52 protein-coding genes (2 of these 52 cut by a window edge) are annotated in these 57,671 nt (G+C 64.6%); 20 read left to right on the plus strand and 32 right to left on the minus strand.

The window, feature by feature from the left end:
• The 5 genes from JHD67_RS01805 to JHD67_RS01825 all read right to left on the minus strand — a co-directional run.
• Window positions 1-4,035 carry the 5' portion of an Hpt domain-containing protein gene (locus tag JHD67_RS01805; RefSeq protein WP_199096727.1) on the minus strand. The gene continues 2,163 nt to the left of window position 1, outside the view, so only the first 4,035 of its 6,198 coding nucleotides appear in the window; the start codon lies at window positions 4,033-4,035; its stop codon lies beyond the left edge, outside the window.
• Between the two features lie 73 nt (window positions 4,036-4,108).
• Window positions 4,109-6,139 carry a methyl-accepting chemotaxis protein gene (locus tag JHD67_RS01810; RefSeq protein WP_199096728.1) on the minus strand — a complete coding sequence of 677 codons (2,031 nt, stop codon included), beginning with the start codon at window positions 6,137-6,139 and terminating at the stop codon, window positions 4,109-4,111.
• Between the two features lie 120 nt (window positions 6,140-6,259).
• Window positions 6,260-6,799: a chemotaxis protein CheW gene (locus JHD67_RS01815; RefSeq protein WP_199096729.1), complete on the minus strand. Its 540-nt coding sequence runs from the start codon at window positions 6,797-6,799 to the stop codon at window positions 6,260-6,262.
• 7 nt (window positions 6,800-6,806) lie between these two features.
• Complete coding sequence (locus JHD67_RS01820) at window positions 6,807-7,178, minus strand: response regulator (protein ID WP_199096730.1); 372 nt, start codon at window positions 7,176-7,178, stop codon at window positions 6,807-6,809.
• A 31-nt stretch (window positions 7,179-7,209) separates the two neighbouring features.
• Entirely contained in the window at window positions 7,210-7,611 is a 402-nt protein-coding gene (locus JHD67_RS01825) for a response regulator (RefSeq protein ID WP_323748555.1), read from the minus strand.
• 406 nt (window positions 7,612-8,017) lie between these two features.
• Here JHD67_RS01825 and gshB point away from each other — a divergent pair, with 406 nt between their 5' ends.
• The 6 genes from gshB (at window position 8,018) to JHD67_RS01855 (ending at window position 13,754) form a co-directional block, all read left to right on the plus strand.
• Window positions 8,018-8,995 carry a glutathione synthase gene (gene gshB / locus JHD67_RS01830; RefSeq protein ID WP_199096732.1) on the plus strand — a complete coding sequence of 326 codons (978 nt, stop codon included), beginning with the start codon at window positions 8,018-8,020 and terminating at the stop codon, window positions 8,993-8,995.
• Window positions 8,992-9,858 (plus strand): energy transducer TonB, encoded by an 867-nt coding sequence (locus JHD67_RS01835; RefSeq protein ID WP_343214285.1) that lies wholly within the window; start codon window positions 8,992-8,994, stop codon window positions 9,856-9,858. Before gshB ends, JHD67_RS01835 begins: the two co-directional genes overlap by 4 nt.
• 89 nt (window positions 9,859-9,947) lie before the next feature.
• Window positions 9,948-10,523 (plus strand): YqgE/AlgH family protein, encoded by a 576-nt coding sequence (locus JHD67_RS01840; protein WP_199096734.1) that lies wholly within the window; start codon window positions 9,948-9,950, stop codon window positions 10,521-10,523.
• Complete coding sequence (ruvX, locus tag JHD67_RS01845; protein WP_199096736.1) at window positions 10,520-10,948, plus strand: Holliday junction resolvase RuvX; 429 nt, start codon at window positions 10,520-10,522, stop codon at window positions 10,946-10,948. Before JHD67_RS01840 ends, ruvX begins: the two co-directional genes overlap by 4 nt.
• A gap of 22 nt (window positions 10,949-10,970) precedes the next feature.
• Entirely contained in the window at window positions 10,971-11,897 is a 927-nt protein-coding gene (locus JHD67_RS01850; RefSeq protein ID WP_199096738.1) for an aspartate carbamoyltransferase catalytic subunit, read from the plus strand.
• Between the two features lie 93 nt (window positions 11,898-11,990).
• On the plus strand, window positions 11,991-13,754 hold the full coding sequence (locus JHD67_RS01855) for a hypothetical protein (RefSeq protein WP_199096740.1): 1,764 nt from the start codon (window positions 11,991-11,993) through the stop codon (window positions 13,752-13,754).
• A 71-nt stretch (window positions 13,755-13,825) separates the two neighbouring features.
• Here JHD67_RS01855 and JHD67_RS01860 read toward each other — a convergent pair whose 3' ends face one another.
• Together JHD67_RS01860 and JHD67_RS01865 are read right to left on the minus strand one after the other, a co-directional pair.
• Window positions 13,826-14,560: an MHYT domain-containing protein gene (locus tag JHD67_RS01860; protein ID WP_199096742.1), complete on the minus strand. Its 735-nt coding sequence runs from the start codon at window positions 14,558-14,560 to the stop codon at window positions 13,826-13,828.
• 42 nt (window positions 14,561-14,602) lie between these two features.
• Window positions 14,603-15,343 carry a hypothetical protein gene (locus JHD67_RS01865; RefSeq protein WP_199096743.1) on the minus strand — a complete coding sequence of 247 codons (741 nt, stop codon included), beginning with the start codon at window positions 15,341-15,343 and terminating at the stop codon, window positions 14,603-14,605.
• A 377-nt stretch (window positions 15,344-15,720) separates the two neighbouring features.
• Here JHD67_RS01865 and JHD67_RS01870 point away from each other — a divergent pair, with 377 nt between their 5' ends.
• Complete coding sequence (locus tag JHD67_RS01870; RefSeq protein ID WP_199096744.1) at window positions 15,721-16,086, plus strand: BON domain-containing protein; 366 nt, start codon at window positions 15,721-15,723, stop codon at window positions 16,084-16,086.
• A 123-nt stretch (window positions 16,087-16,209) separates the two neighbouring features.
• Here JHD67_RS01870 and JHD67_RS01875 read toward each other — a convergent pair whose 3' ends face one another.
• The 3 genes from JHD67_RS01875 to JHD67_RS01885 form a co-directional block, all read right to left on the minus strand.
• Entirely contained in the window at window positions 16,210-19,224 is a 3,015-nt protein-coding gene (locus JHD67_RS01875; protein WP_233171576.1) for a TonB-dependent receptor, read from the minus strand.
• Window positions 19,225-19,754: 530 nt separating this feature from the next.
• Entirely contained in the window at window positions 19,755-20,924 is a 1,170-nt protein-coding gene (locus JHD67_RS01880; protein ID WP_199096746.1) for a PilT/PilU family type 4a pilus ATPase, read from the minus strand.
• A 39-nt stretch (window positions 20,925-20,963) separates the two neighbouring features.
• A complete protein-coding gene (locus JHD67_RS01885) occupies window positions 20,964-22,001 on the minus strand; it encodes a type IV pilus twitching motility protein PilT (protein WP_199096747.1) in 1,038 nt (345 codons plus the stop codon).
• Window positions 22,002-22,317: 316 nt separating this feature from the next.
• Here JHD67_RS01885 and proC point away from each other — a divergent pair, with 316 nt between their 5' ends.
• From proC to JHD67_RS01900, 3 genes are read left to right on the plus strand one after another with little or no spacing between them, the layout of a single operon-like run.
• On the plus strand, window positions 22,318-23,136 hold the full coding sequence (gene proC / locus JHD67_RS01890; protein WP_199096748.1) for a pyrroline-5-carboxylate reductase: 819 nt from the start codon (window positions 22,318-22,320) through the stop codon (window positions 23,134-23,136).
• Between the two features lie 2 nt (window positions 23,137-23,138).
• On the plus strand, window positions 23,139-23,714 hold the full coding sequence (locus JHD67_RS01895) for a YggT family protein (protein ID WP_199096750.1): 576 nt from the start codon (window positions 23,139-23,141) through the stop codon (window positions 23,712-23,714).
• Between the two features lie 41 nt (window positions 23,715-23,755).
• Window positions 23,756-25,810, plus strand: a complete 2,055-nt coding sequence (locus JHD67_RS01900) for a M13 family metallopeptidase (RefSeq protein WP_199096752.1) — start codon at window positions 23,756-23,758, stop codon at window positions 25,808-25,810.
• A gap of 60 nt (window positions 25,811-25,870) precedes the next feature.
• On the opposite strand, the gene JHD67_RS01905 is transcribed toward JHD67_RS01900, so the two are convergent.
• From JHD67_RS01905 to pdxH, 3 genes are all read right to left on the minus strand, one after another.
• A complete protein-coding gene (locus JHD67_RS01905) occupies window positions 25,871-26,695 on the minus strand; it encodes a cobalamin-binding protein (RefSeq protein WP_199096754.1) in 825 nt (274 codons plus the stop codon).
• Window positions 26,696-26,699: 4 nt separating this feature from the next.
• On the minus strand, window positions 26,700-27,137 hold the full coding sequence (locus JHD67_RS01910; protein ID WP_199096756.1) for a secondary thiamine-phosphate synthase enzyme YjbQ: 438 nt from the start codon (window positions 27,135-27,137) through the stop codon (window positions 26,700-26,702).
• A gap of 89 nt (window positions 27,138-27,226) precedes the next feature.
• Window positions 27,227-27,814, minus strand: coding sequence for a pyridoxamine 5'-phosphate oxidase (gene pdxH / locus JHD67_RS01915; protein WP_199096758.1), 588 nt, complete (start codon window positions 27,812-27,814; stop codon window positions 27,227-27,229).
• Window positions 27,815-27,856: 42 nt separating this feature from the next.
• Here pdxH and JHD67_RS01920 point away from each other — a divergent pair, with 42 nt between their 5' ends.
• A complete protein-coding gene (locus JHD67_RS01920; protein ID WP_199096760.1) occupies window positions 27,857-28,687 on the plus strand; it encodes a kinase in 831 nt (276 codons plus the stop codon).
• Between the two features lie 9 nt (window positions 28,688-28,696).
• On the opposite strand, the gene JHD67_RS01925 is transcribed toward JHD67_RS01920, so the two are convergent.
• Window positions 28,697-29,041 (minus strand): heavy metal-binding domain-containing protein, encoded by a 345-nt coding sequence (locus JHD67_RS01925; RefSeq protein WP_199096762.1) that lies wholly within the window; start codon window positions 29,039-29,041, stop codon window positions 28,697-28,699.
• Window positions 29,042-29,109: 68 nt separating this feature from the next.
• The gene (locus JHD67_RS01930) at window positions 29,110-29,949 is read right to left on the minus strand and encodes an NAD-dependent epimerase/dehydratase family protein (protein ID WP_199096765.1); all 840 of its coding nucleotides are present in this window, start codon (window positions 29,947-29,949) and stop codon (window positions 29,110-29,112) included.
• Between the two features lie 58 nt (window positions 29,950-30,007).
• Here JHD67_RS01930 and JHD67_RS01935 point away from each other — a divergent pair, with 58 nt between their 5' ends.
• The 6 genes from JHD67_RS01935 to JHD67_RS01960 all read left to right on the plus strand — a co-directional run bounded on the left by JHD67_RS01935 (window position 30,008) and on the right by JHD67_RS01960 (window position 36,425).
• Entirely contained in the window at window positions 30,008-30,547 is a 540-nt protein-coding gene (locus JHD67_RS01935) for a shikimate kinase (protein WP_199096767.1), read from the plus strand.
• On the plus strand, window positions 30,544-31,644 hold the full coding sequence (gene aroB, locus JHD67_RS01940) for a 3-dehydroquinate synthase (protein WP_199096769.1): 1,101 nt from the start codon (window positions 30,544-30,546) through the stop codon (window positions 31,642-31,644). The genes JHD67_RS01935 and aroB overlap by 4 nt, the downstream gene beginning before the upstream one ends.
• A gap of 89 nt (window positions 31,645-31,733) precedes the next feature.
• Window positions 31,734-31,994, plus strand: coding sequence for a WGR domain-containing protein (locus JHD67_RS01945; RefSeq protein ID WP_199096771.1), 261 nt, complete (start codon window positions 31,734-31,736; stop codon window positions 31,992-31,994).
• Window position 31,995: 1 nt separating this feature from the next.
• Window positions 31,996-33,066 carry a uroporphyrinogen decarboxylase gene (hemE, locus tag JHD67_RS01950; protein WP_199096773.1) on the plus strand — a complete coding sequence of 357 codons (1,071 nt, stop codon included), beginning with the start codon at window positions 31,996-31,998 and terminating at the stop codon, window positions 33,064-33,066.
• 10 nt (window positions 33,067-33,076) lie between these two features.
• Complete coding sequence (locus JHD67_RS01955; protein WP_199096775.1) at window positions 33,077-33,430, plus strand: DUF3147 family protein; 354 nt, start codon at window positions 33,077-33,079, stop codon at window positions 33,428-33,430.
• A 187-nt stretch (window positions 33,431-33,617) separates the two neighbouring features.
• Window positions 33,618-36,425, plus strand: a complete 2,808-nt coding sequence (locus JHD67_RS01960; protein WP_199096777.1) for a valine--tRNA ligase — start codon at window positions 33,618-33,620, stop codon at window positions 36,423-36,425.
• A gap of 75 nt (window positions 36,426-36,500) precedes the next feature.
• On the opposite strand, the gene rimI is transcribed toward JHD67_RS01960, so the two are convergent.
• The 3 genes from rimI to pssA are packed head-to-tail and all read right to left on the minus strand — an operon-like array spanning window position 36,501 to window position 38,232.
• Window positions 36,501-36,971 carry a ribosomal protein S18-alanine N-acetyltransferase gene (gene rimI / locus JHD67_RS01965; RefSeq protein WP_199096780.1) on the minus strand — a complete coding sequence of 157 codons (471 nt, stop codon included), beginning with the start codon at window positions 36,969-36,971 and terminating at the stop codon, window positions 36,501-36,503.
• Between the two features lie 6 nt (window positions 36,972-36,977).
• Window positions 36,978-37,457, minus strand: coding sequence for a hypothetical protein (locus JHD67_RS01970; protein ID WP_199096782.1), 480 nt, complete (start codon window positions 37,455-37,457; stop codon window positions 36,978-36,980).
• 1 nt (window position 37,458) lies between these two features.
• Window positions 37,459-38,232, minus strand: a complete 774-nt coding sequence (gene pssA, locus JHD67_RS01975; RefSeq protein WP_199096784.1) for a CDP-diacylglycerol--serine O-phosphatidyltransferase — start codon at window positions 38,230-38,232, stop codon at window positions 37,459-37,461.
• A gap of 109 nt (window positions 38,233-38,341) precedes the next feature.
• Here pssA and JHD67_RS01980 point away from each other — a divergent pair, with 109 nt between their 5' ends.
• The 3 genes from JHD67_RS01980 (at window position 38,342) to JHD67_RS01990 (ending at window position 41,335) form a co-directional block, all read left to right on the plus strand.
• Window positions 38,342-38,773 carry a DUF4124 domain-containing protein gene (locus tag JHD67_RS01980; protein ID WP_199096785.1) on the plus strand — a complete coding sequence of 144 codons (432 nt, stop codon included), beginning with the start codon at window positions 38,342-38,344 and terminating at the stop codon, window positions 38,771-38,773.
• Window positions 38,774-38,882: 109 nt separating this feature from the next.
• Window positions 38,883-40,580 (plus strand): proline--tRNA ligase, encoded by a 1,698-nt coding sequence (locus JHD67_RS01985; protein ID WP_199096786.1) that lies wholly within the window; start codon window positions 38,883-38,885, stop codon window positions 40,578-40,580.
• Window positions 40,581-41,008: 428 nt separating this feature from the next.
• On the plus strand, window positions 41,009-41,335 hold the full coding sequence (locus tag JHD67_RS01990) for an H-NS histone family protein (protein WP_199096787.1): 327 nt from the start codon (window positions 41,009-41,011) through the stop codon (window positions 41,333-41,335).
• Window positions 41,336-41,404: 69 nt separating this feature from the next.
• Here the strand turns inward: JHD67_RS01990 and JHD67_RS01995 are convergent, their stop codons facing one another.
• The 14 genes from JHD67_RS01995 to JHD67_RS02060 all read right to left on the minus strand — a co-directional run.
• The gene (locus JHD67_RS01995) at window positions 41,405-42,679 is read right to left on the minus strand and encodes a threonine/serine exporter family protein (RefSeq protein ID WP_199096788.1); all 1,275 of its coding nucleotides are present in this window, start codon (window positions 42,677-42,679) and stop codon (window positions 41,405-41,407) included.
• A 373-nt stretch (window positions 42,680-43,052) separates the two neighbouring features.
• Window positions 43,053-43,499, minus strand: coding sequence for an NfeD family protein (locus tag JHD67_RS02000; protein WP_199096789.1), 447 nt, complete (start codon window positions 43,497-43,499; stop codon window positions 43,053-43,055).
• A 13-nt stretch (window positions 43,500-43,512) separates the two neighbouring features.
• Window positions 43,513-44,463 carry an SPFH domain-containing protein gene (locus JHD67_RS02005; RefSeq protein WP_199096791.1) on the minus strand — a complete coding sequence of 317 codons (951 nt, stop codon included), beginning with the start codon at window positions 44,461-44,463 and terminating at the stop codon, window positions 43,513-43,515.
• 71 nt (window positions 44,464-44,534) lie between these two features.
• On the minus strand, window positions 44,535-45,917 hold the full coding sequence (locus JHD67_RS02010) for an ATP-binding protein (protein WP_199096793.1): 1,383 nt from the start codon (window positions 45,915-45,917) through the stop codon (window positions 44,535-44,537).
• 28 nt (window positions 45,918-45,945) lie between these two features.
• Window positions 45,946-46,254 (minus strand): hypothetical protein, encoded by a 309-nt coding sequence (locus JHD67_RS02015; protein ID WP_199096795.1) that lies wholly within the window; start codon window positions 46,252-46,254, stop codon window positions 45,946-45,948.
• Between the two features lie 76 nt (window positions 46,255-46,330).
• Window positions 46,331-47,668 carry a sigma-54 dependent transcriptional regulator gene (locus tag JHD67_RS02020; protein ID WP_199096797.1) on the minus strand — a complete coding sequence of 446 codons (1,338 nt, stop codon included), beginning with the start codon at window positions 47,666-47,668 and terminating at the stop codon, window positions 46,331-46,333.
• Window positions 47,653-48,186 (minus strand): PDZ domain-containing protein, encoded by a 534-nt coding sequence (locus tag JHD67_RS02025; protein ID WP_199096799.1) that lies wholly within the window; start codon window positions 48,184-48,186, stop codon window positions 47,653-47,655. The genes JHD67_RS02020 and JHD67_RS02025 overlap by 16 nt, the downstream gene beginning before the upstream one ends.
• A gap of 68 nt (window positions 48,187-48,254) precedes the next feature.
• Window positions 48,255-50,057 carry a DUF885 family protein gene (locus JHD67_RS02030; RefSeq protein ID WP_199096800.1) on the minus strand — a complete coding sequence of 601 codons (1,803 nt, stop codon included), beginning with the start codon at window positions 50,055-50,057 and terminating at the stop codon, window positions 48,255-48,257.
• A gap of 94 nt (window positions 50,058-50,151) precedes the next feature.
• On the minus strand, window positions 50,152-51,363 hold the full coding sequence (locus JHD67_RS02035) for an FtsX-like permease family protein (protein ID WP_199096801.1): 1,212 nt from the start codon (window positions 51,361-51,363) through the stop codon (window positions 50,152-50,154).
• 11 nt (window positions 51,364-51,374) lie between these two features.
• The gene (locus JHD67_RS02040; protein WP_199096802.1) at window positions 51,375-52,697 is read right to left on the minus strand and encodes an ABC transporter permease; all 1,323 of its coding nucleotides are present in this window, start codon (window positions 52,695-52,697) and stop codon (window positions 51,375-51,377) included.
• A gap of 96 nt (window positions 52,698-52,793) precedes the next feature.
• Window positions 52,794-54,017, minus strand: coding sequence for an FtsX-like permease family protein (locus JHD67_RS02045; protein WP_199096803.1), 1,224 nt, complete (start codon window positions 54,015-54,017; stop codon window positions 52,794-52,796).
• Between the two features lie 10 nt (window positions 54,018-54,027).
• Window positions 54,028-55,332 carry an ABC transporter permease gene (locus tag JHD67_RS02050; RefSeq protein ID WP_199096804.1) on the minus strand — a complete coding sequence of 435 codons (1,305 nt, stop codon included), beginning with the start codon at window positions 55,330-55,332 and terminating at the stop codon, window positions 54,028-54,030.
• A gap of 31 nt (window positions 55,333-55,363) precedes the next feature.
• On the minus strand, window positions 55,364-56,593 hold the full coding sequence (locus JHD67_RS02055) for an ABC transporter permease (protein WP_199096805.1): 1,230 nt from the start codon (window positions 56,591-56,593) through the stop codon (window positions 55,364-55,366).
• Between the two features lie 15 nt (window positions 56,594-56,608).
• Window positions 56,609-57,671 carry the 3' portion of an ABC transporter permease gene (locus JHD67_RS02060; protein WP_199096834.1) on the minus strand. It continues 251 nt past the right edge of the window, so the window shows 1,063 of its 1,314 coding nt (coding positions 252-1,314); its start codon lies beyond the right edge, outside the window; the stop codon is at window positions 56,609-56,611.

Raw genomic sequence — 57,671 nt, forward strand, 5'->3', positions numbered from 1 at the left:
CACCGGCACCATGCCGGCGATGCGCGCACCGCCCTTGAGCGTATGCAGGTCGCGCTGCAATTCCGCCACATGCTCGATCGCCGTGGGCGCGACGCGCCATTGGGCGAGTACGCCGTCGGAGTGGTCGAGGATCTCGCGTGCTTCCTCGATGAAGATTTCCAGCAGATCGGGATCGATCTGGTGGGGTAGCAGTAGATGCTCGTCTTCGCCGGCCGCTTCGACGTGGGCATGCTCCGTTGCAGGCGCAGCGTCGACCACGTCCGGCGCGGCCGCGACCGGCTCAACCGCTTCGTCGGCGACGTGCTCCACGACCGGCTCATTCACCGGCAGTTCGTGCTCGACGGGTGCGGTTACCTCGATGACCGGCTCTTCGGCCACGTGATGCGCCAGCTCGTCGTGCACGGCATGTTCGATGATTTCAGGCTTCGCGACTTCGTGCTCGTCAGCGGTCGCCTCGTAGACTGCCAGCGCGTCGTCGGCTACGTCGCGCGTCATCGACTCCTCGACCGGTGCAGCGACGGCAGGCTCTCCGCCGGCGTGCTCGACAGGCGACGGTTCCTCGACGGCATCGGCCGGTGCGGTTGGCGCTTCGGCGTGGAACGCAAGGTCGTGTTCGACGACGGAAGCCAGCGGCTCCTCGGTGCCGACAGGCGTAACGGCCGCCGTCGGTTCGGCTTCGTCGAGCAACTCGGCGTAGATCGCGGCGAAATCCTTTTCCTCGTCGGAGGACAACACCGGCGTGAAGGCGTGGTCTTGTTCGGCTGCATGGACCTGCTCGCCGGACGGCAGGTGCGCGTCCAGATCGAACTCGCCCAAGGCGGCCAGCAGTTCGTCGGTGTAGCTATCGATGCTTGCATCGGAAGCGGAAGCTGCTTCCGATTCGGTCTCCTGAGCGTGGCCGGAGGCGTCGGACAGGGCGGCATCCAGCGAGGCGGCCAGCATGTCTTCATGCTCGGCATCGTTGCGGGGTGCGGCGACGTCGTCGAGTTCGTCCGCGTGTGCCTCGAACAGCACATGCGCAACCTGCGGTTCCGGCTGGCTGTCCCGCAGCTCGGCAAGGCGGCGGATCAGGTTGTCCAGGTCCGGCAACTGCGGCGACGGCACGTCGAACTGGCCCATCACATAGTCCACCGCGTCGGCGCTTTGACCGAGCAGGTGCACACCTTCGACCGACAGCGGCGTGCTGGCGGCACGCAGTCGCTTGAGCAAGCTCTCCAGCGGCGACAGCAGCTGCGAGAGCAGCGGGATGTCGACCATGGCGATGGCACCATGCAGCGTATGCACGGCGCGCAACAGGCCATCATCCACGCGCAGTTCCCCGTCGACGCGGTTGATGGTGGTGCGGATCGTTTGCAGGTACTGCGCCACTTCGCTGCGCAGGATTTCCAGCAGCACCGGATCGATCGGCGGCAGCACCGGCTCGGCGATCGCCTCGTGGGCGACCGGCGCGGTATGGGTGGGTGTGGTTTCGATATCGGCGAGGCTGGCCGCCGGTATCGCCGCGGCGACGACTTCCGAGCGCGGCACGCGACGGCGCACGATGCGGCGAACGGTTTCCATGTCGGCCGACGCCAGATCGGCGACGCGCGCGTCTTCCTGGCCACTGGCCAGGCGCTCGGCGGTTTCCATGATGGCGGCGATCGGCGCGGTGACCGTGCCTTGCCCCATCAGTGCGGCGCGAAGCTGTGGCAGTGCATCCACGGCAACACTGACCAGAGCTTGCACACCCTCGTGCGGCGGGACCGACTGGTCCAGCACGCGGTTGAGCATGTTCTCCACCTTCCAGGCGAATTCGCCCAGCAGGCTGGCGCCCACCAAGCGGCCGGAGCCCTTCAAGGTATGGAAGGAACGGCGCAGTGGCATCAAGGCATCGAGCTGCTGCGGATCGGCCAGCCAGGTGCGGCGAGCGGCATGCAGGTTGTCGATTTCCTCCTGCATTTCCTCCAGGAAGATCTCGCGAATGTCATCGTCGATGCCGGCGGTGCTGGTGTGGAAGCCGGCTTCCGCCTGCGTGCTTCCGGCGACTGGCACCTGCTCGAAAATCTCCTCTTCGATCTCGACCCAGTCGCTGTCCTCGCCCTGCAGGGCTTCCTGCGGGGTCATGTGCACCGAATCGGCCAGGCGCAAGCCGCTGATCTCGTGCGCTTCGGCATGCGGTGTCTGGCTGTCACCGACGATAAGGCCGGACAGATCGTCGCCATGGGCCAGACTGACGCTCTCGGAAAGCTCCGGCTGGTTGGCCAGGGCCGCGGCCAGCGCGGCATCGGCCGCCTTGGCGATGTGCTCGGGCGCCTCGTCCAGTTCCTCCGGGTCGAACGCACGGGCCGCCGGCGGTGGCCAATAGCCCAACGTACTGAGGCTGTGCTCGGCCACGTCCAGGATATGTTCCAGGCCACCGCGATGTTCGCGCGCAGCCTCGAGGTAATACTCCAACGCGGCCAGCGCATCGGCGAGATGATCCATCTGGGCGGTGCTAGGCACGCGGCGATCGACCAGCAATTCATTGCTGACGAAGCGGCCAATGCCCTCGGCCAGCTCGGCCGGGCGCGGCGCGGACAGCATGCGCATGGCTCCGGCGACTTCGTCCATCAGCGGACCGACGTCGGCGAGCTGGCGCGGCTGCCAACCCGATTCCACGTAGGCGACGATGGCTTCCTTCACCTTGGCCGTGTTGGCGGTGGCCTCGTGCATCAGCGTGGCGAGAATGTGGCGCGCTTCGCTGCGCGGCAGCATGTTCACCGGAGTCTCGACACTGATCTCTTCGTCGGCGCCGAGGCTCTCGATATGGTCGTCCAGCGAGGCTTCCACATAGAGCAGCGCGCCGGCGACGTCGAGCAGCAGTTCTTCGTCGGGTGCCCGCACGCGCGTGGCGATTTCGTCCAGCACGCGACGCTGTTCGTTCACCACGCGACGCGGCACGCCCAGGGCCAGCATGCCCAGCGTGTCGCCCACGCGTTCCAGCACTTCGCTCTGGCTGGCCAACTGGGTGGGATCGGCGTCGGTCTGGCGCAGGAACAGATCGAGCGATTCTTTCACGCGCAGCAGGTCGTCCTTCAACGCCTTGGCCACGGAGTCCAGCAGGGCACGGTTGTGGCCCGACATGGAACCACGGGCGTGCTCCACTTCGCTGGCGTCGGGCAGCAGGTTGTCCAGCGCGTAGGTCTCGCGCAGCAGATCCATGCGCGGACTGCCCTGACGCACCTGGCCCACCACGTACAGCAGCTTGCGCGCCAGTTCGTCGGCATCGCTGCCGCGCAGACTGGCTTCGCCTTGATCGACCAATTGGCGAATGCTCCGATCGACCTTGCCGATCAGCTGGCGCACGTCGGTCGCCTGTTGGCGCAGCGCGCCGTGCTGCACGCCTTCCAATACGCCAGCGGCAATCCACCACAGGCGGCGACCCGCCACGGTATGGCAACGCGCGGTGATGGCATCCAGGGTCTGGATCATGCCGCTCAATTGCTGGTCGTTGCCTTGCCCGCGGAACCACGACAGCAGTTGCTGCTGGAACCGCAGGCGCAGCGTGGCAATGTCGCCGCGCAGGCGCTCTGACGACATGTCCGGCTGCGCCATCGGCGCCTGTGGCGGCAATGCCACCTCAAGGTTCGGGGTGAACAGCGCCGATTCGTGCAAGGCCTGTTGGCCGCGACTGGAACGCAGCTCGTTGAGCAGCGGCAACAGCACCACCGGCACGTCGCGATGACCGCCGGAGAGGCGCTCAAGGTAGTCGGGCAACTGCATCAGGCCGCGCATCAGTGCGGCGTAGGCGTCCTCGCGATTGGCTATGTGGTCCTCGAGCAATGAGATGGCGAGTGTTTCCATCTCCTCGGTGACCATCGCCGCGCCATACAGCTCGACCATGCGCAGGGTGCCCTGCACTTGGTGAAGGCTGTCGGCACAGGAGCGCATGGCATCCCGGTTGCCCGGGTTGTCGACATAGGACTCCAACGCCTCGCGGGCGAGCGCCAGCGTCTCGTCGAGTTCTGGCTTGACCCACTGGAGAGTGGTGAAATCGATGTGGTCTTGAAGTCTCATGCGCCCCTCTCTGCGGCCACGTAACGGTTTGTCACGCAACCGTCGAGGTTGCCCTCTGTGAAAGCGTTATGTTTCAGCCCGGCAGCTTAAAGTGCGCCACCGAGCGCCGCAGGTCGCTCGCCAGCTGGGCCAGGTAGCCGATCGAGTCGGCCGTCTGGCTCGCGCCCTGCGAGGTCTGCGAGGTGATTTCCTGAATCGCGTTCATCGACGCCGAAATGTCCGTCGCGGCGCTGGATTGCTGGCGCGCCTGCGTGGAGATGTTCTGAATCAGCGCCGACAAGTCGTGCGATACGCGTTCGATGTCGCCCAGCGCGCTACCGGCGTCTTCCGCCAGGCGGGCACCGGCCACCACTTCGGCGGTGGTCTGCTCCATCGAGTTCACCGCTTCGTTGGTATCGGACTGAATGGTTTGCACCAGCGTTTCGATTCGCTTGGTCGCGCTGGCGGAACGTTCCGCGAGGCGCTGCACTTCGTCCGCCACCACCGCGAAGCCGCGACCCGCTTCACCTGCCGAGGCGGCCTGGATAGCAGCGTTCAAGGCGAGGATGTTGGTCTGCTCGGCAATGTCGTTAATCAGTTCCACGATGGAGCCGATTTCCTGCGACGACTCACCCAGGCGCTTGATGCGCTTGGAGGTTTCCTGGATCTGATCGCGAATGGAGTCCATGCCCGAGATGGTTTCGCGCACCACTTCGGCACCGCGCGAGGCGATTTTCACCGAGCGCTCGGCCACGTCGGCCGACTCGGCGGAGTCCTTGGACACCGTATCCATCAGGCTCGCGATCTGGTTGATCGCGGTGGTAGCGGTACTGATGCGCTGTGCCTGGTTCTGGGCGGATTCGGCCAGGTGACGCGCAGTGGTCTGCGTTTCCTGCGCCGACGACGACACCTGTTCGGAGGTCTCGTTGATCGTCGTCACCAGGGTGCGCAGCTCGTCGATGGCGTAGTTCACCGAGTCGGCGATGGCGCCGGTGATGTCCTCCGTCACCGTGGTCTTGACGGTCAGGTCACCTTCGGCGAGCGAGCCCATTTCATCCAGCAGGCGCATGATGGCCTCCTGGTTACGCTGGTTCAGTTCGGTCGAATCCTGGAAGCGGCGGCGCTGGTCGGCGATCAGCTGTACCACCAGCACGATCAGGAAGGCGGCCGCGCCGATGGCGCCCAGCACGCCCCACCAGAGGTTGGGGAACAGGCGGCGGGTCGGCAGCTTGCCGACCTGGTCGGCCAGTTCGTTCGCGCGCAACAGTACGTTCTGCGAGTCCAGCGAAGCCTGGTTGCCGGCCCGCTTCACGTCGCTGAGGTTGGCGGCTGCGCCAACCAGCTTGCCGACCGGATCCTGCAGGTTGTCCCACTGCGATTGCAGGTCGGTAAGGATCTTGCGCGCGTTGGCATCGCCCATCGCCCGCACGCCCACTTCGGTATTGCCTTCCAGCAAACCCTTGAGCACCGAACCGTAGAGCTGGCCGTCGCGGGCCAAGCCATCGGCGGCGGGCTGGGAAGCCTCACCACCCTGCAGCACTTCCTGCACGCGGCGGATCATACGGTCGGCCAGCAACATCTGGCGGGCCGAGGTATAGGTCTGCTCGGCACTGCCGCCGCGCTGCTGCAGGATGTTGACCACCTGCTCCATGCTGGAATTGAGCAAGGGCAGTTCGCGGCCGAGGGTACCGGCACGCTGCGCCGAGTCCACCACCAGCGCCTTGTTGGAGAGGATCTTGCCGATATCGGCGTCGAGCTGGCCCCAGGCATTGGTGAGCGCCGCCACAGCGCGACCGGCCGGCGAGGCGTTGTTGTCGGCATAAGGCTTCATGCCGCCCTTCTCGTCGCCCTTGTTCAGGCGCTGCACCGCCGAATCGATGGCATTGCGGTTGGTCTCGAGCTCCTTGAAGGAGTCCACGTTACCGTCCGCCGCCTCGAGGGCGTACTTAGCCGTCTGCTGCGACAACACCTGGATCTGCGTGGTGAGACCCACGGCCTGGCTATCCTCGCGGCCCCTCAACGTGAGCATCACGAAGTCCACACCCGTGAAACCGAACGCGATGACCAGTGCAATGATGAGGCCGGTATAGCCCCGCTCCTTGCCCACGCCCCCTGTAGTGCTCATTTCGTTCACCTCGCCCGTGTATCCCCCGCCGCTACTCGCCGGCGAAGGCTTCGGATCATCGCCCTGGTTCCGGCCCCGAACGGCACCGGTCCTACTGTTTATTCGTGCAACTGTTGCCCGTCAGGCAGCGGCCTGACGGAAATCCGGTGCGCGCACCAGCTTGCCCATGCTGAACATGGCCAGGCGCGGTTCCCCTACGCGATCGTCAACGAAGCGCGTCAGGCGCGGATCGTCCTCTTGCTCGGCCTGGCGGCGCTGCTCGGCATCGACCGTACGCTGACCGAACACCTCATCGACCATCAGCGCCACGCTACCGCTGCCCTGGCGCACCACCAGCAAGCGGGTGCGCTCGGTGGTCTGGGTGCGATCGCCGAACAGGAAGCGGGACAAATCGATCACCGGCACGAGATTGCCGCGCACGTTGGCCACGCCCAGCAGCCACGCCTGCGTGCCGGGTACCGGGGTCAACGACGGCACCGCCAGCAATTCGCTGATCTCGTCGATGCCGCTGACGAACAGGCGGCTGCCGGCACGAAAACCAATACCGCGCCAGAGACCGGGGGCTTCGAGTTTTTCCGGCGTGTCCGAGGCATGCGCCAGCGACAGTCGTTCGTAACGGGCTAGCAGTTCGAAGGGCGAGAGCGCGGCGGTCTGGGTCATCGTCGTCTCAGGCAGCGTTCGGCAGCAAATCGTTGATGCAGGCCAGCAGGTCTCTTTCGTTGACCGGCTTGGTGATGAAAGCGCGCGCCCCCTGGCGCAGGCCCCACACGCGATCGGTTTCCATCGACTTGGTGGTGATCATGACAATGGGAACATTCGACGTCGCCGGGTCGCGCGTGAGCGTGCGCGTGGCCTGGAAGCCATTCATGCCGGGCATGATGACGTCCATGATCACCAAGTCCGGCTTCTTTGCGCGCACGCGCTCGATGCCTTCCTCGGCGTTGCCGACGGAGTCGACGTGATAACCCGCGCGCTCGAGCAGCGTGGTGAACACGCGCACGTCGGTCGGCGAGTCGTCGATGATGAGAATATTGGCCACAGGTCCCCCTCAGACCCTGTAGTCGCCGGCCTTACACCGTGCAGACATGTCGATGGATTGCACCCAGCAGTTCATCACGGGTGAACGGCTTGGTCAGATATTGTTCGGCGCCGACAATACGGCCGCGCGCCTTGTCAAAGAGGCCATCTTTCGAGCTGAGCATGATGACCGGCGTGCCGCGAAACTGGGGATTGTTCTTGATCAGCGCACAGGTCTGATAGCCGTCGAGACGCGGCATCATGATGTCGACGAAGATGATTGCCGGCTTTTGGTCGGAGATCTTGGCGAGCGCCTCGAAGCCGTCCACGGCCGTCAGCACGTCGCAACCCTCCTTCTTCAGCAAGGTCTCGGCGGTACGCCGAATGGTTTTCGAATCGTCGATAACCATGACCTTAAGGCCGGCCAGGCCATTTCCACTTATGTTCAAATTCACAACACCCCCCTGCGACCCGCCCCAGGCTCAGGAAAATCGTGCCACCGCCAGCTCCACGCCAACGGCTCCATCTGGAGAGAAATTTCCACGAATCTCTTTTACGACGTACGACGACCATTCAGCCGGCAGGCACTCGTGGATTGCTGTTTACCGCCTGCTTAACGTGGCGTCAAGCTGAAATCTCCCGTGAAGCGTCCTACGTCATTGAATTGCGTACTTCCCTGCGACGGAGACCCTGATCCTGAATCAGGTTGCCTCCGCCCCGGAACCCAGCGCGCCCCTCATCGGGCACCCGTCCAAGGGCCGGAAACGATCCAAGGGAAGCGTATCGACATACACTGCCCCGCTCTCGCTCGGCCCGTGCCGGCTGCGCATCGTGAACACGCTCTACTACCGGAGAATGACGATGACCCTCTCGGTCGCCGTACTCATGGACCCGATCGGCTCCATCAAGATCGCCAAGGACACCACCTTCGCCATGCTGCTGGAGGCCCAGCGCCGCGACTACCGGCTCTTCTACATGGAGCAGGACGACCTGGCCGCCCGGGACGGACAGCCCTGGGCCCGCCTGGCGCCGCTCTCGGTCCGCGATGACCGCGAAGACTGGTTCACCCTGCACGAGGCCCAATGGCGCGACCTGCGCGAGATGGACATAGTGCTGATGCGCAAGGACCCGCCAGTCGATGCCCAGTTCATCTACGACACCATGATCGTGGAACTGGCCGAGCGGGCCGGCACCCGGGTCATCAACGCGCCGTGGGCCCTGCGCGACTGCAACGAGAAGCTGTTCGCCCTGCACTTCCCCCAGTGCATGGCACCCACCTTGGTCTCGCGTGATGCGGCCCAGTTGCGCGCGTTCGTGGCCGAGCATGGCGAGGCCGTGCTCAAGCCGCTCGACGGCATGGGTGGGCGCGGCATCTTCCGGGCCAGGCAGGGCGACAGCAACATCAACTCGATGATCGAAACCCTGCTCGGCGCCGGCCCGCATGGCGAGCACAAGCAGATGGTGATGGCCCAGAAGTTCATCCCGGAGATCACCGCCGGCGACAAGCGCATCCTGGTGGTGGACGGCGAACCGGTGCCCTATGCCCTGGCGCGCGTACCCCAGGGCAGCGATTTTCGCGGCAACCTGGCGGCCGGCGGCCGTGGCGTGGGTGTGCCACTGAGCGAGCGCGACCGCTGGATCGTCTCCCAGGTGGCGCCCGAGCTGCGCCGACGCGGTTTGCTGTTCGTGGGTCTGGACGTGATCGGGGATTACCTCACCGAGATCAACGTCACATCGCCGACCTGTGCCCGCGAACTGGACGCCCAGTTCGGGCTTAATATTGCCGGCCAGCTGTTCGACGCTATCGAACGAACCCGAACCGGAACCCGCAACGCGTGAGTCAACCCGCTGTCCGCACCGGCGCCGACATGATCGGCGCCACGATGCTCTTCTCGCTGTTGCTGCATGGCGTGCTGGTGCTCGGCATTACCTTCAGCTACGTCAAGGCCAAGCCCAGCTTGCCCACGCTGGATGTCACCCTGGTCGACGTCGCCAATCGCGAGAGCCCGGACAAGGCCGACTTCCTGGCGCAGGCCAACAACAGTGGCGGCGGCGAGAACGACAAGGCCTCCCGCCCCTCCCAGCCGGTATCCGGCCCGCTGCCCACGCCCACGGCAGGGGTGGCGCCGCAACCCGTGGAAGCCAGCGCGCCCAAGCCGCAGGAAGCCACCGAGGACAAGCTGCTCACCACCACCGGCAACAGCCACTACAGCGTCAACACCGACAGCGCCAAGGTCGAGCAGGACGCGCAGGATCTGCCGGAATCGCAGGCCGAGGTGAAGCGACGGCTGGAGATGGCGCAACTGGCGGCGGAAGTGCGCGACCGTAGCGAGAAGTACGCCAAGCGCCCCAAGAAAAAGTTCATCTCCTCCAACACCAAGGAATACGCCTACGCCGCCTACATGCGCGGCTGGGTGGACCGGGTGGAGCGTGTGGGCAACCTCAACTACCCCAACGAGGCGCGCCGCCGCAGCCTGCACGGCGACGTGCTGATGACGGTGACGCTCAACCGCGACGGCACGGTGAAGGGCATCGAAGTGGTGCAAAGCTCGGGCCAGCCGCTGCTGGATGCCGCCGCCCAGCGCATCGTGCGCCTGGCCGCACCGTTCCCCGCCCTGCCGGCGGACAAGGAACATATCGACGAACTGAACATCACGCGCACCTGGCAGTTCATGCCTAACGACACACTGCACAGTCGTTGAGCGTTGACGGGCCCGCGGCGCCCCAGGGGATTGGCCCGATTGTCGCGGATGACAGGCGCCGGCCCCTTCCCTGGGCTTACAATGATCCCATGACTGCTACCCGTCCCCAGCCCCAGTCCCTCGCCGGTCAGTTCCTGATCGCCATGCCTAGCCTGGCCGAGCCGCCGTTCTCACGCGGGGTGGCCTTCATCTGCCAGCACGATGAAGACGGCGCGGTCGGTTTGCTGGTCAACCAGCTCTCCGAATACCGCTTCAGCGACGTGCTCGCCCAGATGAAGCTGGAGTGCCATGACCCTGAGCTGGCCGACGCACCGGTGCTGATCGGCGGCCCGGTGCAGCAGGAACGCGGCTTTGTGCTGCATCGCGAACCGGGGCACTGGGAGTCGAGCTACCGCATCAACGCCGACTGGTCGGTAACCACCTCGCGCGACATCCTGGTAGCCATGGCGCAGGGTGAAGGTCCGCGTCTGGCCGTGATGGCGCTGGGCTATGCCGGCTGGAGCGCGGGCCAGCTAGAACAGGAATTGAAGGACAACACCTGGCTCACCGCCGACGCGAGCGAGCGCGTGGTGTTCCATACCCCGTTGGAAGAGCGCTGGAGCGCGGCCGCCGGCCTGGTTGGCGTGGACCCGCTGCAGCTTCCGGGCTACGCGGGCCACGCGTGAGCTGCGTATTCGGCTTCGACTACGGCAGCCGCTTGCTGGGCGTCGCCGTTGGCAACCGCTTTACCGGAAGCGCGCGCGGCCTGGCCGCCATTGCCGTTCGCGATGGTGACCCGGACTGGTCGCGGCTGGACGCCCTTCGCCAGGAATGGCTGCCGGACACCCTGGTGGTCGGCCTGCCGCTGACCCTGGACGGCGAGGAGCAGCCAGCCAGTCGCGGCGCCCGCCGCTTCGCCGAGAAGCTCGGCCAGCGCTATGGCTTACCGGTGATGCTCACCGATGAGCGCCACAGTTCCCGTGAAGCCGCGCAACGCTTTGCCACCGCGCGCGCCGCCGGCCTGAAGAAGCGCCGCGACGCCGCCACCATCGATGCCGAGGCCGCCGCCGTGATTCTTGAGCGCTGGCTGGCCTCATCCCCTGGTCACTGACACTCCCACGAAGCCGTCCGCCATGAGCCTACGCCTGCGCCACCTGACCACGCTGGAAAACCTGTCCCGTCCGGCCATCGAGCGCCTGCTCGACCGCGCCGAAACCATGCGCGACGGCTGCGCCCATGGCACGCGCAAGCTCGACCTGCTGGCCGGCCGAACCATCCTCAACCTGTTCTTCGAGCCATCCACCCGCACGCGCACCTCGTTTGAACTGGCCGCGCGCCGGCTGGGTGCCGACGTGATCAACTTCGACATCGGCTTTTCGTCCACCAGCAAGGGCGAGGCGCTGTTCGACACGCTGCACACGTTGGAAGCCATGCACCTGGACGCCATCGTGGTGCGCCACAAAGTATCGGGCACGCCGGAGGAACTGGTGCGCCACGCCATGAGCGGCGTGTCGGTTATCAACGCCGGCGACGGCAATCGCGCCCACCCGACCCAGGGTCTGCTGGATGCGCTGACCATCCGCCAGCACCGCCCCGACTTCAGCCAGCTCACCGTGGTGATCTGCGGCGACGTGAAGCATTCGCGCGTGGCACGCAGCGATGTGCATGCCTTCTCCACGCTGGGCGTGAAGGAAATCCGCCTGTGCTCGCCACGCGCGCTGATGCCCGAGTCGTCCGAGTTCCCGGGCTGCGTGATCACCGATGATTTCGACGCCGCCATCGAAGGCGCCGACGTGGTGATCATGCTGCGCCTCCAGAAGGAGCGCATGGCGGCCACCGACCTGCCCGATGAAGCGGCCTACTTCGCACGCTACGGCCTGGACAACCGCCGCCTGGGCCGCGCTGCGCGCGCCGCCCTGGTGATGCACCCGGGCCCGCTCAACCGTGGCATCGAGATCGCCTCGGAGGTCGCCGATGGCCCGCAGTCGCGCATCCTCGAACAAGTCGGCAACGGGGTGTTTGTCCGCATGGCGGTACTGGCCGAAGTCCTGGGCCGCTGAACACCGCACGCCCGGGGGCCGTGACGCGCCGCGACATGGCCGGATTCCGGGCATAATGACGGCGCTGTATCCAACACATTCAAGGGAATAGACATGCGATCGACGACGCGCGTAGTTGCGCTGGGCCTCGCCGGCGTGCTGCTGGCTGCATGCCATCACAAGGACAAGGACGCCCCCCTCGCCTTCGTGCCGGCAGACACGCCGTACGTGGTGGCCAACCTCGACGTGCTCGACGACGACACGCGCAAGGCGCTGCTTGCCCAGGCCGACGCGCAGTTGCCGAGCGAGCTGACCCAGCTGCGCTCGGCGGCCGACGAAATGGCCGATAGCAATGCCGACACCTCGCGCCTGCTGAAAGCCTTTATTGCCGAACTGGATGGCAAGACCATCGAGGCGTTTGCCCAGAATGCCGGCCTGAACATCAAGGGTCGCTCGGCCTTCTACGGCCTGGGCCTGTCGCCGGTGGTGCGCTTCGAACTGACCGATCCCAAGGCGTTCGATGCCTTCGTCGGCCGCCTGGAAGCGGCCTACGGCAAGCCCTTCGACACCGCCACGCTGGGCAACCTCCATTATCGCAAGCACGTGTCGGCGGAAGGCGGCGTGCAGGTGATCCTGGCCGTCGCTGGCAAGCAGGCCGTGGCGGCGCTGCTGCCGATCGACGCGCCGGAAGCCACCCTGCGCCTGGCGCTGGGCCTGGATCGTCCCGAGAAGAACATCCAGGACGACGGTCGCCTGGACAAGCTCGCCAAGGCCAAGGGTTACCAGCCGTGGGCCATCGGTCAGGTCGACCTGACCCGCCTGCTGCCGCTGGCCGCCAGCGGCAAGGACCCGATGTTCAACGCGCTGCGCAAGGCGCGCGCCGAAAGCGAGTCCGCCAGGACCGGCGAGCCCGTGGCCAACCAGCTGCAGGTCTCGCCCAGCTGCGAAGGCGAAGCCACCCGCATCGCCGCCCGCGTGCCGGCACTCAGCTTTGGCTACACCAAGCTGGACGCCACCCACCAGTCGCTACGCTGGGACGTGAGCCTGGCCGACGACATCACCAAGGCCTTCTCCGGCATGAAGGTGGAACTGCCCGGCTTGGGCGCCACCAGCTACGCGCCGTTCGACATCAGCCTGGCGGTGCCGATGGTGCAGCTGCGCGGCTTCTGGAGCGCCCAGGCGGACGCCGTGGCGGCCAAGCCGTTCACCTGCCCCGTACTGGTCGATCTCAACGAGAGCTTCGCCAAGATCGGCATGATGTCGCAGCAGGCGGCTGTGCCGCCGATCGGCGACCTGCTGGGCCTGCGCGTGGCACTGGACAGCTTCGAAGCCGGCGGCGCCAACGGCATGCCCAAGTTCAGTGGCCGCGTGCTGATCGGCACCTCCAACCCGGCAGGCCTGCTGGCGATGGCGCAGATGGCCGCCTCGGGCCTGTCGCAGCTCAAGCTCACCCCGGACGGCAAGCCCGTGGCATTGCCGCCGGAGCTGACCGCACCGCTCGGCACGCCGGTGTGGGCGGCCATGGGCCCGAAGGCACTCGCACTGGCCATCGGTAATGGCGAGGAAACCAAGCTGGGCGAACTGCTCTCCGCACCCACCGGTTCGGCGGGTGACTTTGGCCACCTGCACCTCAATGGCGAGATGTATCAGGCCTGGGTGAAGGCCATGGCGGCCAAGGCAGAAAACATCGCCGAGCTCACGGCGTCGGCCCAGTCCGACGACCCGCAAGCCGAGGCCACCGCCAAGGCGACGGCTGAGCGCACCAAGGCCCAGTTCGCATCGATGCAGGCCCAGGCCGATCGCATCAAGACACTGAGCGGCGGCGCGCGCATGGACAGCGACGGGCTGATCGTTACCAGCGAGACCGAGCTGAAGTAAGCGACGCAATACACGCAAACAAAAAGGGGCGCCCAGGCGCCCCTTTTCAATGGGCCACGGCCTGCTTCGCCCTAGATCGTCACCGCCGCGCGCCGCTGCTGACGCGCGATACTCATGCCCAGCGCCAGCGCCAGTAACGCAATAACCACGGCGAACGTCATCAAGCCCAGGCGATCACCACGCACGCCCTGCTCGAAACCCACCGGCAGGCTATCGCCGGGCATCAACATTAACGCCGCCATGCCGACGAAGTGCATGCCGCATACGGCCACGCCCATGACGAGCGAGCTGCCGAGCATCTGCAGCCAACCGCGAAGATTGAAAGCCAACCAAAGCGCGACCATCGACGCGACGATGGCAATCGCCACCGACAACGCAACCATGGGCAGGTCATAGGACGCACGCGCCGAGGTCAACATCGCCATCATGCCGATGTAATGCATGCCCGCCACGCCCAGCCCCATCAACACGCCCGCACCCAGCAGATGCACAAAGCGAACACGCGCGGCACTGACCATCGCCAGTCCCAGCGAGCAGGCCACGATCGCCAGCAACGCCGACACCGCGGTGAGCCATACGTCATAGCTCACCTGCACGCCCATGTTGCACGCGAGCATGGCGATGAAATGCATGGTCCAGATGGCGCCACCGCCCATGGCCGTGCCCGCCGCCAGCACCGCGCCAAGACGTTTTCGCGGGTGGTTGGCCAGCGGAATGCTCAAGGCAAGCTGCAACGCGGTGAACGAGCCAAGCACGGATACTGCATAGGAAAGACATACCAGCAGGGCGTTGTAGTGCGAATGCATGAACCATACCCCGTGAAAATCAGATCGTTGGCCGCCACGGCGTCACTGCGACACCTCGAAGACACAAGCGGCTGCGCCATGGCTGTGACAATGAATTTCGTGCACGGCCAGCGAAGGCTCATCCACGGCATCCATCAGCAAACCCTCAAGGAACCCACAAAAGAAGTGTCCGCCCGATGCGCCGCCAGGCTGGCATAGCGGGCAATCGCGCAGATGCAGTTCGCTGCCATGCTGCTCGGCGGGCACGAATTCGCGCAGGGCTGGCAAGGCGATGCGCCGCATGGCATCGAGCAGCCCCAGCTTGGCGCCCAGCGCGTAATCGCGCTTGTAGACCCAACAACCTGTGCGCCGCCCCGCCAGATGCAGCGACGCATTGCGTGCCTCTACTGCCACCTCGTATTCGAGATGGATCAGCCAGGGAAAGATGCGCGGATAGTCCTTGGCCAGATTCGGCAGGATGCGTTCGATCTTGGCTACTTCCGCACCGCCGACCCGTGAGGCGGGATGCTTCGCGCGCGCCGATGAGGCGACAGGCGATGCGTGCAAGGCCACACCCCCACTGGAGGCAAGGCTGAGCACACGCGGATGCGCCTCCAATGCATCTTCCAGCGCAAGACGACGCTCGTCCGGGCCGCGCAACACCAAGGTCGCGCAGGTGCCCTGCACATCCGCCGCTAGACGTTGACGCAAGAGCACGTGATCGTGCTCGCTGATGATGCGCCCCAGTTCCACGAGCAAGCCTTCCCGACGCTCGGAAACAACACGCACTTCCAGTTCGGCCATGATTCCCCCCGAAATCAAGCCAGCACATGCAGTGTGCTCAGGTGCGCAGAATGTGCCGTACGCGTGCGCATTTCTCAAGCGCTTGTTTCTGCGATCTCCCGCGAAAAGCCATCCAAACCCGCCCTGATGAGCGCGTGCAGGCGACGACACATCCAAAATGTGATGTGCATCACGCTTGTCACAACAGCGAAGCTCTGAACACTTTCAGGACATCGCAACGACATCTCCTTCGCATGCCTAAGAAAGCGCTGAACGACCGCCGCCATCAGCCATCGGCGATTCACGTTGGGTCTGTTGGGATGGTTGGCACGAGGCGGCCATCGCTGCCCCGTCTGTCTTTCCTACGGACAGCGCTCCCCCACTACAGGAGATTTCCCATGCGTACCCCCAACCTGTTCCGCAAGACGCTGATCGCCGCCGGCCTGGTGGCCGCCTTCTCGGCCGTACCGTTCGCGCAGGTTGCTGCCCAGGACGCAGCCATGCAGAAGCAGTCGGACAACCAGACAGTGCCTGACAAGACCGCTGACGCCTGGATCACCACCAAGGTGAAATCGGAGCTGGCGACCACCAAGGGCATCAAGAGCACCGATATCTCGGTCAACACCACCGATGGCGTGGTCGCCCTTACCGGCACCGCAACCAGTTCGATGGAGAAGGCCAAGGTCGAACAAATCGCCAAGAAGGTGAAGGGTGTGAAGAGCGTCGATGCCAGCGGCCTCACCGTCAGCGATACCGCCAAGTAAGCGCTCGCACACGACATCTGGCGTTCGCCTGAACAAAGAAGGAGCCCCATGGGGCTCCTTCCTTTTCTACCCGCGGGCGTGCATCAATCCACCCACCGCATACGCACGGCCGGGACAGCCGACTTACAGGTCATAACGAACCGTCAGTCGGAAATAGCGCGGGTCCGTATAGTTCAACTCGCGACCATAGAGCGGATTGACCGTCGTGCGATTGGCCGCATAGCGATAGTTGTACATGGTCGGCGTCTGCTTGTTGAACATATTGATGCCGTCCAACTGCAGCGTGAGTTTGTTTGCCATCCAACCCGGCGTGTAGGCCACATTGAGGTTCAGCTGATAGGTCCATGGCGTGGTGCCATGCGACCCTCGCGGCGAGAACTCATACCCTGGCTGCCCCGGCAAGCCGCAGAACCAATAGGTCGAGCTGTTGTAGAGCCCCTTGTCGGCCGTAGGGTAATAGCTGGTGCAGTTCTTGGGTCGTCCGGACGCTGCGATCAAGGTCGCGCCAATGCGCCATTCCGGATTCAACTGGTAATAGCCAAACGCTTTGACTTGATGGGCGCGATGGTTGGGCAACAGGCCATTGGCGCCCACCATCAGCTGGGGAAGATCCCAATCCTGCGTGCGTGACACGTCGGTCTGACCACCCGAGCCTGTATCCAGGTCCGAGGCCAGCTGCCCCTCGGTATTGCCGTAGTTGCGCGAGAAGGTGTACTCGGCCTTGCCGTACCACTTATCAGCCAATGGATGCTCGATGAAGAGATCGACGGCGTAGTACTTACGCTTGAGATCGGGGAGCCCCAGCTCCTGCTTGCTCAGGTATACCGACGCAAGACTGCCGTCCGGCTGCAGCACTTCAAACGTGTTGCCACGTCCCGGGTTGAAAGTCAGGCACCTGCCGCCAAGCGCAGCGACGCAAGTATCGTCGATGGCGCTCATCAGCTTGCGATAGGTCAGCTTGACGCCATAGCTGTAGGACGGATTGATCTGCTGCTCCATGCCAAGGATGTACTCATCCTGGAAATGCGAGCGCAGCCCCTTGGCCGCCACGGTACGCGGGTCGGGCGCATCGCCACACTCCTGATTGGAGGAGACACCGCCGGTATTCGGGCAGATGTACGGGCTGACGGGATCGACCGCGATGGGGTTCAACCCCAAGGGCACGCCGCTGACCGTGTCCACGCCGGTATAGGTAAAATACTGGTTGCTGATCAACGAACCGGACACGCTACGCACCGCTGCGTTGTTCGGCACCGCCAGGTGATAACGACCGGCATTGGCGAACAGCTTCAACGTGGCGTCGCCAAACACATCCCATGACGCACCCAGGCGTGGCGCCAACTGGTGTCGCTGGCGGATATAGGCGTCACCGTTCTTGTTGTAGTTGGTGAACTGCTCGTTGCGCAAACCCAAGGAGAGCAGCCAGCGCTCGGTCACCTGCCAGCGATCCTCGATGAACTGTGCCGCCTGGTCCGTCTCCACGCCCGCACGCTGCGTGTTGTACAGCTTGTAGACGTAATAGCCCTCCGTACCCAAACCACCGGCCTGGGCCGGCGAGCCAATGACGCCAAGACCGGCATCCACCGGAGCATTCGCGTTCGTCTGCTTGGCATAGATCCACGCGTAGTTACCGGCGTACTGCTTGCCCGTGAACGACTTGGCGTTCTGGGCGTCGTAACCCAGGCGAAGATCGTGGTCGCCGATACGGTATTCGACATCCAGGCGCCAGCCTTCGGTTTTGTCGTTGGCTCCCGGTAGCGGGATCGTCGACGTGCCCGGCGGGCTTACCGCCTGTTGGCAGGTGTTGTACACCAGGCCCGGTACAGCGGCGCCACTGTTCACCGAAATATACGGGCAACCCGGATCGTAACCATCGCTCGAATAGACGTGGTTGACCTTTTGCGTACCGTACAGAGCAGACACCGTGAGGTCATCGGTGAGATAGCCCGTGTACTTGCCGATGTACAGGTCGCCGCCATCTTTGGTGTACACACCGCCCGTCTGCTGCTCGCCATGGCTCAGCGTCTTGTAGCTGTAGGCATAACGATCGGACTGGTACAGCGTCTTGTCCGAAACACCGGTCAGCTCAAGAATGTGGCTATCGGTAATGTTCCAATCCAGCTTGCCTGTCCAGCGCGGCATCTTGTGGCTGTAGCTGCTGTAGCCGGTCTTGGAAACCGCCCCGGACGAATTGCTGTAGGAGAGCACGCTTGCGCCCTCCTGACGATTCATCTCCGCATCCAGGTAATAGAACAGGCGATCCTTCACCAGCGCGCCACTGAGATAAGCGCCCACGGTGGATTTCCAGTACTGGTTGCGATGGCGGTAATGCAGCAACGCACCATCGGTCGTTGCGTTGCTCGCCGCGCCGGTACGCGGGAAATAGTTGTTGCGCGGGTTGGCGCGCAGCGCTTCGGGCTCCCAGATGGTGTAGAGGCCGGCCTTGGTCTGGTTACTGCCGCGCTTGGTGACGATATTGATCACGCCACCGGTGGATCGCCCAAATTCAGCGCCGTAGCCGCCCGTGAGCACCTGCTGCTGATCGATGGCATCGAACGGCAACTGCGTGAACCCGATCGAGGTGAGCGGATTGGTCACCGCATAGCCGTTGATGAAATAGGCGTTCTCCGAAGAAGCGGCGCCACCGAAGCTGGGCACGCCATAGCTGGAGTTGGCCACCACGCTCGGCGCCAGCAATGCGGCGGCGGAGATATCGCGCGCAATCGGCAGCTTGTTCAACTGCTCGGCCGTGAGCACGGTGCGGGTATCTACCGAAGACACATCGATAGCTGGAAGCGCCGACGCCACCACGGAGACGCCCTCAAGGTTCTTCGCGTCGCCCGAGGCGTGCGCCTGCGCGGAAGCGCCAAAGGAAACCTCCGTACCACCGGCGATACTCAGCTCCACATTGTCCCGCGCGCTCACACTCGCACCCTCGCGCTTGAGCGTGACGCTGTAGCGTCCCGTGGGCAACGAACTAAAGCGATACCGCCCTTCTTTGTCGACAGTCACATGGCGCGTAAAGCCCGTGTCGGCGTTGCGGATCTCCACACTGTCGCCGGCCTCCGAGGACACCTGACCAAAAATGGAGCCGGTGATATTGGACTGCGCGGCGGCGTCGAAACCCGCAACGGCCATAGCGACAGCCATGACCAAGGGCAAACGCTTCCCTGGCCGCTGAACAAGAGCAGCAAAACGATTCACAAGTTGTATTCCCTTCAACGTACGTGCGATCGCGCCATCCCTTGCGGCGAATCGCCGTTGCGTCCAGCGACCTCAAGGGTCGCTTTAACCAGCGTGCACAGCGAAGAAGCGGTACGGGATGGGCGTATGAGCGCCGCAAATGGCAAGAGCGACGTGCGCCCTTAACATTCAATCGACGAAGGAGCGATTTAGCCGCAATAACCTACGACCAACAAGGCGCAAGCACCGTCTACTGATGAAGGGGAAACCCGGCACAATCATGAGCCCTATCTCCTTCGTCCTTCACGCAGCGTTCGCTGTGGACCATGAGGCGTGAAAGAGCAATGTCGTCACACCGCACGTCGAAAGGCGTTATGAGTACGCCCTGATAAGGCACTGGATTTTCGACATATCGGCATCCCTCTGCATGAGGGAAAAAAAAGGAGCCTGTAGAGGCTCCTTTTTTTCTGACCGCCACAACAGGCTCAACGCTTGAGCAAATGCCCGCCACCGAAGTTCTGGGAATCGCGCGTTTCTTCCAGTTCCACGCCATCCAGGCCTTGCGACAGCGTGTGCGCGTCGCCGCCCTGCGCCAGCTTGATGCGCAGACGCACCTCGTTGGAGCTGTCGGCATGGCGCAGCGCGTCTTCGTAGGAGATCTCGCCGGCGTGGTAAAGCTCAACCAGGCTCTGGTCGAAGGTCTTCATGCCGAGGTTGGTGGACTCCTTCATCACTTCCTTGAGCTTGTGGATCTCGCCCTGGCGGATGTAGTCCTGCACCAGCGGCGTACCCAACAGCACCTCCACCGCCACGCGGCGGGCCTTGCCGTCCGGCGTGGGAATGAGCTGCTGCGCTACGACGCCCTTGAGGTTGAGCGACAAGTCCATGAACAGCTGCGAGCGACGATCCTCCGGGAAGAAGTGCAGGATGCGATCCATCGCCTGGTTGGCGTTGTTGGCATGCAGCGTGCACAGGCACAGGTGACCCGTTTCGGAGAAGTTGATGGCGTGCTCCATCGTCTCGCGCGTACGCACTTCGCCGATCATGATCACATCAGGAGCCTGGCGCAGGGTGTTCTTCAGCGCGTTCTCCCAGCTATCGGTATCGATGCCCAGCTCGCGCTGCGTGATGATGCAGCCCTCGTGCTTGTGCACGTATTCGATGGGGTCTTCGATGGTGATGATATGGCCGGTGGAATTGGCATTGCGGTAGCCGATCATCGATGCCAGCGAGGTCGACTTACCGGTGCCGGTGCCGCCCACGAAGATGATGATGCCGCGCTTGGTCATCGCCAGCTGCTTGATGATCGGCGGCAGGCTCAGCTCTTCGATGGTGGGGATCTTCGACTCGATGCGACGCAGCACCATGCCCACGCAGTTGCGCTGATAGAAGCACGATACGCGGAAGCGACCCACGCCCTGCGCCGAGATGGCGAACTGGCATTCGTGGGTCTTTTCGAACTCCTCGCGCTGCGAGGGTGTCATCACATTGAGCACCATGTCGCGCGCCTGCTGCGGCGACAACGGACTCTGCGTGATCGGCACGATGCGGCCCTGCACCTTCATCGACGGCGCCACGCCCGCCGTAATGAATAGGTCCGATGCCTTCTTGTGCACCATCAGCTTGAGGAACGAGGTGAAATCGAAATCGCCCATGGCACAACCCTCTAGTGTTCAACGGCAAGCGCGGGGCGCTTACTTGAAGATGTCCTTGTTGCGCGCGTAACCGTGCGCCTGCTGGCGCGTTACCAGGCCACGCTTTACCAAGTCCTGCAGATTTTGGTCCAGCGTCTGCATGCCGTACTGCTGACCGGTCTGGATGGACGAATACATCTGCGCCACCTTGTCTTCGCGGATCAGGTTACGGATGGCGGGAATGCCCACCATGATCTCGTGGGCTGCAATACGGCCGCCCCCCACCTTCTTCAACAGCGATTGCGAGATCACCGCGCGCAGCGACTCGGACAGCATCGAGCGCACCATCGGCTTTTCGCCCGCGGGAAACACGTCGATGATGCGGTCGATGGTCTTGGCCGCCGAACTGGTATGCAGGGTGCCGAACACCAAGTGGCCGGTTTCCGCGGCGGTCAGCGCCAGGCGGATGGTTTCCAGGTCGCGCAACTCACCCACCAGGATGTAGTCGGGGTCTTCGCGCAGCGCCGAACGCAGCGACTCGTTGAAGCCATGCGTATCGCGATGCACTTCGCGCTGGTTGACCAGGCACTTCTGCGAGGTGTGCACGAACTCGATCGGGTCCTCGATGGTGAGGATGTGACCGTATTCGTTCTTATTGATGTGGTCGACCATCGCTGCCAGCGTGGTGGACTTGCCCGAGCCGGTAGGGCCGGTCACCAGGATCAGGCCCTGCGGCTGCTCGATCAGCTCGCGGAACACCGCCGGGGCGCCGAGATCCTCCAGCGTGAGCACTTCGGAAGGAATGGTACGGAACACCGCGCCGGCACCGCGGTTCTGGTTGAACGCGTTGACGCGGAAGCGTGCCAGGCCGGGAATCTCGAAGGAGAAGTCGGTCTCCAGGAATTCTTCAAAGTCGCGGCGCTGCTTGTCCGACATGATGTCGTAGATCAGCGAATGCACCTGCTTATGTTCCAGCGCCGGAATATTGATGCGGCGAACGTCGCCGTCCACGCGGATCATTGGCGGCAGGCCGGCGGACAAGTGCAAGTCCGAAGCCTTGTTCTTCACCGAGAAGGCAAGCAGTTCGGCGATATCCATCTAGCGTTCCCCTCAACCCGATCGACTGGATGTCATGCAGCGGCGTACCGCATGGGCGGGGCATCCCCTGGCGCGCAACTTATCGGCGCCAAGGCGCAGATGTCGTGCAAACGGCCAGAAACCGGTTCCCCCATGCAGCGGGCCGATACTACTCGCCGGTAGGCCTGCGCCACCAGTCTTTCCAAAGCCCTAGCCCTTCAAACTGCGGACCAGGTTTGCAAGCATGCTTAGCCGGGCCTCGCCCGCCGGCACTTTTGCCACGGGACGGCCGGCGCCTGCTCCGGTAAGGTAGCCACCGCATTGGCGAGGATTCTGCATGACACGTATCGCATTCATCGGGGGCGGCAACATGGCCCGCAGCCTGATTGGGGGCCTGCTCAAGACCGGTATGGCCGCGACCAATCTGAGCGTGGCCGAGCCGCGCGCCGACGCCCGCCAGGAGCTGGGCCGCGAGTTCGGCGTGGCCTGCTATGGCGAGAACCGCCTGGCGGCCGCCGAGGCGGACGTGCTGGTGCTGGCCGTCAAGCCGCAGATCATGCCGGCCATCCACGCCGAGCTGCTGGACACACTGGCGCGCCGGCGCCCCTTGCTGATCTCCATTGCCGCCGGCGTGCGGCTGGACCAGCTCGAACGCTGGTTCGGCCACACCCTGCCCATCGTGCGCTGCATGCCCAATACGCCCGCCCTTATCGGCGCCGGCGCCACCGGCCTGTGCGCCAACCGCCGCGTCAGCCCGGAGCAGCGTGCCCAGGCCCAACACATTATGGATGCGGTCGGCCTGACCCGCTGGGTGGACGACGAATCGCTGATGGATACGGTCACCGCCATCTCCGGCTCCAGCCCTGCCTATTTCTTCGCCATGGTCGAGGCCTTGGAAGATGCCGCCTTCGCACAGGGCATGCCGCGTGAAGCGGCCCGGGCGCTGGCCGCCCAGGCCTGCCTGGGCGCCGGGCGCATGCTGGCCGAAAGCGGAGAAGACCCCGGCGTGCTGCGCCAGCGCGTGACCTCCCCCAACGGCACCACCCAGGCCGCGCTGGAAAGCCTGGCCGCCGACCACTTCCATCAGATCATCGCCCATGCCGTGGCCGCTGCCACGCATCGAGGCGGCGAACTGGCTGCAGCCCTGGATAATTAATCGTGAGTTACCTGATCAACGCACTCTCGTTCCTGCTGGAACTGGCCTTTGGCGCCGCCGCCGCGCTGTTTGTACTGCGCCTGCTGGCTGAGGCCAGCCGCGCGGATTTCCACAACCCGCTCAGCCAGTTCGTCTACCGCAGCACCAACCCGGTGCTCGCCCCGCTTCGGCGCGTGCTGCCCAATTGGCGGCGCATCAACATCGCAGCGCTGCTGCTGGTGTGGCTGCTGATGCTGCTCAAGCGCGTGGTGCTGTTCGCGCTGCTGGGCATGTTTCCGCGCCTGGCCGGCCTGCTGCTGTTGTCCGTCGCCGACACGCTGGACTTCATTCTGATGTTCTATGTGGTGCTGATCTTCGTGTGGTCGCTGATGAGCCTGTTCCAGGTGGAGCGTTACCACCCGGTCTATCGCCTTGCGGGCACCCTGGTCGAACCCCTGCTGCGCCCCTTGCGCGGCAAGCTGGTGGTCGGCGGGCTGGATTTCGCGCCGTGGGCGGTGATGATTGTTTTGATCCTCGCCCGCCTGTTGCTGGTCTCGCCGCTGACCGACCTTGGCGCACGCCTCGCGCTGGGCGTCTAAGCCATCACCCTTCATCTTTCCCTGCCGGAATCCTCCAACGCATGAAAGCGACCTCCTCCTTGCGCCTGCGCGCTCTCGCCATCGGCCTGGCCCTCGCCGGCATCGGTCACGCCTGGGCCACCACACCCGCCGCCAAGCCGGACGTGGTCGCCGCCAATGTCGATACCTCGGTCAAGCCCGGTGACGACTTCTTCGCCTATGCCAATGGCGCATGGCTGAAGAGCCATCCCATTCCCGCCGAGGAATCGCAATGGGGCATCGGTCAGGTCGTGCAGGATGAGCTATACGCCAAGCTGCGCCAGATCAGCGAGGCCGCCGCCGCGCAAAAATCCGCCTCGGTGGGCAGCGACGAGCAGAAGGTGGGGGATTTCTGGTCGACCGGCATGGATCAGGCGCTGGCCGACCGCCTCGGCGTGTCGCCGCTCACGAGCGAACTGGCCCGCATCGATGCCGCCAAGGACCTCAACGCCCTGCTGGACGAAGCCTTTGCGCTGCAGCCGCTGGGCGTGGACGCCTTCTTCGACATGGGCGTGCTGCAGGACGAGAAGCAAAGCGATGTGATGGCCGTGCACCTTATGCAGGGCGGCCTGGGCTTGCCCGAGCGCGACTACTATTTCAACAACGAGCAAGGCGTGGCCAAGGCTCGCGTGGCCTACGTGGAGCACCTGCGCCGCATGTTCCAGCTGTTGGGCGCCAGCGAGGCCGACGCCAAGCAGAATGCCACCCAGGTGATGGCTTTTGAAACCGCGCTGGCCAAGGTCTCACGCCCGCTCGAGGCACTGCGCGATCCGCTAAAGAACTACAACAAGATGGCGCCCGCCGAGCTGAGCGCCAAGTACACGCCGACCATTGCCTGGAACACGCGCCTTGGCGATTGGAAGCTGCCCGCCTCCACCGTGATCGTGGGCCAGCCGGAGTTTTTTGCCGGCCTGCAATCGTTGCTGGCCAAGACGCCGCTGCCGGTGCTGCGCGCTTATCTGCGCGTGCATCTGGTCGACACCTACGCCAGTTACCTCAGCCAGAATTTCGATAACGAGCACTTCGACTTCTACGGTCGCGTACTGTCCGGCCAGGCGGAGCAGAAACCGCGCTGGAAGCGCGTGCTCAACGCCGAAAATCATGCCCTGGGCATGATCCTGGGCCGCATCTACGTCAAGGATTACTTCTCCGAACGCAGCAAGCAGCGCTACAACGAGATGGTCGAAGCCGTGCGCACCGCCTACAGTGAGCGCATCACCCGGCTCGACTGGATGAGCGATGCCACCAAGGCCAAGGCGCAGGCCAAGCTCGCCGCGGTAACCAAGAAGGTGGGCTATCCGGACAAGTGGAAGGACTACTCCGCGCTGCAGATCGGCCGCGAGTCGTATGCGCAGAACATGATGAATGCCAACCGCTGGGCGTTCAACGACATGATCTCGAAGTTCGGCAAGCCGGTCGACCGCGACGAGTGGGACATGACGCCGCAGACCTACAACGCTTACTACAACCCCTCCAACAATGAGATCGTGTTGCCAGCGGCGCAGTTCCTGATCCCTGGCTTCGCCGACGATCAGGTCGACGATGCCGTGGTCTACGGCTACGTGGCGGCGTCTACCATCGGCCACGAAATCACGCATGGCTTCGACGACGAAGGCCGCCAGTTCGACGCCAAGGGCAACCTGTCCGACTGGTGGACGCCGGAAGATGCCAAACGCTTCCAGCAGCGCGCCGATGTGATGGTCAAGCAGTTCAACGCCTACGAGCCTTTGCCCGGCCTGCACATCAACGGCCAGGCGAGCCTGGGCGAGAACATCGCCGACTTCGGCGGCCTGATGATCGGCATCGACGCCTTCAAAAAGACCGAGCAATACCGCAAGGGCGAGAAGATCGCCGGCTACACGCCGATGCAGCGCTTCTTCTTCGGCTATGCGCTGGGCTGGCTCTCGCAGCAGCGCGAGCAGCGCTTGCGCAATGCTCTGCTCAGCGATGTGCATGCACCGGCCAAGTGGCGCGTCAACGGCCCACTCTCCAACATCCCGGATTTCTACGAGGCATTCGACGTCAAGCCGGGACAACCGATGTGGCGCCCGGAAAACCAGCGCGTGAAGATCTGGTAACCCCCCGCACCCGCGCGTTATGCGCGGGCATGGCGGATTCATGGCCGGCGTCGGCGCGTTCTACGCGCGCTGGCGCTGTTCCCACGCGGCAAAGATGGCGTGGATGGCGGCCAATCCGTCGCTGAGCGCGGCCGGGCCGGGCTGCAGGATGATCGGCGACTTGATCTCATACAGGTCGCCGTTGCGCACGGCGGGAATGGCACCCCAACCCTCGCGCGACGCCACACGTTCCGGGCGAAAACGCTTGCCGCACCACGAGCCCAGGATGATGTCCGGCGCCTGCGCCACCACCTCGCCAGCGTCGGCCAGAATGCGATGCTTGGCCAGCGACTCGCCGGCCATTGCCGGAAACACATCGTCGCCACCCGCAATGCGCACCAACTCGGCGACCCAACGAATGCCGGTGATCAGCGGCTCATCCCACTCCTCGAAGTACACACGAGGACGGCGGGTGAATTGCGCCGCGGCCGCCTGCACGTCGGCGAGTTGGCGCTCCAGGGACTGCGCGTAGGCTTCGGCCTTGTCCGCCGCACCCACCATCGCACCGAGCCTACGCACATAGGCGAGGATGCCCTCCACGCTGCGGTGGTTGCTGATCCACACTTCCACGCCCGCCTTGATCAGCTCACGCGCGATGTCGGCCTGGATGTCGGAAAAACCGATCACGAAATCCGGTTCGAGCTTGAGGATCTCGTCGATCTTGGCGCTGGTGAACGCCGAAACCTTGGGCTTTTCCTTGCGCGCACGCGGCGGTCGCACCGTGAAACCCGAGATGCCTACGATGCGGCGTTCCTCACCCAGCGCGTACAGCACCTCGGTGGGTTCTTCGGTAAGGCAGACGATGCGCGAGGGGTAGCCGTCGCGGTGATGAAGCTGTTCGGTCACGCGTTCAATGTCCCAGCACCGTCACGGTGATCCGTCGCTGATGCGGATCGAGGCGGTGTTCCCATAGATACAAACCCTGCCAAGTGCCCAGGTGCGCGCGCCCTGCGTGCACCGGCACCACCAGACTCACCCCGGTAAGGATGGCCCGCACATGCGCGGGCATGTCGTCGGGGCCTTCCTCATCGTGGCGGAAGATGCCGTCGCCATCGGGCACGGCACGAGCCAGCCAACGCTCCAGATCGTCGCGGACGGTCGGGTCGGCGTTCTCACTCAGCAGCAGTGAGCAACTGGTATGCAGGCAGAAGACATGGGCAATACCCGTGTGCACGCCGCTGGTCGCGATCACCTCACCCACCTTATCGGTGATGTCGGTAAAGCCGCGGCCGCGCGTATGCACGACAAAGCCATGCTGGCCAACGTGTTCGGCGGGCGCTGCGCGCATGGGTCAAGCCTCCAAAAGCGGGGTTGCCCCCGTGGAACCTGGCTACGACCTGCCTGCGGTGCGTCGTTGCCGACAGATCGCGGGCAGGCTCAAGGGTAGAGCAGACGGTTGGTCCAGGTCTGGCCGTGACGGCTCCAACGCACGCGCTCGTGCAGGCGGTAGTCCGCGCCGTACCAGAATTCGATCATGTCAGGCTCGACCACGAAACCGCCCCAATGCGGCGGGCGTGGCACATCCTTACCCTCGAACTCGTGTTCATAGCGCGCATAGCGCTGCTCGAAGGTCTCGCGATCGGGCAGCGTCTGCGACTGCAACGAGGCCCAGGCGCCGATCTGGCTGGCGCGCGGCCGAGTGGCAAAATACACGTCCGACTCTTCCGCCAGCAGCTTGCGCGCCACGCCTTCCACCCGCACCTGCACGGCATTGCGCAGCTGCTTCCAGTGGAAGCACAGGGCGACTTGGGGATGGGCCTCCATCTGGCCGCCCTTGTCGCTTTCGTAGTTGGTATAGAAGCGGAAGCCGCGCTCGTCGGCGCCCTTGAGCAACACAATGCGAGAGCTGACGCGGCCAGCCGCGTCCACCGTCGCCAGGTTCATTGCCGTGGGTTCGGGTTCGCCACCATGGCTTGCCTCGTCCAGCAGCTGCAAAAAGGTGTCCAGAATCTCTCGTTTCAACATGGGGGTCTTGAATCGTGGCCGCCGCGCGCCATCATGGCCGGCATGTCTACGGATGCTAGCACGCAGAATTCGACCTTGGCCGGGCACCTGCTCGACCAGTACGCCGGCCGCATCGCCCGCGCCCGCCGCCCCTACCTGCTGGGCCTGTCCGGCCTGCAGGGCAGCGGCAAGAGCACGCTCGCCCGGGAAATGAAGGCCCAGGCCGAAGCCCGGGGCTGGCCGACCGAGGTGCTCTCGCTGGACGATTTCTACTACTCCCGCAGCGAACGCGAGGTGCTGGCCCACCAGATTCATCCGTTGCTGCGTACCCGCGGCGTGCCGGGCACGCACGAGATCGAGCTGCTGCTGTCGGTACTGGCCGCATTGCCGCAGGCATCTGACAAGCTGCCGGTGAGTTACCCGCGCTTCGACAAGGGCCGCGACACCCGGGTGCCCCCATCCAAATGGCCCCGTGTCACCCGCCCACCCAAGCTGGTGATCCTGGAGGGCTGGGCCATGGGCATCCGCCCGCAAACTCAGGCGGCGCTGGAAGCACCGGTCAATAGCCTGGAGCGCGAGGAAGACCCGGAAGGCACCTGGCGCCACTGGGTGAACAAGCAGTTGCGCGGCTACCAGCCGCTATGGCGCAAGTTGGACGCACTGATCGTGCTCCAGGCGCCCAACTGGGAGGTGGTACGCAAGTGGCGCAGCGAGCAGGAGGAGGAACTGCTCGCCCGCCATGCGCCGCTCGCCATGGACGCCAGCGCCATGGTGCGCTTTCTGGCTCACTTCGAACGCTTGAGTCGGCATGCCTTGGCCACGTTGCCGGAGCTGGCCGATACCTCGGTCGAGTACGACCACCATCGTCACGTCATCGCACTCAACCATAGTTGAAGCACCCACTCAGGCCAGCGGCTCCACCTGCACCGCCGTGCCATAGGCGAGCACCTCGGTAACGCCTTCGGCGACGTCGTTGGCGTCGTAACGCATGGCAATCACCGCGTTGGCACCGCGCTCGGCGGCATGGCGCAGCATCAGCTCGAACGCTTCCTCGCGCGCCTTCTCGCACAGCTCGGTGTAGATGGAAATATTGCCGCCCACCAGGGTTTGCAGCGCCGCGCCCAGATTGCCGATCACGCTGCGCGAGCGCACCGTAATGCCACGCACGATGCCCATGGGCCGCACGACGCGGTAACCCGGCAATTCGTTGCTGGTACTGACCATATGCAGCGGAAGCTGGTTTGCCATGTGCGTATCTCCGTTTGTGAAAAAGTGTGGGCTGAGCGTACATGCCTCATCGGCGTTCCGGCCCTTGCTCACTCTGTCGCCGCCAACAAGGCGGCATACCCTTCGCGTGCATCGGGCCAATGCGGCGCAAAGCCGCTCGCACGCAAGCGCGCGTTGCTGAGCCGCTTGCTGCCCACGCCAGCCGGCGCGGGGCCATCCGCCGGCCATGGCGCCCCTATCACGTTCGCCAGGTGGTCATAGAGCGTGTCCAACGGCAGCGGCGTGTCGTCCACGCCTACATAGAGCGGCAGCGCGCCTGGCAGATCCAGCAGATGCACGATCGCGGCGGCGGCATCGTCCACGTGGATGCGATTGGACCAATGCGGCGTATGGCGCGGCACGCGCACCGAACCCTCGCGCAGGCGCTCGACCAACTGCATGCGCCCTGGCCCATACAGCCCTGCAAGCCGCAGCACGGTCGACGACAACGGCTGCGTCGCCAGCCAGCGTTCCGCCTCCAGCAGCACGCGACCATTGAAGCCCAGCGGCTCCACCGGCGTTGCCTCATCCACCCACGCATCGCCGTGTTCGCCATAGACGGCCGAGGACGACACGAACACCACGCGCGGCAAGGCGCTGCGATCCAGTGCCGCCAGCATGTGCTGCAAACCATGCAGGAACACGGCGCGGTAGCGCCCTTCCTCGCGCGCACCCGGCGTGGGCAGATAGACCAGGTGGGTCAATCCCGACGGCAGACTTTGCAAGGTTTCCGGCCGGGTCAGGTCGCCTTGCAACCAGCGAATGCCATTGTGGCCGTCTGCGACGGGGCTGCGCCGCAGCGCCCACACTTCATCGCCGCGCGCCCTCAGCAAGGCCGCCACGCGTAGGCCCACATCGCCACAGCCAGCGATCAATACGCGTCGGCTCATGCGGCCACTCCGCTGCACCAACCCCGCCATGCGGGTGCGCGCCTGTTAGCATTTGCCCATGAATCCATCGTGCAACCTTTTCATCGTCGGTCCCACCGGCGCCGGCAAGACGACCATCGGACGCCGGCTGGCCGAGCATTATGGGCTGAGCTTCGTCGATCTCGACCATGAGATCGAGCAGGTCTGCGGCGTACCGGTAAGCACGGTGTTCGAGATCGAGGGCGAGACGGGCTTTCGCCAGCGCGAAAGCCAGCTGCTGGAAGAGCACAGCCGCCGCAGCGGCGTGGTGCTGGCCACCGGTGCCGGCGCGGTACTCGACCCCACCAATCGTCGCCTGCTCGGAGAACGTGGCTTCGTGCTTTGGCTGCAGGCCACGCTGGAGCAACAGCTCGAACGGCTGGCGCAGGACAAGCAACGCCCCCTGCTCGCTGGCCCCGACCGTGCCGAGCGACTCGACGCCATGGCGCAACTGCGTACGCCGCTGTATGAAGAAATCGCCGACCTGAGGATTCCCGGCGCCCATGAACCCGTCCACGCCGCCAGCACGCGCAGCGTCCTTCTGATCGATCAGCATTGGCACCGCCAGCACGCCGTATGACCACTACCGTTCCTACGCCCCGCACTATCGACGTCGCCCTCGGCCAACGCAGCTATCCGGTCTGGATCGGCCACGGCCTGCTGGCAGACCATGCCCGTTGGCGCGCTGCGCTCAAGGGTCGTCACGCGCTGGTAATCAGCAACACCACGGTCGCGCCGCTGTATCTGGACCGCGTAGCGCAGGGCCTGGAAGGCCTGCATTGGTCCTCGTTCCTGCTCGACGACGGCGAGTCGCACAAAAGCTTCGCCAACGTGGGCCGCGCGCTAGAGGCGCTGGCTCAACTCGGTGCCACCCGGGACGCCTGCGTAGTGGCGCTGGGCGGCGGCGTGGTGGGCGACCTGGCCGGCTTCAGCGCCGCCTGCTGGATGCGCGGCATCGACTTCATCCAGATGCCGACCACCCTGCTGTCGATGGTCGACTCCTCCGTGGGCGGCAAGACCGGTGTGAACCTGCCGGCTGGCAAGAATCTGGTGGGCGCCTTCCATCAGCCGCGTGCGGTGGTGGCGGATATCGACACGCTCGCCAGCCTGCCCGAGCGCGAATACCGCGCCGGCCTGGCCGAAGTGGTCAAGGGCGCAGCCATCGGCGACCCGGCCTTCTTCGCGTGGCTGGAAGAGCACGCCGCTGCGCTGAATGCACGCGAAAGCGCGCCATTGATCGAGGCCATCGCGCGCAAGGTGCGGTACAAGGCGGGCGTGGTGGCGCGCGATGAAACCGAACAGGGCGAACGCGCCCTGCTCAACCTGGGCCATACGTTTGGTCATGCGCTGGAGACCGCCGGCAAGTACAAGGTGCTGCTGCATGGCGAAGGCGTCGCCATCGGCATGCTGCTGGCCGCACAACTGTCCGAGCGCATGGGCATGAGCGAGCCGGCCGACACCGCGCGTCTGCACCGCCTACTCGAAGCACTGGGCTTGCCCACCACCGTTCCGCCCGGCATGCAACCCGAAGCCCTGCTCGCACTGATGCGGCTGGACAAGAAAAACCTCGCCGGCACGCTGCGACTGATCCTGTGGCGCGGTGTGGGTCGCGCGGAAATCGTCGGCGGCGTGGATGAAACAGCCGTACTCGCCGTGCTCGAGGCCGCCCTCCGCTGAACCTGCGACGCCGCTGCGCTCGCTCCCGGGCGCGCGGCCTTCTAGAATGCGATGTCTGCGTTCACTCGCCCCCTGCGACATCGGATTCCATGCGCCTTTACCTGCAAGCCATGCCCGCCAGCGCCGAAGCGCCGCGCTACGTCCAGATCGCGCTCGAGCAGGATCTGCTTGGCGGCTGGACGCTGTATCGCGAATCGGGCGTGCAAGGCGGCAAGGCCACCTTGAAGCGCGAACAGTTTCTCGAACGCGAGGACGCCATGGCGGCCTTCGAAAAGGCGCGCGACGCGCAGCTCAAGCGCGGCTTCCGCGTAATGTTCAGCCAGGGCCTGGATGGCCCCTACGGATCCTGAAATGACCGACGTCCTGAAGAACGACCGCTTCCTGCGCGCCCTGCGCCGCGAGGCCACCGACACCACGCCCCTGTGGGTCATGCGCCAGGCCGGCCGTTACCTGCCCGAGTACCGCGCCACGCGCAGCCGTGCCGGCAGCTTCATGGCGCTGGCACAAAATCCGGAGTTGGCTTGCGAGGTGACGTTGCAGCCCTTGGAGCGCTTCGAGCTGGACGCGGCGATCCTGTTTTCCGACATCCTCACCATTCCCGACGCCATGGGCCTGGGCCTGAGCTTTGCCCAGGGCGAAGGCCCGCAGTTCGCCCACCCGGTGCGTAGCAAGGCCGATATCGAACGCCTCGCCGTGCCCGACATGGATGGCGAGCTGCGCTACGTGATGGACGCCGTGCGGCTGATCCGCCGCGAACTGCACGGCCGCGTGCCGCTGATCGGTTTCTCCGGCAGCCCCTGGACGCTGGCCTGCTACATGGTGGAAGGCCAGGGCTCGCGTGATTTCGCCCGACTCAAAGCCATGTGCTGGAACGACCCCGCCCTCGCCCATCTGCTGCTCGGCACACTGGCCCAGGCGGTGACGGCCTACCTGATCGCCCAGGCTGCCGCCGGCGCCCAGGCACTGATGGTGTTCGACACCTGGGGCGGCCTGCTTGGCCCGGCCCCATTCCGCGAATTCTCGCTGCGCTATATGGCACAGGTGGTGGACGCACTGAAGGCCGACCCGGCCAGCCGCGAGCTGCCGGTAATCCTGTTCTCCAAGGGCGCCGGCCAGCATCTTTCCGCACTCGCCGACACCGGCTGCGCCGGCCTGGGCGTGGACTGGACCGTCGACCTGGCCGACGCCCGCCAGGCCGTGGGCGGCCGCGTGGCCCTGCAAGGCAACCTGGACCCGGCCGTGCTGCAGGCCAGCCCGGAGGTGATCCGCCGCGAAGTGCGCCGCGTGCTGGACAGCTACGGCGACAATCCGGGACATGTCTTCAACCTGGGGCACGGCATCACGCCGGAAGTGGACCCCGAGCACGTCAAGGTGCTCGTGGACGAAGTCCACGCCTACGGCCGCCAACTCCGCCGCGCCTGAGCAAACGCGCATGGCCTGGCTGGCGACCAAATACCTGATCACCGCCGCCGTGGTGGTGGCGGTATCGGAATTCGCCAAGCGCAGCGACCGCCTGGGCGGCTTCGTGGCCGCCCTGCCCCTGGTGACCGTATTGGTGCTGATCTGGTTGCAGGTGGAGCACCAGCCCCAGGACAAGATCGCCAACCACGCCTGGTACACCTTCTGGTACGTGGTGCCGACGCTGCCCATGTTCCTGGCCTTTCCAGTGCTGCTGCCACGCCTGGGCTTCTGGCCCACCCTGCTGGCCTGCCTGGTGATCACCGTGGTGTGCTTTGGCCTGTTCGCCCTGCTGGTAAAGCGATTTGGCATTGAATTGCTACCCTGAGGGGCGGCCCCCGTTTTCGGACATTTCTCACCGCGCCGCCCCTTCATCCCTCCCGAACGCGGGAATGACGGGGTAAGAAGGCCACTCAACGGGCCAAAAATGGCACCCCGCGCGCCCCACCCGTACAATCGACGCTTTAACGTCAAATCCCCACGCGCCGGCGCCGGCGCGCACACGCGAGCCCCCGATGGAAAAGAGTTTCGAGCCCAGCCAGATCGAGTCGAAGTGGTATGCCGCCTGGGAAGCCAGCGGCGACTTCAAGCCCTCCGGCCATGGCGAGCCGTACTGCATCCTGCTGCCGCCGCCGAATGTCACCGGCACGCTGCACATGGGTCATGCCTTCCAGCAGACCGTGATGGACATGCTGATCCGCTACCAGCGCATGCGCGGCATGAACACGCTGTGGCAGGTAGGCACCGACCACGCCGGTATCGCCACGCAGAAGATCGTGGAGAACCAGCTCGCCGTGGAGAACAAGACGCGCCACGACCTGGGACGCGAGGCGTTCATCGAGCGCGTGTGGCAGTGGAAGGAAGAATCGGGCTCCACCATCACCAACCAGATGCGCCGCCTGGGCGTCGCCGCCGACTGGTCGCGCGAGCGCTTCACCATGGACCCGGGCCTGTCGGCCGCCGTGCGCAAAGTGTTCGTGGACTGGTACCGCGCGGGCCTGATCTATCGCGGCAATCGCCTGGTGAACTGGGACCCGGCACTGGGCACCGCCGTGTCGGACCTGGAAGTGAACAACGTCGAGCGTGACGGCCACCTGTGGTCGATCCGCTACTTCACCGTCGATGGCAGCGACAGCGTGGTCGTCGCCACCACGCGCCCGGAAACCATGCTCGGCGACGTGGCCGTGGCCGTGCACCCGGAAGACGAGCGTTATGCACACCTGGTCGGCAAGTTGCTGCGCCTGCCGTTGTCCGACCGCGAGATTCCGGTGATCGCCGACGATTACGTCGACCGCGAATTCGGCACCGGTTTCGTCAAGATCACCCCGGCGCACGACTTCAACGACTACGCCATCGGCCAGCGCCACCACCTGGCGCCGATCAACATCTTCACGCTGGACGCCAAGGTCAACGAGAACGCGCCCGCCAAGTACCAGGGCCTGGACCGTTTCGAAGCGCGCAAGCGCGTGCTGGCCGACCTGGAAGCGGAAGGCCTGCTGGTGGAAACCAAGCCGCACAAGTTGCAGGTGCCGGTGAGCCAGCGCTCGGATGCGGTGATCGAGCCCATGCTCACCGACCAGTGGTTCCTCGACCTCACCAGCGAAAAGGGTCGCAAGGAAATCACCCAGCCGGCGCTCGATGCGGTGCGCGGCGGCGAAATCAAGTTCGTGCCCGAGAACTGGAGCACCACCTATACGCAGTGGCTGGACAACATCCAGGACTGGTGCATCAGCCGCCAGCTGTGGTGGGGCCATCGCATCCCGGCGTTCTACGACGAAGCGGGCAACATTTTCGTGGGCGAGGACGAGGCCGACGCACGCGCGCATGCCACCGTTGCGCCGGTGGGCGCGCTGCGCCAGGACGAGGACGTGCTCGACACCTGGTTCAGCTCCGCGCTATGGCCGTTCTCCACCATGGGCTGGCCGATGGACGGCCCGGTGAAGGACGAGCACGGCAACGTGGTCGCCAACTGGGAAAACGACAACGTGTTCCTGCCCAGCGCCGTGCTGGTCACGGGCTTCGACATCATCTTCTTCTGGGTCGCCCGCATGGTGATGGCGACCAAATACTTCACCGGTCGCGTGCCATTCCGGCATGTCTACATCAACGCCATCGTGCGTGATGCGGAAGGCCAGAAGATGTCCAAGTCCAAGGGCAATACGCTCGACCCGCTCGACCTCATCGACGGCATCGAGCTGGAGCCGCTGGTGGCCAAATCCACCAAGTCGCTGCTGATTCCGCAGGTGCGCGAGAAGGTGGAAAAGCGCATCCGCAAGGATTACCCCAGCGGCATTCCCGCCATTGGCACCGACGCGCTGCGCTTCACCTTCGCCGCGCTGGCCAGCTACAGCCGCACCATCAACTTCGACATCAAGCGTGCCGAAGGCTACAAGGCGTTCTGCAACAAGCTGTGGAATGCCGCGCGCTTCGTGCTGATGAACCTGCCCGAAGGCGAGCTGGCCGCACCGGCCAACGGCCCGGTGACGGAAGCGGAGCGCTGGATTCTCACGCGCCTCAAGCAAACGCTCACCGAGGTGGAGCAACACTTCGCCAGCTACCGCTTCGACCTGTTGGCGCAGGAGCTGTACGAGTTCACCTGGAACGAGTTCTGCGACTGGTTCCTGGAACTGTCCAAGCCGGCGTTGAATGGCGACGATGCGGTCGCGGCGGCGTCCACCCGTCACACGCTGGTGGTGGTGTTGGAAACCGTGCTGCGCGCCCTGCACCCCATCGTGCCGTTCATCAGCGAGGAAATCTGGCAAGCGGTGGCGCCCAAGCTGCGCATCGATGCCACGTACCTGCTTGAGCGCCCGTGGCCGAACGCCGGCGAGATCGTCGCCGACGATGCCGCCAATGCCGAAATCGAATGGTTCAAGGCCGTACTGAGCGGCATCCGCCGCATTCGCGCGGAAATGAACATCGCGCCGGGCAAGGTGATTCCGCTGCTGCTCGCCGATGGCGATGCCACCGATCGCGCACGCGCCGCCAAGTTCGCCGCGCAGATCAGCTTCCTTGCTCGCGTGGATGCCCCGCAGTGGATCGAAGCCGGTGCCGATGAACCGGCCGCGGCTGCCGCTGTGGTGGGCTCGCTGCGCGTGCTGATTCCGCTTGCCGGCCTGATCGACCTGGGTGCGGAGAAGACGCGTCTCGCCAAGGAAATCGCCCGCATCGAAGGCGAGATCAAAAAGTGCGAGGGCAAGCTGGGCAACGCCAACTTTGTCGCCAATGCACCGGTCGAAGTGGTGGCACAGGAGCGTCAGCGCATTACCGACTGGGGCGTCCAGCTCAACGCACTGCGCGAGCAATCGCAGAAGCTGGGCTAAACCGGCATCCGTGTCCTCTCCCCGCCGGGGAGAGGACTGTGGCGGGCGTCGCGCGACCGAGCCGCCAAGGCGGCCTCAGGCGTCCACCAGATCCCGCGCCATCACAATGGCATCCTCGCGCCCATCGCGGGCCGGGTAATACTTCGGGCGACGCCCGATTTCCTCAAACCCCATCGCGTGGTACAGCGACTGCGCCACCGGGTTGGAAGGACGCACCTCCAGGAACACCCGCGAAGCACCGTTCCAACGCGCAATGTCGAGCAGACGACGCAATAGCAATCGCCCCAACCCCAAACCGCGATGCGCCGGGCCAATGCACACGTTGAGCACATGCGCTTCGCCGGCCGCCACCGAGAGCACGCCGTAGCCGGCGATTTCGCCCTCCACCCACATCACCCAGCACGGGTGCCCCGCTTTCAGGCAGTCGGTGAAGATGCCCGGCGTCCAGGGGAATTCGTACGATGCCGCCTCCATCGACGCCACCGCAGGCACGTCCTCCCGATGCATCGCTCGGATTTCGGCGTGAGGGCGGGCAACGGCAACCATGCGCGGTTACTCCGAAGGTTGGGCCAACGCGCGTCGCAGGCTGCGCAACGCGTTCCACAGACGGCGCTTGCCGGCGCCAGAGGCGAGCACGCTGGCCGGTTCGTCCGCCAGCACAATATGCGCCTTGGCGAGCGTCGCCGCCGGCAGCACGCGCCCCAGCGCATGCGCCTGCGCTTCGCCCAGCACAAGATAGGCCCGTGCCTCGGGCGCGGAAGCTAGCTCGCCCCGGGCCACCTCGATGCGCGGCGCACGCGCCACCATCGGACCGCAGCTCAGCAGCGCGCGCCCAAGCAGATCCAGTTCGCGCGCAGGGCACCCAGCCGGCAATACCACCACGCAATCGCCCGACAGCAGCGGAGCATCGGCCACGGTCGGCTCAGCTGCCACCTCAGCAGCCACCGGTGACGCATCGCGACGTACCCAGGGCGTGATGCCCAGGGCGCGCAATACGCGCTCGCGATGTGCCACCGAGGCTGCCAGCGTCATATCAGGCCGCTCCGCGACGGCGGCGACGGGTCGCGCGACCCCACAGGGTCATCACCGGGCCGGACAGCAAGTACAGCGTGAACACCACAAACAACACACGCGGCGGATCTACAAAGAACGGCACCAGGATCAGCAAACCCACGATGATCCATAGGAACGGCACCCGGCCGTCACTCATCGGCAGCGACTTGAAGCTGTAGTAACGGAATCGGCTCACCATCAGCAGACCCACGATCACCGCCATGAACGGCACGATGAAGCACACCTCCTGACCCGGCACGTCGAACTTGTCCATGCTCCACACGAAGGACATGCACACGGCGGCGGCGGCGGGGCTGGCCAAGCCCTGGAAGTAGCGCTTGTCGATCACCCCCACCTGGGTGTTGAAGCGCGCCAGGCGCAGCGCGGCGCAGGCCGCGTAGACAAAAGCGGCGGCCCAGCCGATTTTGCCCCAGGTAGGGCCATAGTCTTTCAATGAGGCCAGCGACCAGTTGTACATCACCAGCGACGGCGCCAGCCCAAAGCTCACCAGGTCCGACAGCGAGTCGTACTGCACGCCGAACTCGCTCTGGGTGTTGGTCAGCCGAGCCACGCGACCGTCCATGCCGTCCAGCAGGGCAGCCACGAACACCGCGATGGCGGCCGAACTGAAATCGCCCCCGATGCTGGCCACGATGGCGTAGAAACCCGCGAACATGGCCCCGGTGGTAAACAGGTTCGGCAGCAGGTAGATGCCCCGATGGCGCGGCGGCCGGGCGGGTGTACTGTCGCTCATGAATCAATCCGTGACGGAATGCGCGCAGTGTAAACCATCCTCCGCTTGAGTCCGGCCGGAGGGGGTGTTAACAAATGTGCACTCAATCTCAAGCCCTGGAGAGCGCCCCATGCGCCGCCTGCTGATCGCCACCGCGCTGTTGCTCGCCGCCCCCCTGGTCATGGCCCAGGCCTATAAGTGGACGGATGCCAACGGCACCGTGCACTACTCCGACGCCCCGCCGCCGCAGGGCACCAAATACAAGAAGGTCACCACCACCGGCACGGTGGAACCGCTAGCCGGCGCCTCTGAGGGTCGCGGCAGCGACACCACCGACAAGAGCCCCCCGTCCGCCGCATCCGCCCAAAAGCCGATGGCGGACACCCCGGAAAACCGCACCAAGCTTTGCGGCACCCTCAAGAGCAACCTGGACACGCTCAAAGGCAGCGGCCCGGTGGTGATGGAACAGGATGGCCAGCAGAAGCTGATGGATGCCGGCCAGCGTCAACAGCAGCAGGCCTCCACGGAGGCCCAGTACAAGCAGTACTGCTCAGGCGGCTGAGGCCACGCCGCCCGAAAAGGCGCCGCCCCGGGGCAAATCGCCGGGCCGGCGCTAAGTCAGCGTCGCGGATCGCTATAATCGGCGTCTTTCACCCGCCGGATCCGTACGCATGCGCCTTAGCCAGTTCCACTTGGCCACCGTCAAGGAAGTCCCCGCCGACGCCGAAATCGCCAGCCATCGGCTGATGCTGCGCACGGGCATGATCCGCAAGCTCGCCGCCGGCCTGTATACGTGGTCGCCGCTGGGCCTGCGCGTGCTGCGCAAGGTAGAGAAAGTCGTGCGCGAGGAAATGGACCGCGCCGGCGCCATCGAAACGCTGATGCCCACCATCCAGCCCAGGGAACTGTGGGAAGAGACCGGTCGCTGGGAAAAATTCGGCGGTCAGCTGCTGAAGATCAAGGACCGCAAGGAGCAGGAGTTCTGCTACGCGCCCACGGCCGAGGAAGTGGTCACCGACTTCGCGCGCAACGAACTCAAGAGCTACAAGCAGCTCCCGATCAACTTCTATCAGATCCAGACCAAGTTCCGCGACGAAATCCGCCCGCGTTTCGGCGTCATGCGTGCGCGCGAATTCCTGATGAAGGATGCCTACTCCTTCCACCTCACCCAGGACTCGCTGCAGCAGACCTATGACGCCATGTACCAGGCGTACACGCGCATCTTCACCCGCCTGGGCCTGAAGTTCCGCGCCGTGCAGGCCGACACCGGCGCCATCGGCGGCAACGCCAGCCACGAATTCCAGGTGCTGGCCGACTCGGGCGAAGACGCCCTGGTGTTCTCCGACGGCTCCGACTACGCCGCCAATATCGAGAAGGCCGAGGCACTGGCGCCCACCACCGCACGCCCCGCGCCGGCGGCTGCGCTCACCCGCGTGGACACCCCCACGCAAAAGACCATCGAAGACGTGGCCGCCTTCCTCAAGGTCACCCCGGCCCAGTGCGTGAAGACCATCCTTGTGCGCGGCAGCGAAGGCCTGGTAGCGCTGTGCGTGCGTGGTGACCACGAAGTCAACGAAGTAAAGGCCGGCAAGCTGGCCGAAATGCCGGGCGACTCGGTGCTGGCCAGCGAAGAAGAGATCCTGGCGCTGACTGGCACCCGCCCTGGCTTCATCGGCCCCGCCGGCCTGCCCGCCGAAATCCCGGTGATTGTGGACCGGAGTGCGGCCGTGCTGGCCGACTTCGCCTGTGGCGGCAACCAGGACGGCACCCACTTCACCGGTGCCAACTGGGAGCGCGACGCCCGCGTCACCCGGGTGGAAGACATCCGCAAGGTGGTCGAAGGCGACCCTTCGCCGGACGGCCAGGGCAACCTGCGCATGGTGCGCGGCATCGAAGTGGGCCACGTGTTCCAGCTCGGCAAGAAGTACGCCGAAGCGCTCAAGGCCACCGTGCTCGACGAAAACGGCAAGGCCCAGGTCATGCTGATGGGCTGCTACGGCATCGGTGTCAGCCGCATCGTGGCGGCCGCGATTGAGCAGCGCCACGACGAAGCCGGCATCGTCTGGCCGGAACCGATGGCGCCCTGGCGCGTGGCCGTGTGCGTGATCAATCCCAAGAACGCACCGGAAATTACCCAGGCTGCCGAAGCGCTCTATGCCGAACTCAACGCACGCGGCGTGGAAACCGTGCTGGACGACCGTGGCCTGCGCCCCGGCGCCATGTTTGCGGACATGGAGCTGATTGGCATTCCGCACCGCGTGGTCATCAGCGAACGCGGCCTGGCGGCCGGTACGCTGGAATACCGCGCCCGCCACGAAGCCGAGGCACGTGCCATTACCCAGGACGAGCTGTTCGGCCTGCTCGGCTAAGCCGCACGAGTGACTCCCGAAAACGGCCGCGCAAGCGGCCGTTTTCGTTTTGGCCGCCCACGCATTCAAACCGGCCAGGAACGTTCAATGCGCCGGCACATCCGTCCATTAACCCCCTTAGACATGCCCTGATTTTGCATGGCATTTCCGTCAAGGCGAGAAGTGCCATTCAACAAGCGCATGGCGGGTCATTCATCGCCTTTTGTTTTCCATGACTGGATCGCGGCGACTATTCTTCTTTCATACGGAGGACCGCGATAGATCAGCGCATCCTTGGCACTCCATGGATAATGCCATTTTCGTTTATCGATATTTCCCCATTTATACTTTGCATTAACGATATATATCAACGACAATCGAAAAACTATAATGGGCGCCCCACATCATTTCGCCCATTCAAGTAACCGTACTCATCCCGGGAGTTACTTATGGCAGTGGATATCAAGAACCTCAATCACAACCAACTCAATGACCTGATCAGCAAAGCCCAGGTGCGCCAGCAGGAATTGCGCAAGGAAAAGGTCGCAAAGCTGCGCGAAAAGATTCACGCGCTGATCAAGGCCGAAGGTTATGCATTCGAGGACATTTTCGGTCACGGCCGCAGCGGCAAGCCCCGTCGTACCGGCGGTACCGTAGCGCCTAAGTACCGTAACCCGGCCAACCCGGAGCAGACTTGGTCCGGCCGTGGCAAGCGCCCGCGCTGGTTCAACGATGCCCTGAAGGCCGGCAAGAAAGAAAAGGATCTGGCGATCTAATCGCCACCTTCTTGCGCCATTTGCGAAAATGCCGGCTCTGCGCCGGCATTTTTATTTGGCTGGACGTGCTTAGAGCGAGCGCCGCGGCGCCACCAGCAAATCGCCGAACAACAAGCCCGCCACCAGGGCTATCAACAGCGTTATCAGCAACATGCCGGTATCCATACCAAGGCTGGTATCGCGCTCCAGCAAATACGACACGCTGCGGAAGCCCACGCTTCCGGGCACCAGCAAGATAATGCCCGGTTCGCGAATAATCGCGCCCGGACGATGCGCAAAACGCGCATACAGATTCGCCAGGCTGCTCAGCACCAAACCGCCCAGGAACACGCCGAACGGCGCCGCCGGCAATTTGCCCGCCAAGGCGCCGCCCCACCGCGTCGCCAGATAACCGAGCACCACCGCCGCCATGACCACCAGCCAATCGCGTCGCGCGGCACGGAACGAAATGGCAAATGCAAAGGCGCCAACCAGCAGTGCCGGATAATCCGCCCAGCCCGGCAACGGCGGCAACGCGTAATCGCGCCCATCGACGCCGAAAGCATGGCAAAGCTGAGTGGCCGCCACGGCGCCAAAGGTCAGCTTGATCAAGGTAGCGATAGCACCGCCCATGCGCGCCACGCCCGCCACCAGATGCTGGCTGGAAATCTCGCGCACCGCCGTGGTGAGTGCCATACCAGGCATCAACACGATCAGGCCGGCCAGGATCACCGATTTGATCGCCAGCGGCACCAGGAACTGGCTCACCACAATGGCGATAACCGTGGCCACCAGCGCACTGATCGCCTCGCTCGCCACCGCCAGCCGCGGGCGCGTAGCCGACAACACGGTAATCGTGCCGATAATCAGGCCGATCAACGCCGCCGTGATCAGATCGGCCCAGGAGCTGTGCAGCAGCAGCGCCACCACACTGGCGGCGGCAAGGCCATAACTGGCGATAACCCCGGCCTGCGCGCGCCGCGTATCCGGCCGCCCTAGATCACGCAACAGACGAAAACCTTCGCGCAACTCGATATCGCCGGCGATGACCTTGTCGGCAATCGCGTCAGCCTCGCTCAGGCGCGCCAGGTTCACGTCGCCTGGCGCCAGACGCATCACCTGCGTTACCTGCGCCACTTCGTCCTCGCCTTGGGCGAAGTCGGTAAAGGAAATGATGATCGCGGTGGGGCTGGACCAGACATCCGCCTGAAGCCCCAGACGCTGCGCCGACCCGGCAATCGCCCCTTCCAGTCGCGGCGCGGCCGTGCCGTATTGGTGCAGGCGACGCGCCAGTTCCAGCAGGAAGGCTATGCGCGTATTGAGCGGCGCAAGCGCCAGCGTGGTGACAACGACCGGACGCGTCATCACGTACGCACTCGCATGGAAAGGGCTGACATTGGAGTGGCGTTACTAAAGGCTATGGGCGTTGGCGCTAGTAGAACTGATTTGGATGGCCATTGTCAGCGGGAGATGTCTCGATGGGGCGCCGCAGGCATCGCGTGTTGGTGTAGCGATTCATATGAGATGGGCCATGCGAGCCACATCGGCGATGCGGTATGGGGCACGCCGAACCTATTCCTGCCCCGCATAAGCCGCCATCCTCGCGCAAGCAGGGATGACGACTCAGAAGAGGGGTGCAGAGTTCCGCGCGGGTCGCGCTTGCCCTGCCCTCGCGGGGATGACGCGGCGGGAAAGGATGAGCAAACACTCACCCGGCCCACCGCCATGCGCGAACGCCCTAGTCCGCCGCCTTCACCAGCAGCATCGTCCCCTCCACGCCCACCACCTCCACCATGGCCCCCACGGGCAGGTCCGGGCCACTGACCAGCCACAGCCCATCGCCCACCTTGGCCTTGCCACGACCATGCACGATGGGCTCGGCCAGCACATAACGCTGGCCAATCTGCTGCTCGCCGCGGCGGTTGAGGCGCGCATCGCCGGGTTCCGCGCGCATCAGACGCGGACGCAGGCCGTACCAGTAGGCCGCGCAGGAGAGAAACGCCAGCACCGCGAACAGCACGGCCTGCGCCAGCGTGGACAAGCCCGGTAGCACCAGCACGACCACGCCGGTCGCTGCGGCACCCATGCCGATCCACAGCAGGAAATAGCCGGGCAAGATCACTTCCACGGCGATCAGCAGCAGCGCGAGGATCCACCACCAATAATGCAGGGCGACGTCTTGCATGGGGGTGCCCCGCTCAGCTCATCGACGGCGGCACGCGACGGCCGCTCGGGTTTTGTTGCTGATTGAGTGCGTCCTTGGCCAGCTCGGCAATGCCCGCCAGCGAACCGAGGATGCCCGTGGTTTCCATGGGCAGCAGCAGCGTTTTCTGGTTGGGCGACTGGGCCATTTCCTTCAGCGCCTCCACGTATTTGTTGGCGACGAAGTAGTTGAGCGCGTTGACGTTGCCGTTGGCGATGGCCTCGGACACCATCCTGGTGGCTTCGGCCTCGGCCTCGGCAAGGCGAATGCGTGCCTCTGCCTCGCGGAACGCGGCCTCTTTCTTGCCTTCCGCGGCGAGAATCGCGGACTGCTTTTCGCCATCGGCCTTGAGCACCGCCGCCTGGCGGAAGCCCTCGGCTTCGAGAATGTTGGCGCGCTTTTCGCGCTCGGCCTTCATCTGGCGTGCCATCGAGTCGACCAGGTCACGCGGCGGCGCAATGTCCTTGATCTCGATGCGGTTGACCTTGACGCCCCACGGATGGGTCGCCTCGTCCACCACGTTCAACAGTTTGGCGTTGATGGCATCGCGCTGGCTCAGCGATTCGTCCAGGTCCATCGAACCAAGCACCGTGCGGATATTGGTCATGATCAGCGCCAGCGCGGCCTGCTCCAGGTTGGCCACTTCATAGGCGGCCTTGGCGGCGTCGAGCACCTGATAGAACACCACGCCGTCCACACGCACCACCGCGTTGTCCTTGGTGATGACGTCCTGCGAGGGCACGTCCAGCACCTGTTCCATCATGTTCATCTTGCGGCCGATGCCATAGATGAAAGGCACCAGAAAATGCAGGCCCGGCGAGAGCGTGCGCGTATAGCGGCCAAAACGTTCCACGGTCCACTCATAGCCCTGCGGCACCATGCGCACGAGTTTGGCGATCACGATCACCGCTACGAGCACTACGACCAACGCAAACAGCTGTCCCATTGCCTTGCCTCCACATCCATGAACGATAGTCCCGAGTATAGGGGACGCGTTCGATGGGACGGGATAAAGGCTTATTTGTTCCCCAAGGGCAGCAACAGGCTTACACGCAAGCCGCCGTCTTCGCGATTGGCAAGCGAGATGCGGCCACCATGTGCTTCGACGATCTCGCGCGCCAGCGCCAGCCCCAGGCCCGTGCCCGAACGCTTGGTCGAATAGAACGGCAGCAGCGCCTGTGCCAACACGGTTTCGCTCATGCCGGGGCCGCGATCGGCCACTTCGATGCGCATGTCGCGACCCACCATGGTCAGCGATAGCGATACCCCCTCTTCGTCGCTGCCCGATTCGTGCGCGTTCTTGATCAGGTTGATCAGCACCTGTTCGACCTGACCGGCATCAAACCAACCCGGTTGCTCCGGTATGGAGCCGCGCAGTTGGAACTTGCAGTGCAGCGACAGGCTATCGATGAACGGCTTCCAGGCGATATTGACCGGCTGCGGCGCAGGCAACTTGGCAAAATTGGCGTAACCGGCAATGAAACTGTGCAGATGGCGCGCGCGCTCGCCAATGGTGGCGAATACACCCGGCAAGCGACCGGTGTCACCGCGACGTGCCAATTCCGAGCCCGAATGCGCCAGCGACGATATAGGTGCCAGCGAGTTGTTCAATTCATGGCTGATCACGCGTATCACGCGTTTCCACGTCGCCACTTCCTGGCGTGACAACTCGCGCGTCATGCGGCGAAACAGTTGCAGGCGATGAGGACGCCCCTGCAGGCGAAAGCTGCGCTGGGAAAGGTGGAAAGTTTCCTCGCCGCCATCCATCTCCACTGTCAGCAGCGCGTCTTCACCGCCTTCCACGGCGCGACGCAACGGCTCGGGCGAGTCACTGATCAACTCGGCAAAGCTGAGGCCATGCAACGTGCGTCCTTCGTTGAATAGATGCCGCGCGGCGATATTGGCGTAGGTCACGCGCCCGCTGCTGTCCGTGAGCACCAGCGCCACGGGCGTGTTCTGTACCACGGTATCGAGCAGCAACTCGCGCTGGGCCAGATTCTGGCGCTGTTCGCGCAGGGTCTGACCCAAGGCGTTGTGCATGCGGATCAGCTCGCCCAGCTCGTCGCGCCGGGTGGCGGCGATGGAGAAACTGAAGTCTCCATCGCGATAGCTCGCCACAGCGCCCTCCAGGGCGCGCAACAGCTTGGTGATCGGCGACATCACACGATGCCCCAGCCACAACGCCAGCGGCAGCAGAAAGGCGGCCGAAATCAGGATGCCACCGTAGAAACCGAAGCGTGCCGGCGCGCCCAGGTCCAAGCTCAGGTCGTGGCGCATCCACAGCAAGAGCTGCGGCAAGGGCCATTGCGTGACACCGGCATAGATGAGCGCGCCGGAAAGCCCCGCCACGCCCAACAACAACACCATGCGCGCTTCCAGCGAACTGAAGCCGCGCCACATCAGCGGGTTCCCCCTGCCCAACACCCTTTCAATGACACGCGCCGGCTACTCCCATCGGTATGCAATTGACGTTGGCGCCGCGACCGTTGTTGATGATCACGCGAATCGGCGTCTGGTCCGGTGGCGCCTTGTCTTTGGGCGCCTGTCCACTGAAGTTGAAACGCTGGGCGTCGCCAGCCGCCGTGCTCAGCGCATCGCGGTAGGCTTCGTGGCTGCTTGCCGGCGGTGCCGGCACGCTCCAGCGATCCCCCGCGAGCGACGCGGGCGGCGCAACCGTCTGCGCGGCAGCGCTGGTGCACACCCAACCGGTAATTAGCAGTAAGCGGCGATAGCGCATGGCGAACTCCATCGGCACAACGCCCATCATCCTCGCCCGTTAGGCACGCGGCAATCATGCCTGACGACCGAGAACCTCAAGCCTGGGCCAGGCCATAACGTTCCATGCGCCGGTACAGCGCCTGCCGCGACAGGCCGAGTGCCACCGCGGCACGGCTGACCACGCCACCGGCCTTGTCCAGCGCCGCTTCCACCGATTCGCGGCTGGGCTCGTCCAGATTGCGCACGGCGGCGGCCGCCACCTGAGGCAGGTTGAGTTGCTCAGGCGTGATGCGGCCATCGGCGCTCAGCAGCGCGGCGCGCTCGATCGCATTCTTTAGCTCACGCACGTTGCCCGGCCAGGTATAAGCCAGCAGCGTTTCGCGCGCGGCGTCGCTCAGTTCGGCGCGGCCGTCCAGAAAGTGCTCGGCCAGCGGCAGGATGTCGTCCACGCGCTCGGACAGCGGCGGCAGGTTCACCTCGATCACGTTGAGGCGGTAGTACAAGTCTTCGCGGAAGCTGCCGGCGCGAATCATGCCCTTGAGGTCGGCATTGGTGGCGCTGAGCACACGCACCTTCACGTGGCGCGTGCGGCCGGAACCCAGTCGTTCGAACTGGCCGGTTTCGAGGACGCGCAGCAGCTTTACCTGGCCGGACAATGGCAGGTTGCCGATTTCGTCGAGGAACAGTGTGCCGCCATCGGCCAGCTCAAAGCGTCCCTCGCGCGCCTTGTTGGCACCGGTATAGGCGCCAGCTTCCGCACCGAACAGCTCGGCCTCGATCAAGTCGCCGGGCAACGCACCGCAGTTCACCGCGATGAACTGACCGCGTTTGACCCCGGAATTGGCATGCACGATGGCCGCGATGCGCTCCTTACCCGCACCGTTGGGGCCGGTGATCAGCACCGGCACATCCGAGCGCGCCACCTGACAGGCAAGCTCCAACGTGCGGGCCATGGGCTCGGAGGCAAACACCAGGCCGTCCAGGTCGTAGCGGCGCTGCAGGTCTTCACGACGCTTGCGCCGTTCGTTGCGGGTGCGGTTGACCTCGCGGGTGGACTCGGACAGCTCCAGCAGGTTCTCCACCGTCGCCATCAACTTGGCGTCGTCCCAGGGCTTGGCGAGATAGTCAGCCGCGCCGGCCTTGACCAGTTCCACCGCGGTTTCCAGATGCGTCCAGGCGGTGAGCAAAATCACCGGCAGGTCGGCATGGCGCTGGCGGATGGCACGGAACAGCGCGATGCCCTCCTCGCCCGAGGTGGTATCGGCGGTGAAGTTCATATCCTGAATCACCACGTCGATCCGCTCGCTCTCCAGCAGCGCCAGCCCATGTTCGGGGGTCAGGGCGTTCAGCGGGCGAATGTCATGCAGCGAAAGCGCCAACGAGAGCGCTTCGCCCACGGCGGGGTTGTCATCAATGATCAGTACGGTTCGCATTCGTCGCTTGCACATGTAGACGTGGATGCATCTCCACGCCAAAAGGTTGCCATTAATTTGACCTTGGCGGCCAATCGGCGGGATCGCGCCTCAGCTGCCATGGGGCGGCGGCGGTGGCGCGGGGGGAGCCGGCGGGGCGGCGGGGGTTCGTGGAGCAGCCCGGCACGGGCCTCGGCGGCCAGTGGCAGCGGTTGTTCCGCCCCGTTGCGACGCACCACGAACGGCAGCGGCGCGCTGTCATGGGCGCGCAGCCCGGCGAACAGCGCGTCCACGTTGCTTACGGGTGCCCCGTCAGCCGACACGATCACGTCGCCTTTGCGCAGTCCCCAAAGGTTGTCCGGGGTGAGTGCGATGACCACCACGCCACCCTTGTCGGTGCTCAGGTGCAGGTACTGTCCCTGGCTACGCCAGCGCAAGGTGTTCTGCGAATGCCAGGCGAAGCCATTGGCTGCTAGCGCACCGCTCGCGGCCAAGCCCAGGGCGGCGCCCAGAAGCGGGCGCGAGAACATAGATGACATGCAGGCCCCCTCTTGCAGTGAACCCCGGTGCGCGTCGCGATGGGCGACGCGCACCAGGCGTGGGCGCTTTAGCCCTTCGGGTGTGCCGGCGCCTTGCCGGACTTCACCGCAGCGATCCACGCATCCACGCGCGCTTCCAGCACGTCCAGCGGCAACGCACCGCCGCCGAGAATCTCGTCGTGGAAGGAGCGGATGTCGAACTGATTGCCCAGTTGCTTCTTGGCGCGCTCACGCAGCTCCAAGATCTTCAGCTGGCCCGTCTTATAGGCCAGCGCCTGACCCGGCCAAGTGATGTAGCGGTCGGTTTCGGCCTGCACATCCGGCTCGTCCTCGCTGGAATGCTGGTGGAAAAAGTCCACCATCTGCTGGCGTGTCCAATGCTTGTAGTGCACGCCGGTATCGAGCACGAGGCGATCGGCACGCAGCAGTTCGTCGGACAGGCGGCCGTAGTCGGAAAGCGGGTCTTTGTAGAAGCCGATCTCCTTGCCCAGGCGCTCCGCATACAGCGCCCAGCCTTCGACGTAGGCGTTGTAGCCCGCCTGCTGGCGGAACGGCGGCAGGCCCGGCAAGGTCTGTGCGATGGAGATCTGCATGTGATGGCCCGGCACACCTTCGTGATAGGCGGTGGACTCGATGGTCAGCACGCTGCGGTTGGCGAAATCACCGGTGTTGACGAATACCTTGCCTGGACGCGAGCCATCCGGCGTACCCTGCTGGTACTCGGCGGCAGCCGCTTCCTTCTCGCGGAAGGCTTCCACCGGCACCACTTCCACCTTGGTCTTGGGCAGCAGGCCGAACAGCTTGGGCAGCTCCGGCTGCATGCCGGCAATATAGCCACGGTAGCGGTTGAGGATGTCCTCACGCGAGGTGGCGTGCGTCTTGGGGTTGGTGGTGAGCGACTGGCGGAAGCTGGGCAGGTCCTTGAAACCCTGCGACTTGGCGATCACCGTCATCTCGTCTTCGATGCGCTTCACCTCGGACAGGCCGATCTGGTGAATCTGATCCGGCGTTTCCTTGGTGGTGGTCATCTGCTCCACCTGGAAGCGATAGATCGCATCGCCGTTGGGCAGCTGCCACACGCCCGGCTGGGTACGGCCGTGCGGCGCGTAATCCTTGGCCACGAAGGCGCTGAGCTTGGTGTAGGCGGGGCGCACCTGCTGGTCGATGGCGGCCAGGATGGCGTCGTGCAGACGCTTCTGGTCCGCCGCCGAGACGGTCTTGGGGAAGTGCTTGAGTGGCTCGGCGAACACACTGTCCATGCCGGCCGGCTTGGCGATGCTGTCGATCTGCACCACCACTTTATCCAGCAGGTACTTGGGCGGCATCATGCCGTCCTTCAGGCCCTGGCGAGCGACATCCGTCACCTGGTCAAGCAAGGTCGGCAACGCCTTCAGGCGGGCCAGGTAATCGTCGTATTCCTTGGTGTTCTCGAACGGGATGGAGCTGACAAAGCCAGCCAGGCGCAGGTGCACGCCGCTCATCTGCTCCAGCGGCATCTCGTCCAGCTTCAGGTCATGCGCCTTGATGCCATCCTGCAGCTGGCGAACCATGAGCTGCTGGTTGAGCTTGTCTTCGTCGGAGAACCCGGTGGTATCGATGGCCTGGAAGCGCTTGAGAAACTCCTTGGCCTTGTCGTAATCGACCTGCTGATGCGCCAGCGAGGCGTCACTCCAGCGATCGTTGTAGCGCAGGTCGCCCAGGATGGTCGCAAATTCTGGCGCGCTCTCCAGCGAATACTGCCATTGTTCGGCCAGCAGGTCGTTCAGCGCCTTTACGCGCGTGGGCACATCCGCCGTCGCCGCATGCAGCGGAGCCACCAGGGCTACCGACGCAAGCACGCCCGCCAACACCATTCGCGGTCCGATCTTCATAAAGCCACCCCTCCCGGTTGAAAGTACCCCTTATTCTGACCCGGAACGGGGGCGCCCACCCGTGCCAGAGCGCACGCCGGGGCTGTCACGTAACCTACACGGAGCGGGTCGCCACCACCGGGGGTACCGATGCCGCGCGCAGGGCCGGCCCCAACACGGCCAGCTGCCCGATGACCCACAGCAGCACCGCCCCCACCGGCAGGTAATACAGCGGCAATCGCGGCAACTCGTAGATGCGCATCAAGGCGATGTTGAGCGCGAACGCCAGCAGCATGCCGATCGCGATGCCGCCGGTGACGATCAGGAAATTCTCGGTCTGGAAGTAATAGAGGATGTCCAGGCGCGTGGCACCGATGGCACGCCGCACGCCAATCTGCTTGCGTCGCTGCTGCACCCAGAAGCTCGCCAGCCCCACAATGCCCAGGGCGGTCACCATCAAGAGCGCCACGATCACGCCGGTGAGCATGCTGGCCATGACGCGAGCCTGATGAAAATAGCGCTGGCGCAGCTCACTCACCATGCGGCTCTGGTCCAGATTGAGCACACCCTCGGGTACGGCTTTCTGTGCGGCGGCGCGCGCCTCGCGCAACACGCGCGGCAAATCGGCCGGCGCGGCACGCACAGCGAACACCCCGGTCAACGTCCGACCACCCGGCGCCGTGGGCGCGAACACGGCGTACTCACTGGCGTCCGGTCCGCGGCGCCCACTGGGATCAGGGCGTGCCAGATGATCCATCACGCCTACCACGGTGAAATGGAACTTGTCCGACCAGAACTCCTTGCCGAGTGGGTCCTGCCCCGGCCACAGGCGCTCAGCGAAGGCGCGGCTGATCCACACCGAGGTATCCGGGGACAACCAGATATCGGAGCGACGGAAATCCTCGGGGATGAACTTGCGCCCGGCCACCAGGCGCAGGCCCAGCGTTTCCGCCGCGCCTGGGCCACCCAAGTAGAAATGCGGCACGGCGACATAGTGCTCGCGGTCGAGATTGATGCCGTTGTCGCCGGCACGATCGGAGAACGGCAGCGCATTCACCGCCGCTACCGACTGCACGCCGGGCAGCGCGCGCAAGGCGCCCTCAAGGCGCGCATTCACGTCGTTGCCGTTGCACTGATCGCAATCCACATGGATCAGCGCCAGCGAGGCCTCATCCACGCCACTGTCGATGCGCATCGAATTGAGCCGCTCGGCCACCAGGAAACAGGCGTTGCACAAAACGGCGCAAGCCAGCGCAATCTCCATGGCGATCAGCATGGCCGCCAGCCGATGGCGACGCAGCGCGGCAAGAACGGGAGCAACCTGCATGAGCATCCTTTTCATAGCGTCTTCAGTTGCAGCGCCGGAGCCACCCGGCAGGCACGTAGCGCGGGCAGCACGCCCGCCAGCAGGCTGCTGCCCAGTGCAGCGGTGAAGGTCACCAGGAACATTCGCGTATCCAGGTGGGCCAGGTCCGCATACGGCACCGGTTGCTGGCGCACCAGCCACAAGCCGACCAGGGTGAGCAGCCAACCGAAGATGCCGCCGATCAGGCCAATCGTGCCCGCCTCCACCAAGCACTGCGCGAACACATCCCGGCGGCTGGCCCCCAACGCGCGGCGCACACTGATCTCGCCGCTGCGGCGCAGGAACTTGGCCAGCAACAAGCCCACGGTGTTGAACAGGCAGACCAGCAGGAACGCGAGGGCCAACCAGGCCTGCAGGCGCACGTCGCTGGGCACCACGCCGTTGAAATCCAGCCATTCCATCAAGCTGCGAAGGCGCGTGTTGCCGGCGTGCGTAAAGCGCCCCAGGGCCATTTGCTGCGCGGCGTAATCAGCCAGGAAGCGGCGATAGCCCGCGACCTTGGCGGGGGCGTCCAACTGCACCCACAGACCCAGCCACACGCACGGCGAGTTCTGCAGATGCCCTTGCCGCTCGGGCAAGTGCCAGCAGGTGAACTGCTGAAAGTTGCCATCGTTGATCTCCAGCCCGGACGCAAAGGGCGTAATCACGTCCTCCGGCTTGCCGTAGAAATCCGCCGTGTCGCCATCGGCGAAGCGACCGCCGCGTACGCTGTAGAACTGCGGCGACGGTCGCCACGGCTTGAGCACGCCCACGATGCGCACATCGCTGTCACGCAGTCGCAGCGTGCGACCCACGCTGTCGGCTCCGGCGAAGAGCTTCTGGTTGAGGTCATCGGAGATCACCGCCACGCGTGCCCGCGCACTTTCGTCGGCCTCGCTCCACGGGGCCCCGTACTGAAATGGCACGTCGAACATGGGAAAGAAATCCGGCGTGACCGAAAGCAAGGTCGTCATCACCGGCGGCGTGCCAGCCTCGGGCTGGCTCAGCTTGACCGGACTTTCCACCACCAAGGTCTGGCGATCCGCACGGCGCGCGCTCCACAGGTCCATGGCAGACTGGTAATCCAGCATGTCCATGGGCTCGGCATCATCCTTATGGGTCGGGTACGCGTCCACTTGTGCGTAGTAGATATGTTGGCTGCGGCCCGGCAGCGGGTCGCCGGACAGCAGGTGCATCACGGTCAGCGTCGTCATGCTGGCGCCGATGCCGACGGCGATGGCCAGCACCATCAGGCCGGTCAGCACCTTGTTGCGCCGAAGACTGCGCGCGGCCAGGTCCAGGTAATACCCAAGCATCCCCTACTCCTTGTTGATCGCCCGTGCCCCGTTTACACCAGGGCGCCGTCCCGCATCGTGCCCTGCCGAAGACAGGGCCCGACGCGATGCGGAAATTCAAACCGAACGCGTCGCCACCACCGGCGGCACGGCCGCTGCTCGCAACGCGGGCCCAAGCACGGCCAGCTGGCCGATGATCCACAGCAGTACCGCGCCGACCGGGAAGTAGATCGCCGGCATGCGCGGCAACTCGTAGTGCACCATCAGCAGCAGATTGATGCCGTAGGCCATCAGCATGCCGAGCGCGATGCCAATGGTTGCCAGCAGGAAGTTCTCGGTCTGGAAGTAATTGAGTATGTTGCGACGGGTTGCGCCCAAGGCACGCCGCACGCCGATCTGCCGGCGACGCTGCGCCACCCAGAAGCTGCCCAGGCCCACGATACCCAGGGCTGTGACGATCAACAGCGCCACGCACACGCCCACCAACAAGCCAGCCATGGCGCGATCGTTCTGGAAGAAGTCATGGCGCAAGTCATCGAGCGTGACCTTCTTGAGCACGACGCGACGGGGATTGATCTCCTTGAGCTTGGCCAGCGCCGCCGCGAGCACGCGCTCGCGGTCGCCTGGAGTGCGCGTAAGGATGGCGTAGCGCCCATCGGCCTCGCGCATGGGCATGATCATGCTGTAGCTCTTGGCCGAATCATCCCAGATGGACGGACGCACCAGCTCCCTCACCACGCCCACCACGGTAAGTGGGTATTCGGAGATGTAGAGCTGCTTGCCCAGCGCGGACTGCCCCGGCCACAGCCGCTGCGCCATGGTCTGCGTAATCACCACCACGTGCGGGATCTGCTTGGCATCCTTGGCTGCCGCGGCACGCACGACCTGGTCGAAGTCCATGTACTCGTCGGGCAGCAGGTCACGACCTTCGATCAGCTGCGTGCCCATCGCCTTCACCAGGTTCTCGCCGGAATACATGGTGGCGTTGAGCGTGGACAGGCGCTGCTTGAGGTCCAGCTTGATACCGCTGTTGGACGATGAATTGCCGAAGGGTATCTCGTTGATCGAGGCCACCTGCTCCACCCCGGAAATCTGGCGCAGGGCGGCGAGATCCTCAAGGGTTCGTGCCTTCTCGTCCTTGCTCGCCCCGATATCGGCCAGCTCGATATACACCAGGCGATGTTCGTCCACACCGCTCTGCATGTTCATGCGGTCGATGCGCTGATTGATGATGAATACCGCGTTGCAGATGATGGCGCAGGTCAGCGCAATCTCGATGATCACCAGGAAAGCCGTGATCTTGTGACGACGCAGGGTGGAAAGAATGGGCAGGATATCCATGTGCGTATCCTCACTGGCTCTTCAGTTGCAACGCCGGCGCCACCTGGCAGGCACGCCAGGCCGGCAACAGGCCGGCCAGCAGGCTCGCGCCCACCGCCAGCAGGAAGGTCATGACCAACATCGACAGGTCCAGGTGCGCCAGCGACGCATAGGAGGATGGCTGCAGCCGCACCAGCCAAAGGCCAAGGAACGCGAGCAATAGGCCGCCCACGCCACCGGCCAGGCCGATCACGCCCGACTCGATCAATAGCTGGGTGAACACCTCGCGCTTGGACGCACCCAAGGCCCGGCGCACACCCAACTCACCCGTGCGCCGCAGGAACTTGGCCAGCATCAGGCCCACCGTATTGACCAGACACACCACCAGGAAGCCCAACGCCAGCCACGTCTGCAGCTTCACGTCGCCCGGCACCACCTTGTTGATGTCCAGCCACTCCATCAAACCGGGAAGACGCACATTCACCGGCCGCTCGAAACGGCCAAGCGCTTTCTGCTCCTGCGAGTAGTGCTCCAGGTATTCCTTATAGGCCGCGACTTTGGCCGCGCTGTCCAGCTGAACCCAGAACTGCAACCAAACGCACGGCTGGGTTTCGGCGTGATCGTCGTCGCCGCCGCCGGTACCCCAACAATCGGTCGAACCGTTGTGGTCAAAGCGCATGTCGCGGGAGGTGGTCAGCGGTACGAAGATATCTTCCGCGTTGGAATAGTTGCCCATGTTGACGTCGTAGAAGTGCGGATTGGGCCGCCACGTATCCAGCACGCCGATCACCCGGAAAGCGCCCTCCTTGAGGCGCAGTGTCTGACCGGTGCTGTCCTTGCCGCCGAACAACTTGTCGTTGAGGGTGCGGCTGATCACCACCACGCGCGCCTTGTTGTCATCGTCCGCGGCACTCCAGCCACGGCCGTACAAGAACGGCACCTGGAACATCGAAAAGAAGTCACTGGAGGTATAGCGGGCATCGCTATAAAACGGGTCCATACCCGATTGCGCCGGCTGCACCGGCACCGCACCGCCCGTCATCAAGGCCTGGCGGTCACCGCGCTTGGCCTTGAGCAGGTTCATGCCATCGATCCAGGTGATCTGTCGCGGCGGCTCCATGCCAGGTTCGAACCCGTCCATGTCGCGCGGTTCGAGCTGCGGATAGAACAACGTGCCGCTGGTACCGGGCAGCGGATCGCCCGACAACACATGCAACACCGTCAACGTTGTCATGCTTGCGCCAATACCCAGGGCGATGGCCAGCACCATCAACGCGGTGAGCATTTTGTTGCGCCCGAGGCTGCGCAGCGCCAGATCTAGGTAATAGCTGAACATGGACTCCCCTCCTATCCGTCGATCCACCCGGTCACACTGACCGCGTGGCCTCCACTGGTGGCACTCGCGATGCACGCATGGCAGGCGCAAGTACCGCGCCCTGCCCCAGCAGCAGCAGAATCACCACCCCGCCAAGTACGTACATCAGCGATAGCCGATGCATTTCGAACCGCGTGACCAACCACAAATTGATCGCAACCGCGAGCACCGTGCCAACCAGCGCGCCGCCACAGCTGATCAACAGGTTTTCCGTGAGGAAGTACTGCAGGATGTCCTGCCGCGTCGCGCCCAGTGCCCGGCGCACACCGATCTGCCGGCGACGCTGCCCCACCCAGAAGCTGGTCAGGCCCACGATGCCCGCCGCCGTGATCGCCAGCAGCACCACGCAGATCACGCCCATCAGGATGGCCATGCCACGGTCGCGCTCGTAGGCACGCGCACGCACTTCGGCGAAGCTGAGCACGCCATCGTCTTCATTGATGATGCGTCGCGGGTTGTGCTGAAAGAGCGCCGTGGGCGCAGCGCGCATGGCGGCCTGGAGCTGCCCTGGCCGTGCCCGCACGATGTAGAACGCACCCAGCGAGATCGCCAGCCGCTTGGGCACGATGACCGAGCGATAGGCAAAAGCCGAGGCCCAGCGATCCACGCTCTGCGCTTGCAACAGATCGACCACACCGACGATGGTGCTTGGCCCACCGATCAGGTAAAGCGTTCTACCCACGGCATCCTCACCCGGGAACAGCTTGTCCGCCAACGCCTTGGTCACCATCACCACCGGCGGCCCCAAGCGGTCGCGCACATTCATGGGCGTGATTTCCTCCGCGCGGAAGTTGCGACCGGCCGCGAGTTTCAGGCCCAGTGTGTCGAGGAAATGGTCATCGGCGAAGTAGATGGTGGCACCGGAGCTGTCTTGCAGCTGGTCGGGCTTGAGCTTGACGGCGTCGTCCCAGCCGCCGCCGCGCAGCGGGTAGGAATTGCTCGGCGTGGCGTCCTGCACACCGGGCAACTCGCGCAGCACGCGCAGATCCTCGCGAATCTTCGCGTCGGCCTGCTCCGCGGTGGACGAGCCCACCCATTCGTTCTGCACCACAAAGATATTCGCCTCGTCCACGCCCGATGGCTCGGACAAGTGAGCCAGGCGCTGCTCAATGATGAATAGCGCATTGCACACGATGGCCAGGGTGAGCGCGATCTGCATCGCGATCAGGAACGTACCGGCCTTGTGTCGGCGCAGTGCGGAGAGAATCGGCTTGATCTGCACGGTTCGCACCTCGCCTCAGTTGGACTTGAGCTGCCAGGCCGGCTGCACTTGCGCCGCCCGCCAGGTGGGATAGAACGCTGCCAGCACGGTGGCCGTCACCGCCAGCAACAGGGTAAGAAACACCAGCGAGAGATCCAGATGCGCCAACATGGCGATCTGTGGCTCGAACACCATGCCCACACCGAACATGCCCAAGCCGGTCAACAGCAACCCGAGCGCGCCCCCCGCCAGACCCACCATGGCCGCCTCCGCAAGGAATTGGCGGTAGATATCCGCGCGTGACGCACCCAGCGCGCGCCGCACACCGATCTCCGGCGCCCTGCGCATGAACTTGGCCAACAGCAGACCCACCGTGTTGACCAGGCAGATCACCAGGAAGCCCAGCGCGAGTGACAGCGAGATGCGGCTCTCCGGTGGCACCGCGTGTTCGTGCTCCAGCCACGCGTGCACGTCGCGCAGACGGTTGTTAGGTGCCCAGTTGAAGCGGCCGCTGTTGCGCTGATCCTGGGCATAGCCATCCAGGTACTGGCGATACGCCTGCACTTGATCGGCCGTATTCAACTCCACCCACGCGCTGATCCACACGCACTCGCCGCGCAACCAACTGTCCCAATTGTCGCCGCGCTTGCCATCGCTGCCGCAGTTGTTGTTGCCGTAGGTGTCGATCTTCTGATCCACCGCGTAATTGAACGGGATGTACACCTGGGACGGACGCGCATACGCGTTACCGCTGAACATATCGAAGAAGCGCGGCTTGGGATCCCAGTTTTCGGTCACGCCCACGATGCGGTATTGGCGATCATCCAAGGTCATGCGGCGCCCCACACTATTCTCGCCGCCAAAAAGCTTTTGGTTCAGCGCGCGACTGATGACGACCACCGGCTCGCGTGCTTCATCCTGTTCCGCGCTCCAGCTGCCGCCGTATTGGAATGGCACGTCGAACATGCTGAAGAAGTCGACGGTGGTCGCATAACCCAATGCCTTGAACGGCATCTTGTGCGCGTCATCGGGCATCACCGACATGCCAACCTGAAACAGCAGCGTCTGGTGCGGCGCTCGATGTGCGCGCATGAGCGCC

Source organism: Dyella sp. ASV21, from assembly GCF_016428975.1.
GTDB lineage: Bacteria > Pseudomonadota > Gammaproteobacteria > Xanthomonadales > Rhodanobacteraceae > Dyella.

Coding starts and splice junctions, on each gene's coding strand:
- JHD67_RS02000 (WP_199096789.1), bottom strand. CDS start 43,499: ATGCAAGACGTCGCCCTGCATTATTGGTGGTGGATCCTCGCGCTGCTG.
- JHD67_RS01970 (WP_199096782.1), bottom strand. CDS start 37,457: ATGACGCTGGCAGCCTCGGTGGCACATCGCGAGCGCGTATTGCGCGCC.
- JHD67_RS01865 (WP_199096743.1), bottom strand. CDS start 15,343: ATGGCCGAACTGGAAGTGCGTGTTGTTTCCGAGCGTCGGGAAGGCTTG.
- JHD67_RS01815 (WP_199096729.1), bottom strand. CDS start 6,799: ATGACCCAGACCGCCGCGCTCTCGCCCTTCGAACTGCTAGCCCGTTAC.
- JHD67_RS02015 (WP_199096795.1), bottom strand. CDS start 46,254: ATGCGCTATCGCCGCTTACTGCTAATTACCGGTTGGGTGTGCACCAGC.
- JHD67_RS01935 (WP_199096767.1), top strand. CDS start 30,008: ATGAATCCATCGTGCAACCTTTTCATCGTCGGTCCCACCGGCGCCGGC.
- JHD67_RS01990 (WP_199096787.1), top strand. CDS start 41,009: ATGGCAGTGGATATCAAGAACCTCAATCACAACCAACTCAATGACCTG.
- gshB (WP_199096732.1), top strand. CDS start 8,018: ATGACCCTCTCGGTCGCCGTACTCATGGACCCGATCGGCTCCATCAAG.
- JHD67_RS01810 (WP_199096728.1), bottom strand. CDS start 6,139: ATGAGCACTACAGGGGGCGTGGGCAAGGAGCGGGGCTATACCGGCCTC.
- JHD67_RS01840 (WP_199096734.1), top strand. CDS start 9,948: ATGACTGCTACCCGTCCCCAGCCCCAGTCCCTCGCCGGTCAGTTCCTG.
- JHD67_RS01885 (WP_199096747.1), bottom strand. CDS start 22,001: ATGGATATCGCCGAACTGCTTGCCTTCTCGGTGAAGAACAAGGCTTCG.
- JHD67_RS01850 (WP_199096738.1), top strand. CDS start 10,971: ATGAGCCTACGCCTGCGCCACCTGACCACGCTGGAAAACCTGTCCCGT.
- JHD67_RS01930 (WP_199096765.1), bottom strand. CDS start 29,949: ATGAGCCGACGCGTATTGATCGCTGGCTGTGGCGATGTGGGCCTACGC.
- hemE (WP_199096773.1), top strand. CDS start 31,996: ATGACCGACGTCCTGAAGAACGACCGCTTCCTGCGCGCCCTGCGCCGC.
- JHD67_RS01955 (WP_199096775.1), top strand. CDS start 33,077: ATGGCCTGGCTGGCGACCAAATACCTGATCACCGCCGCCGTGGTGGTG.
- JHD67_RS02005 (WP_199096791.1), bottom strand. CDS start 44,463: ATGGGACAGCTGTTTGCGTTGGTCGTAGTGCTCGTAGCGGTGATCGTG.
- proC (WP_199096748.1), top strand. CDS start 22,318: ATGACACGTATCGCATTCATCGGGGGCGGCAACATGGCCCGCAGCCTG.
- JHD67_RS01860 (WP_199096742.1), bottom strand. CDS start 14,560: ATGCATTCGCACTACAACGCCCTGCTGGTATGTCTTTCCTATGCAGTA.
- aroB (WP_199096769.1), top strand. CDS start 30,544: ATGACCACTACCGTTCCTACGCCCCGCACTATCGACGTCGCCCTCGGC.
- JHD67_RS01870 (WP_199096744.1), top strand. CDS start 15,721: ATGCGTACCCCCAACCTGTTCCGCAAGACGCTGATCGCCGCCGGCCTG.
- pssA (WP_199096784.1), bottom strand. CDS start 38,232: ATGAGCGACAGTACACCCGCCCGGCCGCCGCGCCATCGGGGCATCTAC.
- pdxH (WP_199096758.1), bottom strand. CDS start 27,814: ATGTTGAAACGAGAGATTCTGGACACCTTTTTGCAGCTGCTGGACGAG.
- JHD67_RS01855 (WP_199096740.1), top strand. CDS start 11,991: ATGCGATCGACGACGCGCGTAGTTGCGCTGGGCCTCGCCGGCGTGCTG.
- JHD67_RS01910 (WP_199096756.1), bottom strand. CDS start 27,137: ATGCGCGCAGCGCCCGCCGAACACGTTGGCCAGCATGGCTTTGTCGTG.
- JHD67_RS02040 (WP_199096802.1), bottom strand. CDS start 52,697: ATGCTTGGGTATTACCTGGACCTGGCCGCGCGCAGTCTTCGGCGCAAC.
- JHD67_RS01945 (WP_199096771.1), top strand. CDS start 31,734: ATGCGCCTTTACCTGCAAGCCATGCCCGCCAGCGCCGAAGCGCCGCGC.
- JHD67_RS02025 (WP_199096799.1), bottom strand. CDS start 48,186: ATGTCATCTATGTTCTCGCGCCCGCTTCTGGGCGCCGCCCTGGGCTTG.
- JHD67_RS02020 (WP_199096797.1), bottom strand. CDS start 47,668: ATGCGAACCGTACTGATCATTGATGACAACCCCGCCGTGGGCGAAGCG.
- JHD67_RS01960 (WP_199096777.1), top strand. CDS start 33,618: ATGGAAAAGAGTTTCGAGCCCAGCCAGATCGAGTCGAAGTGGTATGCC.
- JHD67_RS02050 (WP_199096804.1), bottom strand. CDS start 55,332: ATGTTCAGCTATTACCTAGATCTGGCGCTGCGCAGCCTCGGGCGCAAC.
- JHD67_RS01995 (WP_199096788.1), bottom strand. CDS start 42,679: ATGACGCGTCCGGTCGTTGTCACCACGCTGGCGCTTGCGCCGCTCAAT.
- JHD67_RS01900 (WP_199096752.1), top strand. CDS start 23,756: ATGAAAGCGACCTCCTCCTTGCGCCTGCGCGCTCTCGCCATCGGCCTG.
- JHD67_RS01875 (WP_233171576.1), bottom strand. CDS start 19,224: ATGGCCGTTGCGGGTTTCGACGCCGCCGCGCAGTCCAATATCACCGGC.
- JHD67_RS01980 (WP_199096785.1), top strand. CDS start 38,342: ATGCGCCGCCTGCTGATCGCCACCGCGCTGTTGCTCGCCGCCCCCCTG.
- JHD67_RS01880 (WP_199096746.1), bottom strand. CDS start 20,924: ATGGGCGATTTCGATTTCACCTCGTTCCTCAAGCTGATGGTGCACAAG.
- JHD67_RS02045 (WP_199096803.1), bottom strand. CDS start 54,017: ATGGATATCCTGCCCATTCTTTCCACCCTGCGTCGTCACAAGATCACG.
- JHD67_RS01920 (WP_199096760.1), top strand. CDS start 27,857: ATGTCTACGGATGCTAGCACGCAGAATTCGACCTTGGCCGGGCACCTG.
- JHD67_RS01985 (WP_199096786.1), top strand. CDS start 38,883: ATGCGCCTTAGCCAGTTCCACTTGGCCACCGTCAAGGAAGTCCCCGCC.
- JHD67_RS01925 (WP_199096762.1), bottom strand. CDS start 29,041: ATGGCAAACCAGCTTCCGCTGCATATGGTCAGTACCAGCAACGAATTG.
- JHD67_RS02010 (WP_199096793.1), bottom strand. CDS start 45,917: ATGTGGCGCGGCTTCAGTTCGCTGGAAGCGCGCATGGTGTTGTTGTTG.
- JHD67_RS02035 (WP_199096801.1), bottom strand. CDS start 51,363: ATGCAGGTTGCTCCCGTTCTTGCCGCGCTGCGTCGCCATCGGCTGGCG.
- rimI (WP_199096780.1), bottom strand. CDS start 36,971: ATGGTTGCCGTTGCCCGCCCTCACGCCGAAATCCGAGCGATGCATCGG.
- JHD67_RS02030 (WP_199096800.1), bottom strand. CDS start 50,057: ATGAAGATCGGACCGCGAATGGTGTTGGCGGGCGTGCTTGCGTCGGTA.